Genomic DNA, 55,024 nt, shown 5'->3' on the forward strand with positions numbered 1-55,024 from the left:
TCGCCGGGATGTTGGGCATCGGCTTGCCGTCGACGCCGGCCTCGTACCACGCCTTGACGTCGGGGTCGCTCGCGGCGACCTCGTCGTAGGCCTCCTTGAGGGCCGGCGGACGCTTGCCGACCTCGAAGAGTGCGAGCTGGACGTCCTTGCGCGGGATGTAGTTCGTGACGAACTCCTGCGCGAGGGCGGCGTTCTTGGCCTTGCTCGAGACGTAGAACATCTGGACACCGAGGAACGGCTTCATGGCGCCGCCACCGGCGAGGCTCGGCAGCGGGGCGATGCCGTAGTTGATGCCCGCCTCCTTGGCCTTCGCGACGCTCCACGGGCCGCTGATCATGAACGGCGCGGCCTTCGTGTCGAAGAGCGCGTCCTGGTTCGTGTCGTCGACGTTGGTCGAGAGGACCTTCTCCTTGCCGAGCTCGGCGAGGACCTCGCCACCCTTGACGGAGCCGGGGCTGTTGACGATCAGCTTGTTCGGGTCGTAGTCGCCGTTGTCCTTCGTGGCGAAGATGCCGCCGTCGGAGAAGGCGGAGAGGTACGGGTAGGCGAAGTACGCGTTGCCGACCTTGGAGACGAACTGCGACAGGACCTGCTTGGCCTTGCCCTCCTTGACGAGCTTCTCGCCGGTGGCGACGAGCTCCTCCATCGTCTTGGGCGGGTTCGGGACGAGGTCCTTGTTGTACATGAGGCCGATGTTCTCGACGGCGTACGGGACGCCGTAGGACTGGCCGTTGAACTTCGTGGCCGCGATGGCGCTCGGCAGGAACTTCGCCGCGACGTCGGAGCTGAGGTTGACCGGGGCGACCGTCGAGTTCTGGACGAGCTCGCCGAGCCAGTCGTGGGCGCCGACGATGACGTCCGGGCCCTTGCCGACCTTGGTCGCGTCCTTGAACTGGGCGCGGGTGTCGGTCGAGATCTGCACCTTGACCGAGACACCGTTCTCGGCGGCGAACTGGTCGGCGTACTTCTGCACGGCCTTGGAACGGTCGGCGTCGGTCCAGATGACGAGGTCGACGTTGGCGTCACGGACGGGAGCAGCGGTGCCGCTCGGCGTCTCGGGGGTGCCAGAGGTGGTCGCCTTGCTCGTGCCGGCGGCACCGGTGTTGGACGGGGTGGTGGGGCTGGACCCACCGCAGGCGCTGAGGGCCAGGGCGGCAACACCCGTGACAGCAGCAGCGCCGAGCGCACGCTTGTGCATGGATTCTCCTTTGAAGCCAGGTGGCACACGCCGCCACCGGTGACCCGGAATCTAGCAAGAAGTTGCAGACAGCGGCCACCCGCTTGCAGCAAGTTTTTGCAACGTTCTGGACACGACACGAAACCGCAGGTCAGCGAGGTCCTGGGTGGGCCGGGGGTGGTCAACGTGCCGCGCATGGGACATGATGACGATGCCTGCTCAGCCGGGCAGGCACCTTTACAACGGATCGTCCGGCACGTTCCTGCCGGTGAAGGAAGGCAAAGAAGCCATGGCAACAGTGACGTTCGACAACGCTACGAGGCAGTACCCGGGCAACCCGGTCCCCTCGGTCGACAAGCTCAACATCGAGATCGCGGACGGGGAGTTCCTCGTCCTCGTCGGTCCCTCCGGATGTGGCAAGTCCACCTCCCTGCGCATGCTCGCCGGCCTCGAGGAGGTCAACGGCGGCCGCATCCTCATCGGTGACCGCGACGTGACGAACCTGTCCCCCAAGGACCGCGACGTCGCGATGGTGTTCCAGAACTACGCGCTCTACCCGCACATGACGGTCGCCGACAACATGGGCTTCGCGCTCAAGATCGCCGGGGTCGACAAGGCCGAGATCCGCAAGCGCGTCGAGGAGGCCGCCAAGATCCTCGACCTCACGCCCTACCTCGACCGCAAGCCGAAGGCCCTCTCGGGTGGCCAGCGCCAGCGCGTCGCCATGGGCCGCGCGATCGTCCGCTCGCCCCAGGTCTTCCTCATGGACGAGCCGCTGTCCAACCTCGACGCCAAGCTCCGCGTCCAGACCCGCACGCAGATCGCCTCCCTCCAGCGCCGCCTCGGCGTCACGACGGTGTACGTCACGCACGACCAGGTCGAGGCCATGACGATGGGTGACCGCGTCGCGGTGCTCAAGGACGGCATCCTCCAACAGTGCGACAGCCCGCGCCGGATGTACGACCACCCGGCCAACGTCTTCGTAGCCGGCTTCATCGGCTCGCCCGCCATGAACCTCATGAGCGTCCCTGTCACCGAGGGCGGCGTCGACCTGCACGGCCACACCGTGCCGATCGCACGTGAGGACCTGTCCGGTGTCGGCAAGGACGTGACGCTCGGCGTGCGTCCCGAGGACCTCGAGCTGTCGTCCGACCAGTCGGGCATCCCCGTCACGGTCGACGTCGTCGAGGAGCTCGGCGCGGACGCCTACATCTACGGGTCGACCGAGCAGAAGCTGCTCGAGGCCACCGGCGAGAACGCCGGCGCCGTGCCGTTCATCGCGCGGGTCGACGGTCGGCGCCCCCCGGAGAAGGGCGAGAAGATCTACCTCAAGCCCAAGGTCGGTCACGTCCACGTCTTCAACTCGGAGTCGGGCCTGCGCGTCGGCGACTGAGCCGAAGCGCCTCCGGCGCAAGCAGATCGCGTATGCCGCCGGGCCGGCACCCATCGTGAGTGCCGGCCCGGCGTCGTCGCCTCCAAGGCTCGACAAGGTCAGGCCGCGGCGCCCGGCGAGGCCCTAGGCTCCGCGTGTGACGACATCGCGGATCGGACGCGCCTGGCACACCCTGACGCTGCTCGTGGCGGTCACCGCGCTCGTCCTGCAGCTCTACCTCGTCGTCAGCGGCGAGAACATCCTGGACTCGAGCGCGGTGACGACGGCCCGCCCCGAGCAGGTGCGCCGCTACTTCAGCTACTTCACGATCCAGTCCAACGTCCTCGTCGCCGTGTCGATGTTCCTCATCGTCCGGGACCGGATGAACACCCAGGTCTTCCGCGTGGTGCGGCTCGCCTCGCTCGTCGGCATCACCGTGACGGGCATCGTCGCGGCCGTCGCACTGCCGCCGTCGCCGACGTACACGACGGCCAACCTCGTCTGCGACCGCCTGCTCCACGTCGTCGTGCCCGCGCTGACCTTCGTCGGGTGGGCCGTCTTCGGCCCTCGGGAGAAGGTCACTCGCGACGACCTGCTGCCCTCGCTCATCTGGCCCGTGCTGTGGCTCGCGGCGACGCTCGCGCTCGGCCCCTTCGTCGGCTGGTACCCCTACCCGTTCCTCAACGTGGGCACGATCGGCTTCGGCCGGACGCTGCTCAACTGCGCCGTCATCGCCATGCTCTTCCTCGCTCTCGGGGGCCTTGCGCTGTGGGCTGATCGACGCCTGTCGCGCGAGCGTGCCACGATGAGCGCGTGACGCTCGAGATCACCACCGCCAGGCCCGAGTCCGCCCTGCTCGACCTGCCGTGGTCGACACCGCTGGAGGAGTGGCCCGAGAGCCACCTCGCGGCGCTCCCCCGCGGCATCTCCCGCCACGTCGTGCGCTTCGTCAAGCTCGGCGCACGGGTGCTGGCGGTGAAGGAGATCAAGGACGACATCGCCGACCGCGAGTACGCCATGCTGCGCAACCTGCGTCGGCTCGACGTGCCGTCGGTCGAGCCGTTCGGTGTCGTCCACGGTCGCACGACGGCCGACGGAGAGCCGCTCGACGCGTGCCTCATCACACGCCACCTGCAGTTCTCGCTGCCCTATCGCGCGCTCTACAGCCAGAACCTCCGGCCCGACACGGCGGTGCGCCTCATGGACGCCCTCGCGGTGCTCCTCGTCCGCCTGCACCTCGAGGGCTTCTGGTGGGGCGACGTATCGCTGTCCAACACCCTCTTCCGCCGCGACGCGGGCGCCTTCGCCGCCTACCTCGTCGACGCCGAGACCGGCGAGCTGCACGCGCGCCTGTCCGACGGCCAGCGGGAGCACGACCTCGACATCGCCCGCGTCAACATCGCGGGTGAGCTCATGGACCTCGCGGCCGGTGGCTTCCTCGAGGAGCACGCCGACCCCTTCGAGGTGTCCGCCTCGGTCATCGAGCGCTACCACACGCTGTGGGACGCCCTCACCGGCACCGAGCGCTTCGAGCTCGGTGACCGCTGGCGCGTCGACGAGCGCATCCGGCGCCTCAACGAGCTCGGCTTCGACGTCGACGAGCTGTCGATGACGACCGACATCGGGGGCACCGAGATCGTCATCACCCCGAAGGTCGTCGACGCCGGCCACCACTCCCGCCGCCTGCTGCGGCTCACCGGCCTCGACGTCGGCGAGAACCAGGCGCGCCGCCTGCTCAACGACCTCGACGCGTACACCGCCGCGACCGACCGTCAGGGCGACGACGAGGAGATCGTGGCGCACGACTGGCTCGCCAAGGTCTACGAGCCCGTGACGCGTGCCGTGCCACGTGAGCTGACCGGTCGCCTCGAGCCGGCCGAGATCTTCCACGAAGTGCTCGAGCACCGCTGGTACATGAGCGAGCGCGCCGGGCACGACACCCCGATCGAGGACGCCCTGCGCGACTACGTCACGACGGTCCTGCCGGCCAAGCCGGAGGAGAAGTCCGTCCTCGGCGTCGACACCGAGGAGATGCCGGTCATCAGCCGGTTCGACTGACGACGCCGCCACCTCCCACGTCGAGTGCCCACTTCCACACGTCGAGAACTGCGCACTCGACCCTGCGGGCCGCACCTCCCACGTCGAGTGCCCACTTCCACACGTCGAGAACTGCGCACTCGACCCTGCGGGCCGCACCTCCCACGTCGAGTGCCCACTTCCTCACGTCGAGAACTGGGCACTCGACTCCGCGGGTGGGCGAGGGCGTAGGCCGTCAGTCCTCTTTGGTGCCCAACGCGGACTCCGCCGGCCCCGAGAGGATCTGGCCGAAGAGGACGACGATCCACAGCACGAACGTCACGACGTGGACCGCGGTGCACCACAGGCAGATCGCGTTGATGCGGTAGAGCTCGGCCCACACGAGGTAGAGCACCATGCCGAGGCCGACGGTGAGCCAGCCGAGTCGCGCGGCGTCCAGCCACGCCTCGGGTCGGCGCCACACGCGCGGTAGGCAGAGCGCGAGCGCCACGACGAAGAAGACGAGGCCGAGCAGCGCCACGGGCACCCCCATGAAGGTGCTCCAGGCGCTCGTCGTGACCTTGGCGCAGTCGACGACGCCGCCGATGCTGCACGCCAGGGTGGCGTTGGCCGTGAAGTGCTCGTAGGTCAGGTAGGCCGAGACGAGCAGCCCCACGACCGCGAGCACCACCGAGACGGGTGCGAGCCACGCCGGGCGGGTGCGTCCGGCGACCACCGCGGCGTCGCCCGTGGTCACGTCGTCACGCAGCGAGCTCACGCCGCGTCACCGCTTGAGCAGCACGGACGCGGACTGCACGCCCTGGCTCGTGCAGACGTTGGCGGGCTTGCCGTCGGTCTGCGAGCAGATCTGGGCGGTGATCATGTTGATCGCGGGCGTCACCGTCTTGCCGATGTCGGACGTCGGGTCCTGGATGCCGGCGATGATCTGGTCGTAGGTCTTGCCCTCGAAGGCGTTGGCCTCGACCGTCGCGCCGTCGGTGGCGTGCGTGCCGCCGTAGGTGACCCACGGGATGCCGCCGCCGGGGTTGAACTTCTGGAACAGCGCGAGGTTCTCGCCGTCGAGCGTCTGCAGCGGCTTGCCCTCGCGGTCCTGGGTCTCGATCGCCTGGAAGGCGACGACGTCGCTCGTGAACTTCGCGTCCTTGAACGAGAACGTCGGGGTGTTGGGGTGCACGTCGGTGCTCGAGCTCGTCGTCTCGGTGACGCCGGTGAAGGTGCCGAAGCGCGACAGCGCACCGATCAGGGCCCACCGCTCCATCGCGCAGAACGGGCAGTACTCAGCGCCGATGTAGAGCACCTTCGGCTTGCCGTCCTGCGTCAGCGCGGTGCCGCCCTGCAGCTTGGTCGGCGCCTGCGCGGGCGAGGGCGCCGGCGCCTTGTCGAAGAGGGTCGCGGGCAGCTTCTCGAGGGTGGCGAGCGCGGCGGCTCCCCCGCTGGCAGCCGCGGGAGCGTCCTTGGGCCGGTTGGAGATGACGACCCCGACGACGACGGCGATGATCACGACGACGACGGCCACCGACGCGGCGATGACCTGAGTGCGCTGGCGGTCCTTGCGGGCGGCCTCGGCGCGCAGCTGCGCCGCTCGGGCGGCCGTCTCGGCACGGGTGCTCTTCGCCACGGGTACGTCCTTCGTTCCGGCTGCTCGTCCGCAGCGCTCAGCGTGACGCCCCGGATGGGTACTACAGGGCGTAGTCGACTCGACAGCACTCTAATCGAGCACAATCAGACCAGCGTGGGAGGGCCGTCCGAAGTTCCCCAACTCACAGCCGGGTCCCCGCTGACCCTCGTGCCTGGTCCCGCCCGCTCCCCACTGGCCTGTCGATGTCGGCTGCGCCGAACGGGCGTATGCCGTCCCGCCGGGTCGGGCGGGCCCGTCAGCGTCGGCGCTGGCGGGCGATCTCGTAGAGGGTGACGCCGGTGGCGAGGCCGGCGTTGAGCGACTCGACGGCCGAGCTCATCGGGATCGAGACGATCTGGTCGCACGTCTCGCGGACGAGGCGCGAGAGGCCCTTGCCCTCGGAGCCGGTCACGATGACGAGCGGCTCGGTGGCGAGCGTCAGGTCGGGCAGCTCGACGTCGCCGTCCATGTCGAGGCCGAGGATGAAGAAGCCGGCCTTCTTGAACTCCTCGAGGGCGCGCGTGAGGTTGCTCGCGCGGGCCACGGGGATGCGTGCCGCTGCGCCGGCGGAGGTCTTCCACGCGGAGGCCGTCATGCCGACCGAGCGCCGCTCCGGCACGACGACGCCGTGGCCGCCGAAGGCTGCGACGGATCGCACGATGGCGCCGAGGTTGCGCGGGTCGGTGATGCCGTCGAGGGCCACGACGAGCGGGATGCCGGGCATCTCGGGGTCGATGAGGTCGTTCGGGTGGGCGTACTCGTAGGGCGGCACCTGCAGCGCCATGCCCTGGTGGACGCCGCCGTCGGTGAGGCGGTCGAGCTCGCCGCGGGGCGTCTCGAGGATGGCGAGGCCGCGCTCGGTGGCGATCTTGAGGGCCTCGCGCACGCGGTCGTCGGTGTCGATGCGCGTCGCGATGTACATCGTCGCCACGGGCACGTCGGCGCGCAGGGCCTCGACGACCGAGTTGCGGCCGTAGACCATCTCGCTCGACGCCTTGCTGCCGCGACTCTTGGAGCGCGCCTGCCCACGGCCCCCCGGACCGGCGGCGCCGCCACCGGAGCGCTTGGCGGCGGACGTGGCTCGCTTGTGCGCGGGGTGGTACTCGCGGTCGGCGGCCTTGGGGGTCGGGCCCTTGCCCTCGAGCCCGCGGCGGCGCTGGCCGCCAGAGCCGACGGTCGCGCCCTTGCTGCTCTTGCGGATGGCGCCGCGCCTCTGGGAGTTGCCTGGCATGTCAGCCCTGTGCCTTCTCGGCCCCGGGGGCCGCGGTGGTGGTGTCTTCGGGGTCGTTCGCGCGCGGTGCGCGGGCGAGGGACCACTGGGCCCCCGAGGGGGTGTCGGTGATCTCGATGCCGACGGCCGTCAGGCTGTCGCGGATCTCGTCGGCGCGCTCGAAGTCGCGCTCCTGGCGGGCGACCTGGCGCGCGTCGAGCTGGGCCCGCACGAGCGCCTCGAGCGCCACCTCGGCGGCGGCGTCCTCGCGGCTGCCGCCCGAACCCCAGTGCGCCGCAAGGGGGTTCACGCCGAGCACGTCGGTCATGGCGACGACGGCGCCGGCGGCCGCGAGGGCCGCCTCGTCGTCGTCCTCGTCGAGCGCGCTGTTGCCGGCCCGCACGGTGTCGTGCACGACGGCGAGCGCGCCGCTGACTCCGAGGTCGTCGTCCATCGAGGCGACGAACGCCGCCGGCAGGTCGGTCGCGGCCACGGGCACGATCTCGCCGCGTCGGGCCGCGCGCTCGAGGAAGCCCTCGATCCGCTCGACGGCGCCGGCTGCCTCCTCGAGCGAGCCCTCGTGGTACTCGATCGTCGACCGGTAGTGCGCGGCCGTGAGGTAGTAGCGCAGCACGATGGGGCGGGTCACCTCGAGCAGGTGCGCGACCTCGAGGGCGTTGCCGAGGGACTTGCCCATCTTCTGGCCCTTGACCGTGACCCACGCGTTGTGGAGCCAGTAGCGGGCGAAGCCGAGACCGGCCGCGCGCGACTGCGCCTGCTCGTTCTCGTGGTGCGGGAAGCGCAGGTCGATGCCGCCGCCGTGGATGTCGAACTCGTCGCCGAGCCAGCGCCGCGCCATGGCGGAGCACTCGAGGTGCCAGCCGGGGCGTCCGGCGCCGAACGGCGTCGGCCACGAGGCGCTCTCGGGCTCGTCGGACTTGCGGCCCTTCCAGAGCGCGAAGTCGCGGGGGTCGCGTTTGCCGCGCGGGTCGGCGTCGTCGGCGCTCGCCATGTCGTCGAGCGACTGGCCCGTGAGGGAGCCGTACTCGGGCCACGAGCGCACGTCGAAGTAGACGTCGCCGCTGCCGTCGGGGGCGGCATACGCGTGCCCCTTGTCGATGAGGGTCTCCATGAGCGTGACCATGTCGGGCACGTGCCCGGTGGCGCGCGGCTCGTAGGTGGCGGGCTCGACGCCCAGCGCGTCGAGCGCCTGCGAGGTGAGCCGCTCGTTGCGGTACGTCAGGGCGAACCACTGCTCGCCCGCCTCGGCGGCCTTGCGCAGCACCTTGTCGTCGATGTCGGTGACGTTGCGCACGAGCGTCACGTCGTAGCCGTGCCCGGTCTCGAGCCAGCGGCGCAGCACGTCGAACGCGACGGCGAAACGGATGTGCCCGATGTGCGGCGCGCCCTGGGTGGTGAGGCCACAGATGTACATGCCGACCTTGCCCGCCTCGCGCGGCGTGAAGTCGCGCAGCTCCCGGGTTGCGGTGTCGAACAGTCGTAGGCTCACCCGCCGAAGTCTATCGGCGCGTCGCCACGCGCCCGACCAGTGACGGTCCGGCAGCTGCGGCGGCCTCCGGACTAGGGTCGGGGCCATGGCGCAACCGCGGCTCACGAGCTACGAGCGGCTCGACGGCACCGAGGTCCGCGCCGTCACCCGATACCTCGGCGAGCGCATCGACACCTACCTGCCCCGCCACCCCGGGCTGCGCGCGGCCACCGAGGAGCTCGGCAAGGTCATCGACGCGCTCCTCGACCGGCGCCGCCGCGCCCCCGTCCAGCGGGCCGCGCTGCTGTGGCTCTCGCGCGTGCTCATCGTCGTGGTCGTCGCAGTGTCGGTCGTCGCCGTCGCGATCGCCGTGCGCGACGGCGTGGCCCGCGCGGGCTCGATCGCGGCGTTCGAGTGGCTGCCGGTCGTCGAGAGCCTCATCAACGACCTCGTCTTCGCCGGCATCGCCATCTGGTTCCTGCTCTCGCTCGCCGACCGGGTCGTGCGCAACGACCTCATCCGGCGGTTGCACCGGCTGCGGTCGCTGGCCCACATCATCGACATGCACCAGATGAGCAAGGACCCGGCGGCCCTGCTGCCCGCCACGCGGCCGGGCACCGTGGCCGGCGACGAGGTGGTCAGCCCGCGCACGATGTCGGTGCGCGACTACGCGCTCTACCTCGACTACTGCTCCGAGCTGCTCTCGCTCTGCTCCAAGGCCGCGGCCCTCTGCGCCGAGGAGTCGACCGACGCGCTCGTGCTCGACACCGTGAGCGAGATCGAGAACCTCACGACGGGCATGAGCCGCAAGATCTGGCAGAAGATCAGCCTGCTGCGCGACGCACCCCGCACCTGAGCCCGCGGACGGGCCCGGCGCGGCCACACGGCATACGCCCGCTTGCGTATGCCGTGTGGCGCGGACCGCGCGTCAGTGACCCCTGCGGATCCACTCCTCGACGTCCGGCAGCTCGTCGCCGACGGTCGTGGCGCGACCGTGGCCGGTCAGGACCGTCGTCTCGGGCGGCAGGGAGAGCAGCTTGTCCCTGATCGAGTCGACGATGGTCGGGAAGTCGGAGTACGAGCGACCCGTCGCCCCCGGACCGCCGTGGAAGAGCGTGTCGCCCGTGAAGACGACGGCGAGGTCACGCGCGAAGAAGCAGCACGCACCCGGGGCGTGGCCCGGCGTGTGCAGCACGAAGAGCTCGACGTCGCCGACCTGCACGACGTCCCCGTCGGCGAGGTCCTGCGTCGGCGCGAGATCGGGGTGGGTCCGGTCCCACAGCACCCGGTCGTCGGGGTGCAGTGCGACCTTCGCCCCCGGGTGGGAGGCGAGGAGCTCGGGCACGACGGTGACGTGGTCGTCGTGCGCGTGCGTCAGCAGCACGTGGGTCAGGCGACGGTCACCGACGAGCTCGAGGATCGCTCCGGCGTCGTGCGGGGCGTCGATGACGACGCACGAGGTGTCGTCGCCGATGACCCAGACGTTGTTCTCGACCTCCCACGTGCCGCCGTCGAGGCTGAACGTGCCCTCGGTGGTCGTGTGGTCGACGCGGACGCCGCCCTGCGACGGCCGGACCTGGTCGGCCGCGTCGTCGGCGCTCACAGCTCGACCACCGAACGCAGCACCTCGCCGCGGTGCATCTTCTCGAAGGCCGGCTCGATGTCGCCGAGGCCGATGCGCTCGCTGACGAAGGCGTCGAGGTCGAAGCGACCCTGCTTGTAGAGCTCGACGAGCATCGGGAAGTCGCGGCTCGGCAGGCAGTCGCCGTACCAGCTCGACTTGAGCGAGCCGCCGCGACCGAAGATGTCGATCATCGGCAGGGTCACCTGCTGGTCGGGCGTCGGCACGCCGACGAGGACCACCGTGCCGGCGAGGTCGCGGGCGTAGAACGCCTGCTCGTAGGTCTCGGGGCGGCCGACCGCCTCGACGACGACGTCGGCGCCGTTGCCGCCGGTCAGGCTGCGGATGGCCTCGACCGCGTCGGTGTCCTTGCTGTTGACCGTGTGCGTCGCGCCGAAGTGCCTGGCCTGCTCGAGCTTGGCGTCGCTGACGTCGACGGCGATGATCGTCGTCGCGCCGGCCACCTGGGCGCCGGCGATGGCGGCGTTGCCGACACCCCCGCAGCCGATGACGGCGACCGAGTCGCCCCGGGTCACCCCGCCGGTGTTGACGGCCGCGCCGAACCCGGCCATGACCCCGCAGCCGAGCAGACCGACCGCGGCGGCGTCGGCCTCGGGCACCTTGGTGCACTGGCCGGCGGCGACGAGGGTCTTCTCGATGAAGGCGCCGATGCCGAGGGCCGGCGTCAGCTCGGTGCCGTCGGTCAGCGACATCTTCTGCGTGGCGTTCGCGGTGTTGAAGCAGTACCACGGCTTGCCCTTGGCGCAGGCCCGGCACTGGCCGCAGACGGCGCGCCAGTTGAGGATGACGAAGTCGCCGGGCGCGACGTCGGTGACACCCTCGCCGACGGCCTCGACGTAGCCCGCTGCCTCGTGCCCGAGCAGGAACGGGTAGTCGTCGTTGATGCCGCCCTCGCGGTAGTGCAGGTCCGTGTGGCACACCCCGCAGGTCTCGATCTTGACCACCGCCTCGCCGGGGCCCGGGTCGGGCACGACGACGTCGACGACCTCGACGTCTGCTCCCTTGCTGAGGCTGATGACACCCTTGACGGTCTGCGGCATGACTACTCCTTCGGCCTCGTCTTCACGGTCCCCTGATCCTGCCAAACGTGCGCCCGGCCCGGTCGGGCGGTGGCAACGAAGTGCCCACTCGACTCGAGAGTCGAGTGGGCACTCCCCCACGTCGAGTGGGCGGTCTCGTGCGTCTTCGGGCGCCTCAGCGGTCGCGCGTGACGCCGCCGGTCTCGTCGTGCGCACCCGCGCCGTCGACACCGTCGGTCACGTGGTGCTCGCTGCGCAGCCCCTCGCCGTCGGTCCGGTCGCCGCCGAGAGCCTCGCCGTTGCGGGCCCCGTCGTTGCGCACCTGGTCGTGGCGCACCTGGTCGTCGCCGACCTCGTCGAGACGGTTGGAGTCCTCGTCGATCCGGTAGCCCTCCTTGTCGGTGCGCACGTCGGGGTCGTGCAGGTCGGCCTGCCGCATCCGCTCGTCACGCTCGCGCCTGACCGCCTCGGCGTCACCCGAGTGCTCCCGGGCCTCGGCCTCGAGGCGCTCGGCCTCGATCCGGCGCTTCTCCGCCTCCGCACGGGCCAGCTCCGAGCGGGCCTGGGCCTCGGTCGCGCTGACCTCGCGCTCGCGCAGCGTCTGGTCGTGCTCGGCCGCCTCCTGCCGGATCTCGGCCGCCTTCTCGCGCCGGGCCTCGACGTGCCGTCCGCGGCCGCGCGAGCTCACGAAGGCGACGACCGCGATCACGACGATCACCGCCACGATGATCCAGATGATGGTGCTGGTAGTCATGCCGTCCTCCTGGTCACCCCGATGGGGCAGGCAGTCGCCGCTCCACCCGTCGGCGTACCCGTTGCGTCGCGGCGTCAAGCACCGGTCGACGCAGCTCAGCTGCCGCGGCGGAGCACCACGAGGGCGGTGGCGACGGCGGCGATGCCCTCGGCGCGGCCGGTCAGGCCGAGCCCGTCCGTCGTCGTGCCGCTCACCGACACCGGGGCGCCGGCTGCCTCGGACAGCGCGGCCTCGGCCTCGGCGCGGCGCGTGCCCACCTTGGGACGGTTGCCGACGACCTGCACGGCGATGTTGCCGATCTCGTAGCCGGCCTCGCGCACCAGCCTCGCGGCCTCGGACAGGAGCGTGACGCCGGACGCGCCGGCGAGCTCTGGGCGGGAGGTGCCGAAGTGGGCGCCGAGGTCGCCGATGCCGGCGGCGGAGAAGATCGCGTCGCAGGCGGCGTGCGCCGCGACGTCCGCGTCGGAGTGCCCGTCCAGGCCGCGTTCGCCCGGCCAGAGCAGGCCGGCGACCCACAGCTCGCGGTCCGACCCCTCGATGGCGTACGCGTGGACGTCGACCCCGACGCCGACGCGCGGGAGGGTCGTCACCGGGCGTCCTTCCAGTCGATCGGGCCGCGGTGGAGCTTGTGCGGGGCCGCCTGCGCCACCGGCTTGATCACCATGGTGTCGATGTTGACGTGCTGGGGCAGCCCGACGACGAAGCCGACGCACTCTGCGACGTCGTCGGCCACGAGCGGCCGGTCGACGTCTGCATAGACCTTGTCGGCCGCGGCCTGGTCGCCGTGCAGCCGGGTCAGGGAGAACTCCTCGGTGCGGACCATGCCGGGGCGGATATCGACGACGCGGATGTTCTCGCCGTTGAGCTCGAGACGCAGCGTCTCGGAGACCACCGAGGTGCCGTGCTTGGCGGCGACGTAGCCGGCGCCGCCCTCGTAGACGCGCTCGCCGGCGATGGAGCTGATGTCGACGATCGTGGCGCGGGCCGAGCGGCGCAGGAGCGGCAGCACGGCCTGGGTGACGCGCATCGTGCCGACGACGTTCGTGGCGTACATCCGCTCCCACTCGGCCGGGTCGCCGTCCTCGACACGGGTCACGCCGAGGGCGCCACCGGCGTTGTTGACGACGACGTCGCAGCGGCCGAGCGTCGCAACGCCCTCGCTGACCGAGTCGGCGTCGGTGACGTCCATGACGAGGGCGCGGGCCGAGCCTCCGGCCCCTTCGACGGAGGCCACGACCTCGTCGAGCTTCTCGCGGCGGCGTCCCGAGACGACGACGTCGAAGCCGTCCTGCGAGAGGCGCCGGGCAATGGCCGCGCCGATGCCGGTGCCACCACCGGTGATGAGGGCCAGGGGGCGGGACTGGGTCGGGGTCGTCACATCGGTCACGCTGCCGAGGATAGGCCGCACACCCGTTTGAGGTGTTCGGCGGTCATTTCCGGCCGCGCGTCTACGTCAAACGGGTGGAGGTGGGCCGGCGAGGAGGCGGGCGGCGGCGTCGAGGTCGGCCGGGGTGGTCACCTTGAGGGCCCGCGCGTCACCGTCGACGACGAGGACCCGCTCCCCCAGCCGCTCGACGAGCCCGGCGTCGTCGGTCGCGTCGCTCGAGACGGCGTGGGCTCGCTCGAGCACGTCCCGCCGGAAGCCCTGCGGCGTCTGCACCGCGCGCAACGATGACCGGTCCGGGGTCCCGACGACGAAGCCCTCCGCGTCGACCTGCTTGATCGTGTCGACCACGGCGGTGCCGGGCACCACCGCGACCGCCCCACCGGCGACGGCGGCCACGACCCGGTCGAAGACCGCCACCGGCGTCAGGCACCGCGCCGCGTCGTGGACCAGGACGATCTCGACGGCGTCGCCCAGCACGGCCAGGCCTGCAGCGACGGAGTCCCCCCGCTCGGTCCCGCCGACGACGACGGTGACGGGCGCGGACGAGCCGAGCTCACGGCATACGCCATCGGCCAGGACCTCGGCGTCACCGCGGTGCGCGGCAGGGGCGACGACGACCACCTCGGAGACCGCCGAGCACGACAGAGCCCCCCGCAGGGCGTGCCCCAGCAGGGACACCCCCGCGAGGGGCACGAACGCCTTGGGGACCGCAGCCCCCAGACGCGAACCGGAGCCGGCCGCGACGACGATGACGCCGACGCGACCGGCTCCGGTCTCGTTGTTCAGGATCTCGCCCGGATCAGGAAGCGAGGACCTCGTCGAGGATGGTCTCGGCCTTCTCCTCGTCGGTCTTCTCCGCGAGCGCGAGCTCGGAGACGAGGATCTGGCGGGCCTTGGCGAGCATGCGCTTCTCGCCGGCCGACAGACCGCGGTCCTGGTCACGACGCCACAGGTCACGAACGACCTCGGCGACCTTGATGACGTCACCCGACGCGAGCTTCTCGAGGTTGGCCTTGTAGCGGCGCGACCAGTTGGTCGGCTCCTCGGTGTGGGGCGTGCGCAGGACCTCGAACACCCGGTCCAAGCCCTCCTGGCCCACGACGTCGCGGACACCCACGAGGTCGCAGTTCTCGGCGGGGACCTCGATCGTCAGGTCACCCTGAGCGACCTTGAGCTTCAGGTAGAGCTTGTCCTCTCCCTTGATCGTTCGTGTGTTGATCTCTTCGATCAGTGCAGCCCCGTGGTGGGGGTACACGACCGTCTCGCCGACCTTGAAAACCATCTGCTGTTTTCCCCTTTCGCGACCTCCAGATTATCACGAACCAAGGCACATAGCGATCTCAGGATCCGGCATCGTCGCAGGTCAGAGCCATAGTCGGCCGCTCAGGGCCGACGATTGACGTCTTGACAGAACCCGGTTCGGCATGCATTACGAGCCCCTCGAGACGCACGGACCGGCCCGTCCGGACGACTCCAGGGAGCTTGCGTCGAGGCGCTGCGGCGGGTGCCCGGGCTGCGCGGCGCGGGCGCCGGTAGGCTGTCGCCCGTGAAGCGTCGAATCCCCGCCCCGGCCCCCGCGCGTCGCCCGTCCACCCGCCGGGTGACGACGGTGCTCGCCGGAGTGGCCCTCGCCCTCGCGACGACCGGCTGCCAGGTCAACTCGCCCGTCCAGACCGATGTCGCCTACGTCCCCGCCGACGGCGTGCCGGCCAACGTCGGCGAGCTCGCCCTGCGCGACCTCGCGCTCATCGGCGACGGCAGCGGGACCGTCGTCATCTCCGGCTCCGCCGTCAACCTCGGCGACCAGGACATGACGGTCAAGATCGCCGCCCAGGCCGACCCCAACGCGACGACCGCTCCCACCGGGTCCGAGATCTCGCTGCGTCCGCAGGAGCAGGTCGCACTCGCCTCGAAGGGCCTGCAGCTCAGCGGGGTCAAGACCAAGCCGGGCGGCCTCGTGCCCGTCACGGTCACCTCGAGCGTCGGTGGCACGACCGTCGTCAAGGTGCCCGTGCTGGCCCCCAAGGACTACTACTCGACGGTCACGCCTGCGCCCACGGGCAGCTGACTGACGCCTGACACGACGAGGACCGGCTCCCCCAGGGGGCCGGTCCTCGTGCGTTCTCGGCGGGGCCGCGAGCGGTCACCGATGGCGTATGCCGTGGGCGCACCACTGCGTCTGCGCGTCACCGGGTCACTGGTGACGTCCGACGGCTCAGCCGGCCTCGAACTTGTAGCCGAGGCCGCGCACCGTGACGATGTGGACGGGGTTGGCCGGGTCGGGCTCGACCTTGGCCCGCAGGCGCTTGACGTGGACGTCGAGGGTCTTGGTGTCCCCGACGTAGTCGCTCCCCCAGACCCGGTCGATGAGCTGCATGCGCGTCAGCACCCGGCCGGAGTTGCGCAACAGCATCTCGAGCAGCTCGAACTCCTTGAGCGGCAGCGAGGCGGACCGGCCCGCGACGCTGACGGTGTGGCGCTCGACGTCCATCCGGACCGGCCCCGACTCGAGGGTCGAGGGCAGCAGGTCCTCGGGCTCGGCCAGACGGCGCAGCACGGCCTTGACCCGCGCGAGCAGCTCGCGGCTCGAGTAGGGCTTCGTGACGTAGTCGTCGGCGCCGATCTCGAGGCCGACGACCTTGTCGATCTCGCTGTCCTTGGCCGTCAGCATGATGACCGGGACCGACGACCGCTGGCGCAGCGCCCGGCAGACGTCGACGCCCGACAGGCCGGGGAGCATGAGGTCGAGCAGGACGAGGTCGGCTCCGTTCTTGTCGAACTCGGCCAGACCGTCCGGGCCGGTCTCGGCCACGGCGACGTCGTAGCCCTCCTTCTTCAACAGGTAGGACAGCGGGTCGGAGAACGACACCTCGTCCTCGACGATGAGAATGCGACTCAAGACGGGCCTCTCGGGGTCTGGCAGCGTGGGGCTGGCGGTTGCTCAGGTGGGGTCTCAGGCGCTCACGGACGGGGCCGGGCCGGTGTCCACGGACGGGGTCGGACCCGTGTCTGCGGACGGGGTCGGGCTCGTGTCCACCGACGGGGCGGGGCCCGGGTCGTGCGGCAGGGCGGCATACGTCGTCGGTGCGGCGGGCTCGATGGCGCCGGAGGCGTTGGCCGCGGGCAGCTCGATGGTGAAGGTCGAGCCGCGGCCGGGCTCGGACCAGACCGACACGTTGCCGCCGTGGTTGTCGGCCACGTGCTTGACGATCGCGAGGCCGAGGCCGGTGCCACCGGTCGCGCGCGAGCGCGCCGTGTCGACGCGGTAGAAGCGCTCGAAGATGCGCTGCTGCTCGTCCGGCGCGATGCCGAGCCCCTGGTCGGTGACCGAGACGTCGATGACGCCGGAACGACCGCGGCGCACCATGACGCCGACGCGCGTGCCGCTGTCGGAGTAGGCGATGGCGTTGCCGATGAGGTTGCTGATGGCGGTGGTCACGAGGTCGGCGTCGCCCCACACCTCGCAGCCCTCGTCGACCGCCGTGACGAGCTCGATGCGGTGCTCGTCGGCGATGAGGCGGCTGCGATCGGCGGCGTCGCGGGCACACGCCCCGACGTCGATGAGCGTCGGGTCCTTGATGACGTCGGCGCCCTGCAGGCGGGACAGCTCGACGATCTCCTTGACCAGGCGGGTCAGCCGGTCGGACTCGACGCTGATCCGCTTGGCGAAGCGCGCCACGGCCTCGGGGTCGTCGTGGGCGTCGAGGACCGCCTCGGCGAGCAGGGAGATGCCGCCGACGGGAGTCTTGAGCTCGTGGCTGACGTTGGCGAGGAAGTCGCGGCGGATCTCCTCGACGCGGGCCGCCTTGGAGCGGTCCTCGACGAGCAGCAGCACGTGGTCGGCGCCCAGGGGTGCGACGCGTGCGGCCACGACGAGGCGCCCGTCGCCGATGCCCTTCTGCAGGGTCAGCTCGGCCTCGCGGATGACGCCGTCGCGGCGCACCGCGCGGGCGAGGTGGAGCAGCTCGGGGTGGACGAGCTCCTGGCCGCGCACGAGACCCTGCGCGACCGCAGCCGGCGAGTTGTTGACGACGCGGTCGGAGGAGTCGACGAGGATGCCGCTCGAGCGCAGGACGGCGATGACCTCACCGACGCCCGGGGGCAGCGGCGGGGCGGGAGGGGCCGGCGCCTCGGCCGCCGTCGAGCGGTCCGACAGGCGCACGGCGACCATCGCCAGGCCGCCCAGGGCGAGGCCGGCGATGCCACCGAGCGTTGCCGCGGTCGTCGGGTCCACGACACTCAGCGTACGCATCGACGCGGGAGGCTCTGACCACGCGCGCCGTGCTCGTGCGGTGCACGAACCCACTGTTCACCTCAGCGTCCCCACCCATTCACGAAGCCCTGCCAGCCTCTGCACCAGCGGGGGACGTGTCGACCCGCCCGTATGCCCTCTCGCGCGCGTCGCGGGTGGCAGGCTGGCAGGCACGACGACCCGAGCACGCACGACCGGCGACTGACAGGAAGACCATGCGCGACCAGTTCCACGAGGACCTCGACACCATCTCGGACCAGCTCGTCGAGATGACCCGGCTCGCGGGGTCGGCCATCTCCCGCGCCACGACCGCCCTGCTCGACGCCGACGTCCACCTCGCCGAGTCGGTCATCGAGGCCGACCGCAAGCTCGACGACATCCGCATCGAGCTGGACGAGCTGTCCATCGACCTGCTCGCGCGGCAGCAGCCCGTCGCGACCGACCTGCGCATCGTCGTCACGGCGATGCACATGAGCTCCGACCTCGAGCGAATGGGCGACCTCGCCCGGCACGTCGCCAAGGTCGCCCGCCTGCGCACGCCGGACTCGGCGGTGCCGCCGGAGCTGCGCGCGCACATCCTGCAGATGGGCCAGGTCGCCGAGGCGATCGTGGCCAAGTGCGGCTCGATCATCGCGAGCAAGGATGTCGCCGGCGCCATCGCGCTCGAGAAGGACGACGACGCGATGGACGACCTGCACCGCGACCTCTTCGCGGCGCTCCTCGACGAGAACACGTCGTGGTCGCGCAGCTCGATCCTCGACCTGACGCTCGTCGGCCGCTACTACGAGCGCTTCGCCGACCACGCCGTGTCGGTCGCCCGGCGCGTCGTCTACCTCGTCACCGGCGAGTACGACTCCGAGGTCAGCTTCGACCACGAGGACGACGAGGACGCCGACGTCATCGCCGAGATCGAGCGCGGGCACACCCCCGCCTGACGCCCAGACGCCCGAAAGCCCCGAAAGGCCACGAACCGGAGCCCGGTTCGTGGCCTTTCGACGGTGAAGGCGGTCGGTCAGCGGCCCTGGTTGGCGACGGCCTCTGCCGCGGCGCGGGCGGCCTCGGGGTCGAGGTAGCGCCCACCCGGGGTGACGGGCTTGAACGACTCGTCGAGCTCGTAGACGAGCGGCATGCCGGTGGGGATGTTGAGCCCGGCGATGTCGTCGTCGGAGATGCCGTCGAGCGTCTTGACGAGGGCCCGCAGCGAGTTGCCGTGCGCGGCGACCATGACGGTGAGGCCGTCGGCGAGGTCGTTCTGGATCACGGTCTCCCAGTACGGCATGAGGCGCGTGACGACGTCCTTGAGGCACTCCGTCGCGGGCATCGCATCGCCGAGACCGGCGTAGCGCGGGTCGCCGTGCTGCGAGAACTCGTCGTCGAGCTCGATGGGCGGCGGCGGCACGTCGTAGGAGCGGCGCCACAGCATGAACTGCTCCTCGCCGAACTGCTCGAGGGTCTGCTTCTTGTCCTTGCCCTGCAGCGCGCCGTAGTGGCGCTCGTTGAGGCGCCAGTCGCGCTTGACCGGGATCCAGTGGCGGTCGGCGGCGTCGAGCGAGAGGTTGGCCGTCGTGATGGCGCGGCGCAGCAGCGAGGTGTGCACGATGTCGGGCAGGATCCCTGCCTCCTTGAGCTGCTCGCCGGCGCGCACGCCCTCGGCGCGGCCCTTGTCGGTGAGGTCGACGTCGACCCAGCCGGTGAAGAGGTTCTTGGCGTTCCAGTCGCTTTCGCCATGACGGACGAGGACGAGCGTGTAGGTCATGGCGCCAGCCTAGCGACGGCCGATCAGGCCTCCGACCCGTCGTCCAACAGGTGACGGAACGCGTCGAGGTTGCGGGTGGACTCGCCGCGCGACACCCGCCAGGCCCACTCCTTCTTCATCGAGCCGAGGAAGCCCAGCGCGAGCAGCTCGTTGAAGACGTCGTCGCTCGCCGACAGCACGATGCCGAAGACCTGGTCGAGGTGGTCGGCCTCGACCGCGACGGTCGGGATCTCGCCGCGGAGGTAGACGTCGCCGTCGGAGTCGATCGCGTAGGCGAGCCCCTGCAGCCGGACGTTCTTGCGCAGCAGGGTGCGGTAGAAGACCTCGTGGTTCTCGTCGGGGTTGCGGATGACGAAGGCGCTGAGGCTCGTCGTCCGGTCGCGCACGAGCACCGACACGACGGTCTTGAGCTTCTTCTCGCCGGGCAGCGTGACGACGTACTCGCCCGTGCGTCCGCCGAGCTCCCAGTCGAGCCCGACCGAGTCGAGGTATGCCGTGAGGCGGGCCTCGGCGGCCGCGCGCGGCGTGCCCTCCGCGGGGTCCACCGGGTCCGCCTGGTCCACCGGGTCCAGCTCCTGCGGCTCGGCGCTCACGGGATCACCGCCGTCGGCACGCCGACGAGGCTCTGGCCCTCGTCGATGGGGACTTCGTTGGTGCCGTTGGCGCGCTCGCGGATGGCCTGCCGATAGACCTCGAGCAGGCGGTCGGTCGTCGCGCCCCAGCCGAACTGGGCGGCGTGGGCGACGGCCGCGGACCCCAGCGCGAGGCGCCGGGTGTCGTCGCGCAGCAGGGACTCGACGGCGTCGGTCCAGGCCGGCGTCTCGTGTCCGTCGACGAGGACACCGGCGTCTCCGACGGCGGTGGGCAGGCCCCCGACGTGCGCTGCCACGACGGGGGTGCCGCACGCCTGCGCCTCGATCGCGACGAGGCCGAAGGACTCCGAGTGGCTGGGCACGAGCACGAGGTCTGCGGCGCGGTACCACTGGGCGAGCACCGGCCTGGCCACCGGGCGCACGAAGCGGACGACGTCGTCGATGCCGAGGGCACGCGCGAGCTCCTCGAGCTCGTGGGGCCGGGTCAGGCCACTGCCGCTCGGGCCGCCGAGGACCGCGACGGTGAGACGCCGACGGCGATCCGGGTCGCGGCGCAGCAGCTCGCCGGCCACCCGGAGCAGCACGTCGGGGGCCTTGAGCGGCTGGATGCGGCCGACGAAGAGGAGCAGCTCGCCCTCGACGGGCAGCCCGAGAGCGCGGCGCGCCTCACGACGGTCACCCGGCGTGAAGGTCGACAGGTCGACCCCGGGAGGGACGACGGACACCTTGGCCGGCGGCGCGGCATACAGCTCGATGAGCTCGCGGGCCTCGTCGTCGGTGTTGGCGATGAGACGGTCGGCCGCCTCGACGACCTGGACCTCGCCGATCTCGCGACCCCGCGGCTCGGGCGGGTCGCCCTCGGCGAGGTGGAGGTTCTTGACGCGGGCCATGGTGTGCATCGTGTGCACGAGCGCGACCCGCCAGCGGTCGGCGGCGAGCCAGCCGACCTGGCCGGAGAGCCAGTAGTGCGAGTGGACGAGGTCGTAGTGGTCCTCGGGGACCGACAGGCCCGCCTGCATGATGCCTGCGGAGAAGGCGCAGAGCTGGCCGGGGAGCTCCTCCTTGGCCAGGCCCTCGTAGGGGCCGGCGGTCACGTGACGCACGCGCACGCCCGGGACGAGCTCGGCCTCGACGGGCGTCTCCCCCGTCGTGCGGCGCGTGAAGATGTCGACCTCGACGCCGCGCGCCGCGAGCTCCTTGGCCGTCTCGGCGACGTAGACGTTGAGCCCGCCCGCGTCACCGGTCCCCGGCTGCTCCAGGGGCGAGGTGTGGACGCTGATCATCGCCACGCGTCTCGGCTCGGCCGCCATCGGCATCCCTTCGTCCTGCACCTGCTCGTGCTCTCGTGCTGCTCTCGTCCTGCTCTCGTCGACTCAACCACACCGGTGATTCGATGTATTCCGGCGTGCCCTGGACCGCGGCGATACATCGACCCGCCGAAGGGCCTCGCGTAGCCTGCCGTCGTGCCCCCTCGCCAACGCCCCGTCGGCACGGTGACGCGCGGCACGACGAACCCCAACCGGCTGCGCCGCTGCGACCGATGGATCGCCGGGCCCCAGGCGTGGCGGCTCCGGCGCAGTCCCGGCCCGCCCGTCGTCGTCGACCTCGGCTACGGCGCCTCGCCGACGACCGCCGTCGAGCTGCACGACCGCCTGAGCGCGGTGCGCCCTGACGTGCAGGTCGTCGGCATCGAGATCGACCCGGCCCGGGTGGCCGCGGGCAAGCCGCTCGAGCGCGACGGCCTGAGCTTCCGGCTCGGCGGCTTCGAGGTCCCCCTCGACGGCGGGGCGCGTCCCACGGTCGTGCGGGCCTTCAACGTGCTGCGGCAGTACGCCGAGGACGAGGTGCCGGCCGCCTGGGCCCTCGTCCAGGAGCGCCTCGCACCCGACGGCCTGCTCGTCGACGGCACCTGCGACGAGATCGGACGGCGCGCCGCCTGGGTAGCCGTCGACGCCACCGGCCCGCTCAGCCTCACCCTGTCGCTGCGGATGGGCGGCCTCGAGCGACCGTCGGACGTCGCCGAGCGCCTCCCGAAGTCGCTGATCCACCGCAACGTGCCCGGCGAGCCCGTGCACGAGTTCCTCGCCGACCTCGACCGCGCCTGGGCGCGCCACGCCCCGCACTCGTCGTGGGGGGCCAGGCAGCGCTTCCTCGCGACCGCCGCCGAGGTGCGCGAGAGCTGGCCGCTGCTCGACGGGCCGTCCCGGTGGCGGCTCGGCGAGCTCACCGTCGCGTGGTCGGCCGTGGCGCCGGCCGGGCGGTGACCGCACCCGGGCGCAGACGCAGGTATGCCGTCCGGTGGACCGGACGGCATACGTGCTGTGTCGGGTGGTGCGGAGGTGTCAGGCGTCCTCAGCGGACGTAGTCGTCCTCGAGGCGCTCGATGTCGGCCTCGTCGAAGTGGCCGAAGCCGACCTCGAGCAGGCGACCCGGCTCGCTGCCGGAGTTGCCCATGCGGTGGATCGAGTTGCGGGGGACCCACACGGTCTCGCCGGGCTGGGCGCTCCACGTGCGGTCGCCGACGGTGACGTCGATGGGCACGTCGAGGACCTGCCACATCTCGCCGCGGTGGTCGTGGCGCTGGAGCGAGAGCCGGTGACCGGGCTGGACCGTGATGATCTTGACGGTGACCTGCTCGTTGGAGACGAACTGCTGGAACTGCCCCCACGGACGCTCGGCGACGAAGATGTCCTGGGCGGGGTTGCGGTCGCCGCGCTCGTAGTCGTCGGGCAAGTGCGTCGGGCCCTGGCCAGGCGCCACGGCGGCGCCGGAGCGGTGCTGGTCGGTCATAGGTTCCCCCATCGTCGGTGAGAGCCCAGTGTGCCGCAATCCGTCACGCTGGTGCGCCAGACGAAGCGTAGAGCGCCTACCAGCCGGAGCTCGATCGGCCCCCGAGGCCGCGGACCTGGCGCAGCGCGGGGCGCACGTCGGCGAGGTAGACGGCAGCGCCGAGGAAGCCGGCGATGCCCAGCAGGCCGATCGGGTCGAACACCGAGATCGACCCGAAGACCAGGGCCACCCCGGTGATGATCAGCCAGAAGCGCTTGGTGCGCTTGCCGGCCGCGACGTAGGCGTTCTCCGGGTGGCGCAGGGCGTCGACGAAGGCGAAGACCTCGCAGCCCAGGGCCACCACTCCGAGGACGAGGGTGACGAGGCTCTGGTAGCCGGCATAGAGCTGCATGTGGGCAGGATAACCCGCTCACCCGTGCGTCGACCCCTCCCAGCCGGCTCCCAGACTCGGGCGACGGCGGACGTCCGCGCGCGGTCGGCGGCTCAGACGTCGACGACGAGGGTGACAGGGCCGTCGTTGACGAGCGAGACCTGCATCATGGCGCCGAAGCGGCCCTGCTCGACCTCGATCCCCCGCGCCCGGAGCGCCTCGACGAGGTCGGCGACGACGGGCTCGGCCACCGGGCCGGGCGCCGCCGCGCTCCACGACGGCCGGCGGCCCTTGCGCGTGTCGGCGTAGAGCGTGAACTGGCTGACGACGAGCACCGGGGCCCCCGCGTCGGTCAGGCTCCGCTCGTCGCGCAGGATCCGCAGCTCGGCGATCTTGCGCGCCATGCGCTCCACCTGCGCGGGCCCGTCGTCGTGGGTGACGCCGACGAGAGCGAGCAGGCCGGGGCGGTCGATGGCCCCGACGACCTCGCCCTCGACCTCGACCCGGGCGCTCGTGACGCGCTGGAGGACCGCCCTCACGAGGGGCTCAGACGCCGACGGCGACGACGGCGCCGACCGGCTGCCCGTGGCCGAGCACGGGCTGGTGCTCGAGCACGGAGAGGACCTCGTCGCTGCCGACGCCGATGCGGCGCAGCACCGCGGCCAGCACGACGCTGCGGGCGCGCGAGGAGCCGTCGGCGACCTTGACCGCGATGCCGCGCCCGTCGGACAGACCGACGGCGTAGACGGCCTCGGCGCCGTCCTTGGCGACGAGCCCGTCGACGCCGCGGATGAGCGCGGTGACGTCGCGGTGCGTGCCGCCGAGGTACTCCGGGAAGTCGCGGATGGCCGTCGCGATCTTCGCCTCCGGCCCGTCCGTGGCAGCCGCGAGCCGGCCGAACGACAGCGCGAGGGCGCGCAGCGGCACGGCGTGGATCGGGGCGCCGCAGCCGTCGACGGCGACGGCGCTCGGCTCGGCGCCGGTCAGCTCGCGGACCGTGTCGGTGATGGCGACCTGGAGCGGGTGGCTCGCGTCGCGGTAGGTGGCGAGGTCCCACCCGTTGAGCACGCAGGTCGCGAGCATCGAGGCGTGCTTGCCGGAGCAGTTCTGCACGATCGACTGCTTGGGGCGACCGTCGGCGATCCAGCCGATCCGCGCCGCGTCGTCGTAGGGGTAGTCCGGGGTGTTCTGCAGGTCCGTCTCGGCCAGTCCGGCCCCGGCGAGGATCTCGCGGGCGGCCTCGATGTGGAACTCCTCGCCCGAGTGGCTCGCGCAGGCCAGGGAGAGCAGCCGGCCGTCGGTCGCCAGGCCGCTGCGCACCATCGCGAGCGCCTGGAGCGGCTTGCTCGAGCTGCGGGGGAAGACCGCTCCGCTCGAGTCGCCGATCTCGAGCTCGACCGAGCCGTCCGGCGCCGTGACGACGGCCGTGCCGTGGTGCACCGACTCGACGAACCCGGCACGCACCACGTGCGCGACGATCGGGGCGTCGGTCAGGGCCGCGCTGACGGACGCGGGGGCGGGGACGGACGAGGGCGCGAGGTGATCGGACACGTCCCGCAGTATGCCGGAGCGACGCAGCAGGGCCGCCACCCCTGTCGGGGTGACGGCCCTGTCGCGCAGCCTGCGGCCGGGCGGGACTCAGCTCGTCGAGCTCGTGCTCGTGCTGGGGGTCGAGCTCGAGCTGGAGCTCGTCGTGCTCGAGCTGGCCGTGCTCTTCTTCGCGGTCTTCTTGGCCGGGGTGGCCTTCTTCGCGGCGGTCTTGGCGCCGGCGGTGGCGCTCTTGGCCGCGCCCGCCGTCGTGGCGGTCGCCTTCTTCGCCGACTTCTTGGCCGCGCGCTTGGCCGGGGCCGCCTTGCGGGCGACCGTGGCCTGCGGGTCGTCGGTCGTGGCGGAGCTGCGGGCGGCGACCTTGCGGGTCGTCGTGGCCTCGACCGCGTTGTCCTTGCGCGTGGCGGCGGCCTTCTGCGCGGCCGACTTGCGGATGGCGCGCTGGTGGGCGGCGGTGCGCTTGGCCGGGACCGGAGCGGCGGCGGACTCGACGGCGTCGACCGAGGCCTCGACCTGCGAGCCGATCTTCGAGGCGTCCTTGGCGACGACGTCCATGAGGCTCTTGGCGACCTTCTCGCCCTCGGTGACGGCCGTCTCGGCGACGCGACGCCCACGGGTCACGGTGGCGGTGCCGCGCTCGCTGAGGTCGAACGCGGTGCGCTCACCCTGGGCGCGGAGGTCGGTGACGACCTTCTCGCCGCGCGCGGCGGCGGCGTCGTACTGGTCCTTCGCGTTGCTCGCGATGACGAGACCCTCGTTGATCACGCGGGCCGGGAGGTCCTGGGCCTGCGTGACGAAGCGCTCGGCGTACGTCGTCGCGAGCTTCTGGAGCTCCGCGGTGCGGTTCTGGAGGTCGGCGATGCGCTTCTGGAGGTCCTTCTGCAGCTGGTTCGCCTCCTTCTTGGCGCCCTTGCGCAAATCGGCACCCTTGGCCTGACGGCGGGCGACCTCGAGCTGCTCGCCGGCGGTGCGGACCGTGTCGATCGCCATGTTCGCGGCGCCGACGACGGCGTAGAACGGCGTCGGGTCGACCTGGACCTCGGGCATGCGGCCCTCGACCTGGACGAGCTGGCCGCGGACGTCGGCCACGGCGGCCTCGGCCTGCTTCTGCGCGTCCTTGACGGCCTGGGTGATCTTCTTGCTGAGTGCCATCTCAGTTCTCCTTCTCGGTGGACTCGGTGAGCTCTGGGGTCGCGGCAGCGGTCGTGCTGCGCGACGGTCGCCGGCGTGGTGCTGCCGGCGTATGCGTGGTGCGCGGTGTCGTGGCAGGTGTCGTCTCGCCGCTGCCGACGAACGAGACGTAGATGTCGACGAGCACCGCGCGCTGGCGGTCGGTGAGGACCGGGTCGGCGGCGATGGCGGAGAGGACGTCCGGGGCGGCGGCAGGGTCACCCTCGGTGGCCCGCTCGTCGAGGATGCCGGCACGGACGTAGAGCGACTCGGCGGAGACCTGCAGCCCCTTGGCGATCTGCTGCAGGATCTCGGCGCTCGGGCGCTTGAGCCCGCGCTCGATCTGCGACAGGTAGGGGTTGGAGACACCGGCCATCTCGGCGAGCTGCCGCAGCGACAGCTGGGCGCTCTCGCGCTGCTCGCGCAAGTAGGCCCCGAGGTCGGGTAGCGGAAGCTTGCTCATGACTCCATTGTGCTAACTAGAGCAAGCAAAATGCAAACTCTGGGCAGCGTGAGACGTCCCACACCGCTCCGCACCGACACCGGGGACGCGGTCAGCGGGTGCGGCGGTCCTTGACCGAGAGGGCCTCGCGGGCCTCGGTCGTCGTCATCGGCGGCCGCTGCATCAGGGTCGCGAGCTCGGCGGCCCGAGCCACGAGCTCGCTGTTGTGCACGACGGCCCGGCCCCTGGCATACATCAGGTTGTCCTCCATGCCGACGCGCAGGTGCCCGCCCGCCGAGAGGGCCGCGGCGACGATGGGCAGGTGCGCGCGGCCGATGCCGGTGGCCGACCAGCTCGTCACCTCGGGCGGGAGCATCGCGACGCCGGCGAGCAGGGCCTGCGGCGTGCCGGGCATCGAGCCCGGCACCCCGGTGACGAAGTCGACGTGGACCTTGCCGCCGAAGGGCAGGCCGCACTCGTCGATGAGGCGGCGCAGCGCGTGCACGTGGCCGAGCTCGAACAGCTCGAACTCCGGCACGATCTCACGCTCCTGCGCCTGGCGGTAGAGGTCGACCATGAAGCCCCACGGGTTGAGGAAGACCCCGTCGCCGAAGTTCGTCGTGCCGCACGTGAGCGAGCACGAGTCGGGGTCGGCGTCGAGCACGGTGAGCCGCTTCTCGAGCGGGTCGGTGATCGCTCCGCCCGTCGACAGCTGGACGACGAGGTCGGTGGCCTCGCGCACGCCGTCGACGGCCTCCTTGAGGAAGGCCGGCTCGAGGGTCGGCTGGTGCTCGCGGTCACGCACGTGGATGTGGATGAGCGCGGCCCCCGCCCGCTCGCACGCGACGGCGGTCTCGACGAGCTCCTCCGGTGTCGTCGGCAGCGCCGGCACGTCGGCCTTGGCGCTCTCGGCGCCGGTGGGCGCGACGGTGATCAGGGTGCTCGCGACGCTGCGTGCGGGGCTCATGCGGCTCATCCTGCCAGCGCCGGAGCCGTCGTCGGTCAGGGCGCGACGATGACCGTCTGCGACGCCGAGAGGTCGTCGACGAGCAGCTCGAGGGTGGGGTCGGTGTTGCGCTTGATGACCGCCAGGGCGATCGGGCCGTCGACGTGGTGGCGACCGACGGAGGTCACGCGACCGACGACCCGGTCGTCGACCCGGACCTCGCTGCCCTGCGCCGGCAGGACGTGCCCGGAGCCGTCGAGGTGGAGGAAGACGAGGCGCCGCGGCGGACGGCCGAGGTTGTGGACGCGGGCCACGGTCTCCTGGCCGCGGTAGCAGCCCTTGTGCAGGTGCACGGCGGTGCGGAGCCAGTCGACCTCGTGCACGATCGTGCGGTGGTCGGTCTCCTGCCCGAGGCGGGGACGCCAGGCCGCGATGCGCAGCGCCTCGGCGGCCCAGAGGCCGGCGAGCGGCCGATCGCCCACGGCTGCAACGAGATCCGTGCGCGGGACGAGGACCTCGCGCCAGGCACGCTCGGTGCCGGGGTGGTCTTCGACGGGGCCGTAGGCCGTCGTGTCGCCGACGAGGTCGGGCCACGGGTCGCGCCACGCGAGCGGCTCACCCTCGACCGACTCGTTGGCGTGCGGCTCACCGAGGACGGCCCAGTCGTCCGTGACGAGGGCGACCTCGACGCGGAGCATGAAACGCATCTTGTCGAGCCAGTCGGCGAGCGCCTGCCCGGCGCCCGGCTCGGTCGTGATCCACGTCGTCGTGCCGTCGTCGACGAGGTGGAGCGAGTGCTCGACGTGACCCTTGGGCGTCAGCACGAGGGCCTCACGCGACTGGCGCGGCTCGAGGCCGAGGAGGTGCTGGGTGGTCAGCGAGTGCAGCCAGCTGAGCCGGTCCGGTCCGGTGACCGTCACGACGTCGCGGTGCGAGAGGTCGACGACCGCGAGGCCCTCCTCGAGGAGGCGCTGCTCACGCATCGGGTCGCCGTAGTGGATCGCGACGGAGGCCTCGACCCCTTCGCCGGCCACGGCACCGGGGCGCGCCAGCAGCGGGCTGGTCGTCGCCGGTCGGGTGGGCAGCTCCACGTCGCTCATGCTGGGAGGAACGCTCACGGCATACGCCTCATTCCGTGGTTCCCGGGCTTGGCGTGCGTCACTCGACGCGCTTGAGCGTGGCCGACACGTGGCTCTGGAGCTCCTGTCCCACGGCCGCCATGTCCATGACCCAGAGCAGGTTGGACTCGACGAGGCCGTACATGCGGGTGGCCGCGTTGTACTCCTTGGCGCCGGGCGCGCGCAGGACGCCGTCGGTCTTGAGCTGGATCTTGGCCGGCTCGATCTTGCCGTAGTAGAGCTCGAGGATGCCGGTCGGGTGCGCGAGCAGCAGCTCGACCTCGCCGTTCTCGAGCGGGCGCCAGAAGCCGGACTCGACTGCGGCGGGGCGCACCTTGGCGCCGTTCTCGGAGTCGAGGATCCAGGCGCGGCTCTCCCACTTGAGGAAGCCCCGCCCGTCGTGGGTCACCTCGACCTCCTGGCCGAAGTGCGCCGACTCGATCGTGGGGTAGCCCACGACGCCTGCGCCCTCCCAGCGTCCGATGAGCCAGGCGAGGGGTCGCAGCGGCTCCGGGATGTCCTGGTCGAGGTTGAACATGCGCCCGATCGTAGCCTGATCCCATGGACTCCCCCGCACGCTCGCTCGTCGTCAAGGTCACCGCCGGAACCGAGGCGCCGGAGCGTCTCTCGCAGGCCTTCACGGTCGCCGCGACCGCCGTCGCGAGCGGCGTCGACGTGTCGCTCTGGCTGACGGGCGATTCGACGTGGATGGCCGTGCCCGGCCGCGCCGAGGAGTTCGAGCTGCCGTATGCCGCCCCGCTCGTGGAGCTGCGCGACGCGGTTCTCGCGGGTGGCCGGCTCACCGTCTGCACGCAGTGCGCGGCCCGGCGCGAGCTCACCGAGGACCAGCTCGTCGAGGGCGCGGTCATCAAGGGGGCGACCGTCTTCGTCGAGGAGGTCATGGCTCCGGGCGCCCAGGCCCTCGTCTACTGACCCCGCCGCCCACCGTTCGAGGTGATTCCGCCGCGGCAACCACGGCGGGTTCACCTCGAACGGGTGGCGGCGCGTCATGTGAGGACGGAGAAGAGGCGCACGACGGCGCCGACGACGAGCACCGAGCCCACGCCGGCCCCGACCTGCCCGCGCACCGTCAGCATGGCCGGCTGGAGGGCGAGCACCCGCCGGAACGACCACGACACCGTGCCGGCCGCCGCCCCGATGCCGAGGGACTCGAGCAGGCCGACCTCGACGAAGCCTGACGCCGCGACGACCGCCGCCAGCACCGACGCCGCGAGCGCGACGAAGCCGAGCAGGGGCGCTGCCACCCGCACGCCGGAGAGCAGGTCGGTGACGACGGCAGCTCCGACGGCCGCCATCGCCACCACGGCGACGGCCTGGCCGCGCGCGGTGTCGGCGGCCACGACGGCGGTCGTGCCCGAGGCGATGACGACCAACCCACCGAACGACGACAGCAGCGTGAGCACGAGACCCTCGCGGCCGGTGCGCCGGACGAGCTGGCCGAAGAAGGAGAGGACGATGCCGAACGCCACGGCGGCCGGCACCCAGAGCAGGTCCTCCCGCAGGGCGCTCAGCACGATGGCCACGGACGAGGCGGCGAGCACGACGGTCGTCGCCGTCGGCGTCCACGAGCCGGTGAGCAGCGGCCACCCCCAGGCCACCGCGAGGGCGAGCACGAGGGTCAGACCCAGCGTCGCGGCATACCCCGAGTCCTGCGCCACGAGCAGCGCGACCGCGGCCACGAACGTGGCCGCGATGCTGACCCAGCGGACGCGGTCGGCGGCCACTGGAGAGAGCGGGAGGTGGAGCGACCCGCCGGCCACCGAGCCGCCAGAGACGTCGGGTCCGGGCAGGGCCGCGTTGTCCTCAGGCACGGGGCCATTGTGCATCACCCGCCGGCAAAGGGCGGCAGCACCTCGACCGTGCCGCCGTCGGGCACCGGCTCGTCGCGGCCCACGGAACGCCCGTCGAGCAGGAAGGTCGCCACGGCGGCCACGCGGGCGAGATCGGGGTGGGCGGCGACGGAGGCGTCGACGACCTGGCCGACGGTCGCACCCGCCCGCTGCTCGCTGTCGGTGCCGGCCGCGGCACGGGCCGCGGCCCAGTAGCGCACGGTGACCGTGCGCGACTCGGGTGCACTCGGGGGCATCTCACTCCGTCTCATCGTTGGCGCTGTCCGGTTCGCTGGTGACCAGTCTCGCCTATCCTGCATGAGATGGCCCGCCTGCTGCTGCTCACCAACGCGCTCGCCCCGAGCGCCGAGGTGCTGCCTGCCCTCGGGCTGCTGAGCCACACGGTGCGCATCCTGCCGGCCGAGGCCACCGCGCTCGTCGACTCGCCCGACTGCGACGTCGTCATCGTCGATGCGCGGCGGGAGCTGGCGAGCGCACGCTCCTTGTGCCGGGTGCTGCGCACCACCGGGATCGGCACCCCGCTGCTGGCCGTCCTCACCGAGGGCGGCCTCGCTGGTCTCACGGCCGAGTGGGGCCTCGACGACGTGCTGCTCGACTCAGCCGGGCCGGCAGAGGTCGACGCCCGCCTGCGCCTCGCCATGACCAAGGGCCAGGACGACGACGCCGACCTGGACATGCCGATCACCTCGGGCGAGCTCGTCATCGACGAGTCGTCCTACTCCGCGAAGTTCCGCGGGCACCCGCTCGACCTCACCTACAAGGAGTTCGAGCTCATCAAGTACCTCGCCCAGCACCCGGGCCGCGTTTTCACGCGCGCCCAGCTCCTGCAGGAGGTCTGGGGCTACGACTACTACGGCGGTACCCGCACCGTCGACGTGCACGTGCGGCGCCTGCGCGCCAAGCTCGGGCCCGACCACGAGACCCTCATCGGCACGGTCCGCAACGTCGGCTACCGCCTCGTCCCCGACCGGGCCGACTCCCCGTCCACCGAGACCGCCGACGCCTGAGCGCGGCTCCCGCCTGCGCCTGAGCGCGGTCGAACGCACGGTCCCGGGCTCACCGACGCAAAAGGATGCCGCCCGGCTCGGTGAGCCGGGCGGCATACCCCTGTTTCGCCTGGTGCGTCCTGCGTCAGCTGCCGGAGATCCGGTTCAGCGAACCCGGCGTGTAGCCAGTGGGGTTGAAGGACGTCAGGTAGTTGGCGAACGCGTCGATGTCGAGGCCGCCGTAGTAGACGTTGCTGCCCTTCAGGAAGCTCGGGAAGCCGTCGCCGCCGCCCTGCAGGAAGTTGTTCGTCACGATGCGGTAGGACTGGGTGTCCACGAGGGGGCTGTTGTTCAGCGTCACCGGGCCGAGAGTCGTGCCGGAGTAGCTGTACGAGAAGCCCTTCGAGACCTGGAGGATCTTCTTGCCGCTGCCGGCGTTGCTGCCGGTCCACTGCTGGTTCAGGATCTCCTTGATCTGCGCGCCGGTCAGCGTCATCGACACGAGATAGTTGTTGAACGGCTGGACCGTGAACGCCTCGTCGTAGGTGATGTCACCGGGGGCCTCGCCGTAGGGCGAGGTCGCGTACGTCAGGTCGGCGCGGATGCCGCCCGGGTTCATGAACGCGATCACCGGCTTCTCGCCGCCCGTGACGACCGACGGGTCGGCGAGCTGGGCGTCGGCGATGAGGTCGCCGAGCTGCGACTCACCTCCGGCGTTGATGCCGGCCCCGCCCTTGAGGACGTCCTGCGTGATGTGGCCGATCACCTTCGAGGCGATGGGACGGACGAGCTCCTTGTACTGCTCGATGAGAGCGGTCTGGATCGGGTCCTTCACGTCACGGCCCACGATCATGTTCGTCGCCTCGACGGTGCCGCGCAGGATGTCCCGCGTCTGGAAGTTGTACTTCAGCGTGGTCTCGGTGAAGAGCCGGCCGAACGACGACGCCGACGTGACGAGACGGTCCTTGCCGGCCGGGTCCGGGACGTTGCAGACGTACGGCTGGTGGGTGTGACCGGAGACGATCATGTCGATCTCGGGGTCCAGGCCCTTGGCGATCGGCAGGATCGCCGAGTCCTCGGTCAGGTTGCCGCCACCCTGGCACGTGTAGTCGTACGTCGGGTTGGCGAGGTAGGCGTTGCCACTCGTCGGGTTGGTCCACGGCTGCTTGGCCGGCGTGCCGCCCTGGTGGATGAGCACGACGATGGCCTTGACGCCCTTGCTGCGGAGCACGGGCACGAGGGCGTTGGCGGTCTTGACCTCGTCGGTGAACTCCAGCCCGGCCACGCCGGAGGCGGTGACGATGTTGGGCGTGTCCTTGAGGGTCATGCCGATGAAGCCGATCTTGGCGCCGTTGACGTTCTTGATCGAGTAGGCCGGCAGGATCGTGTTGCCCGAGGACTTCTCGATGACGTTCGCCGCGAGGATGTCGTAGCTCGCCCCCGGGAAGGATCCGGTCGGGCAGGAGTTCTGGTTGTTGGCGCCGTCACCGTCGTTGATGCACCCGCCGTCGGCGAGGCGCTGGATCTCCTTGTAGCCCTCGTCGAACTCGTGGTTGCCCACCGAGGTCACGTCGAGGCCGAGCTTGTTCATCGCGAGCACCGTGGGCTCGTCGTGGAAGGCCGCCGACAGCAGGGGCGAGGCGCCGACGATGTCTCCGGCCGCCACGGTCAGCGTGTTTGGGTGGCCCTTGCGCGCTGCTTCGAGGTTGGACGCGAGGTACTCGGCGCCACCCGCGTCGACGGTGACGTCGGCCGGCTCGTCGGTGTTCTTGTCCTTGTCGACGTCGGCGGTGTCGGGGGCGTGGCCGACCACGATGCGCCCGCTCGACCCGCTCGGCGGCTCGAGGTTGCCGTGGAAGTCGTTGAACGACAGCAGCTGGATGTCGAGGACCCCGTGCGGCCCCTTGACACCCTTGGCCGCGCCATCGCCTGCTCCGCTGCCACTGCTGGCGATCGCGGGCGCCGCGGCCATCGCGAGTGCGGCGATGCCGGCGATGGTGACGCCCGTCAGGCGGCTTGTCCGTCTGGACATGGTCTCCCCTTGCTCATTGGTGGTGATCGGTGCTCCTGGCACCCAGTGGGAGGCTAGTCCCGGATCGGTGCCGAGTGGGGGTTCGCGGGTGAAGGACTGGTGACGATCGCGAGTCTCCCCGGACCGCTGTGGTGGAATCGCGGTATGCCGCGCCCGACGGTCGCCCTGCGCGACGCGACCACCCCGCTCACCGCCGACGAGTCCTCCGCCGTGCTCGCGCTCGCCGAGGAGGCCGCGTCGGTCGACGGCTCGCAGGCGCTCTCGGAGCAGTTCCGGCTCTCCGCGCGGTCGCGCGAGCACGACGGGGTCGACCACCTGCTCGCGACCGACGCCGAGGGCGCGCTCGTCGGCTACGCCCAGTCCCGCACGGGCGAGGGACCGGCGTCGGCCGAGCTCGTCGTCTCACCCGCAGCCCGCCGGTCGGGCGTGGGCACGGCGCTGCTCGCGAGCCTGCCGGACGGCATACGCGTCTGGAGCCACGCGACGGGAGCAGCGGCCGACGCCGCGGCCGCGTTCGCCCGCGCCAAGGGCCTCGTGGCCGTCCGCTCGCTCCACGTCATGGGCCGCTCGCTGCAGGAAGGGCCGTCGTGGCCGGCCGCGTCGCTCGACAAGAGGTATGCCGTCCGCTCCTTCGAGCCCGGTCGCGACGAGGACGCGTGGCTGGCCCTCAACGCCGCGGCCTTCGCCCACCACCCCGAGCAGGGGTCGCTGCGTCGGGCCGACCTCGACCAGCGCATGGCCGAGCCGTGGTGGGACCCGGCCGGCCTGATCCTCGTCGTCGAGGCGGACGCCCCCGACGTGCTCGCGGCCTCGCACTGGACCAAGGTCGACCCGCCCGGAGGAGACGTCGGTGAGGTCTACGTCGTCGCCGTCTCCCCCGACCGCCAGGGCCAGGGACTCGGCCGGGCCGTCACCGTGCTGGGCCTCGACCACCTGCGCTCGCTCGGCCTGGACCGGGTCGTGCTCTACGTCGACGAGGACAACGTCGCCGCCGTGCGCACCTACGCCGCGCTCGGTTTCGTCGACGTCGAGGTGCATCGGCAGTACGCCCGCGAGGACGCGCCGGACACGGCGTCCGAGGCCCCGGTCGCACCGGTCCCCGGCTGAGACGAGTTCACCCCGAGGCCACCTATCGGTGCCACGATGGGCGCATGAGCACCGGCAGCCTCACCACCCCCGACCTCGACGAGCAGGATGCACCGGCCGCGGCCGAGCGGGGCGCCGCACCCGAGGAGCCGACGAGCGAGCCGTCGGAGGTCAGCTCGTTCACGAGCACCGTCCCGACGCGGCGCGTGCCGGCGCGGGCGGCCAACGGCCGCTTCGTCGGGGCGCCCGGCCAGGGTGCCGAGGAGGACGACCTGCCGCCCGACCGCTACCTCGAGCGGGAGCTGTCGTGGCTGCAGTTCAACGAGCGGGTGCTCCAGCTGGCCATGGACCCGGCCGTGCCGCTGCTCGAGCGGACCCGCTTCCTCGCGATCTTCGCCAACAACCTCGACGAGTACTTCATGGTGCGCGTCGCCGGGCTGAAGCGCCGCATCGCGACCGGCCTCGCGGTGCGCACGGCCGCCGGGCTCGAGCCCCGCGAGCTGCTCGAGCGCATCGCCCGCCTCGCCCACGAGCTGATGCAGCAGCACGCCGGCGTCTTCCAGCACGACGTGCGCCCGTCCCTGGAGGACGAGGGCATCACCGTGGTGCGGTGGGACGACCTCGACGAGGACGACCGCGAGCCGCTGCACTACTTCTTCGCCGACCGCGTCTTCCCGGTGCTCACGCCGCTCGCGGTCGACCCGGCGCACCCGTTCCCCTACATCTCCGGGCTGTCGCTCAACCTCGCCGTGCTGCTGCAGAACCCCAAGACCGGCACCGAGCACTTCGCCCGCGTCAAGGTGCCGCCGAGCCTGCCCCGCTTCATCCTCGTCGAGGAGGACGTCGACGCCGACGGCGAGCGCAAGCGCTTCGTGCCCCTCGAGGACGTCATCGCCAGCCACCTCGACCAGCTCTTCCCCGGCATGCTCGTGCAGGAGCACTTCTCCTTCCGGGTCACCCGGAACGAGGACCTCGAGGTCGAGGAGGACGACGCCGAGAACCTCCTGACCGCCCTGGAGAAGGAGCTGACCCGGCGCCGCTTCGGGCCGCCGATCCGCCTCGAGGTCGAGGACGACATCGACCCCAAGGTCCTCGACATGCTCGCCCGCGAGCTGCAGATCAGCGACCGGGAGATCTACCGGCTGCCCACCCCGCTCGACCTGCGGGGCCTGTTCACCATCGCCGACGTCGACCGCAGCGACCTCGAGTTCCCGAAGTTCTTCCCGCGCACGCACCCCGACTTCGCGCCGACCGAGAGCGCCAAGGCCATCGACCTGCTCGCCGCGGTCCGGCAGAAGGACGTGCTCGTCCAGCACCCCTACAACTCGTTCTCGACGTCGGTGCAGGCCTTCATCGAGCAGGCCGCGAACGACCCGAAGGTCCTCGCGATCAAGCAGACGCTCTACCGCACCTCGGGCGACTCCCCCATCATCGACGCCCTCATCGACGCCGCCGAAGCGGGCAAGCAGGTGCTCGCCGTCGTCGAGATCAAGGCGCGCTTCGACGAGGTCAACAACATCTCCTGGGCCCGCAAGCTCGAGGAGGCGGGCGTCCACGTCGTCTACGGCGTCGTCGGCCTCAAGACCCACGCGAAGCTCTGCCTCGTCGTGCGCCAGGAGTCCGAGGGCCTCGTGCGCTACTGCCACATCGGCACCGGCAACTACAACCCCAAGACGGCGCGCGTCTACGAGGACTTCGGCCTCTTCACGACCGACCCGCAGGTGGGCGAGGACCTGTCGCGCCTCTTCAACCTCCTCTCGGGCTTCGCGCCCCGGAGCAAGTTCAAGCGCCTGCTCGTCGCGCCCCGCTCCGTGCGGTCGGGCCTGATCGACCTCATCGACGAGGAGATCGAGCTCCACGAGTCGCGCCGCGAGGGCGCACCGGCCGGACGCATCGTCATCAAGGCCAACTCGATCGTCGACGAGGCGCTCATCGACGCGCTCTACCGGGCGAGCATCGCCGGCGTCCGCGTCGACATCTGGGTGCGCGGCATCTGCGCGCTGCGTCCCGGCGTCGAGGGGCTCTCGGAGCACATCCGGGTCCGCTCGATCCTCGGGCGCTTCCTCGAGCACTCGCGGGTCTTCTGGTTCGACCACGGCGGCGACCCGCAGGTCTACATCGGCAGCGCCGACATGATGCACCGCAACCTCGACCGCCGGGTCGAGGCGCTCGTGCGCATCGCCGACCCCGGCCACATCGTCGAGCTGGCCGACCTCATCGACCTCGCGTTCGCCGACACGACCTCGCGCTGGGACCTCGGCTCCGACGGGCGTTGGGTGCGCCATCACCTGTCCGACTCCGGCGAGCCGCTCGACGACCTGCAGGCCAGGCTCATCGAGCGGCACGACAAGCGGCGCCGCAAGGCACGCCGTCGCTGACCGGCATACGACCACCCCATCAGGCAGACTGGCGCCCGTGGCCTCTGTGATCCCCGCCGCCGGCACGCTGCCCTGGCGCCGTCGCGACGGACGCCTGGAGGTCGCTCTCGTCCACCGGCCGAAGTACGACGACTGGTCGTGGGCCAAGGGCAAGCTCGACCCCGGTGAGCACGCGTGCGTCGCGGCGACCCGCGAGACGCTCGAGGAGACCGGTCTCGTCGTGCGGCTCGGGGTGCCGCTGCCGCCGGCGGAGTACCCCGTCCTCGACCATACCGGCGGCCCGGCCACGAAGAAGGTGCACTACTGGGCGGCCCGCGTCACAGGAGGCACCGGGGCGCTCGAGCACGAGATCGACGAGGTCGCCTGGGTCGACGTGCGCACGGCCCACGACCGCCTCGACTACGCGCGCGACCGCGAGCAGCTGCTCGCGCTCGTCCGCGCCGGCCGGGCCGACGAGCTGCGCTCGTGGCCCATCGCGTTCGTCCGCCACGCCAAGGCGACCCCGCGCGGCAAGTGGGACGGCGACGACCGCAAGCGCCCGCTCGACGCCGTCGGACGCGCACAGGCCGCGACGGTCGCGGCCGTGCTCGACGCCTACGGCGTGAAGCGTGTCGTCTCCTCGTCGTCGACCCGCTGCGTCGCCACCGTCGAGCCGTATGCCGTCAGGAACGGCCTGCGCCTGCGCACCCGTGACGCGCTCTCCGAGGAGGGCTTCGCCGAGAGCGAGGTCGGCGCCGTCGCACAGGTGCAGCGCCTGCTCGAGCGTGGCGACCCCGCCGCGCTGTGCAGCCACGGGCCGGTGCTGCCGACCCTGCTCGGCCTGCTCCACGCCCGGGTCTCCTCCTCTCCCGAGCGCGGCGACCTCGTCGCCGAGCAGCTGCGCGCCGCCGCCGACGAGGCGATGCACAAGGGCGAGGTGCTCGTGTGCCACCTCGTCGGACGCGGCGAGGACGCGCGCGTCGTCGACGTCGAACGCATCGACACCTGAGGCCCGCCCGAACCCTTCATCGTGGGCCGGTCCCGGGCGGGCCGCATCCCGAGGTGACGCCCCGCCCCAAGACGTCGCCCCTCGTTCACCCTGCGTTAACCGCACGTGGACCGCTGGTCATCCTGCGGACCTATGTTCGCCGTGGATCACCATCCAGCAACGTCGCTCGGATCTGACCGACCGACCACCAGGAACACCCCATCGAGAGGGATCACACTCGTGTCTGTTTCGCGTATCAGCGCTCTCGGCGCCATCGCCCTGTCCGGCGCTCTTGCGCTCTCGGCCTGCGCGTCCGAGAACAACGGCGCCACCCCCGGCGCGGGCTCCACCGCGGGCGGCTCGACCGCTGCGGGCGACTGCTTCAGCGGCGACCTCAAGGCCGAGGGCTCCTCGGCGCAGAAGAACGCCATCGACGAGGCGATCAAGGCGTACCAGACGAACTGCGCCGACGCCAACATCGACTACCAGCCCACCGGTTCCGGTGCCGGCATCAAGCAGTTCATCGCCAAGCAGGTCGACTTCGCCGGCTCCGACTCGGCCCTGAAGACCGAGCCCAAGGACGGCAAGATCGAGGCCGACGACGCCAAGGCCTCGTGCGGCTCCGATGCCTGGAACCTGCCCATGGTCACCGGTCCGATCGCGATCGCCTACAACGTCAAGGGCGTCGACAAGCTCGTGCTCGACGCCGAGGTCGCGGCCAAGATCTTCGACGGCAAGATCACGACGTGGAACGACCCGGCCATCGCGGCGCTCAACAAGGGCGTCACGCTGCCCTCGACGCCGATCAAGGTCTTCTTCCGCTCCGACGAGTCGGGCACGACCGAGAACTTCACGAAGTACCTCAAGGCCGCCGCTCCCGACGCCTGGTCCTACGACACCGGCAAGAAGTGGACCGGCAAGGGCGAGGGCAAGGAGAAGTCGGCCGGTGTCGCCACCGCGGTCAAGGGCCAGGACGGCGGCATCACGTACGTCGAGCTCTCCTACGCCCAGCAGAACCAGCTGCCGATGGCCCAGATCGACACCGGCTCCGGCCCCGTCGAGCTGACCGCCGAGTCGGCCGGCAAGACGATCGCCACGGCCAAGCAGACCGGCACCGGCAACAACCTCGCGCTCAAGATCGACTACGCCACCAAGGAGGCCGGGGCCTACCCGATCGTCCTCGTGACGTACGAGATCGTCTGCTCGAAGTACGCCGACGCCGAGACGGGCAAGAAGGTCAAGAGCTTCCTCAAGTCCTTCGCCTCCGACTCCGTCCAGAAGGGCCTCGAGGCCAAGGGCTACGCCCCGCTGCCGGCCGAGGTCGCCACCAAGGTCCAGACCGCGGTCGACGCGATCTCCTGAACCTCCGCCTGACCCGGACGGAGCGATCCGACCGGATCGACCACGCAGGGGCGGGCGCCGCAACCGGCGTCCGCCCCTGCGCCAGTACCACCCGAACGAAGGAAGAGGCCTCCACGTGTCCACAGTGACCGGCGTGTCCGCCGCGGACCAGGCTCCCGGGCCTGACGGGAAGCAGCCCCTGCAGGGCGACCGGGCATCCACCGGCCGTTTCGGCGACCGTCTCTTCGGCGGCGCCGCGACGGTGTCCGGTGTCGTCGTCATCGCCCTCGTCAGCCTCATCGCGGTCTTCCTCGTCGTGCAGGCCGTGCCCGCCCTGATGAACAACTCGGAGAGCTTCTTCACGAGCCGGGTCTGGGCACCGGGCGGCGAGAAGCCGGCCTTCGGCATCCTCGAGTTCCTCTGGACGACGGTGACCGCCTCGACCATCGCGATGCTCGTCGCGGTGCCGGTCGGGGTCGCCGTCGCCCTCTTCATCACCCAGTACGCGCCCACCTGGATGCGTCGTCCGGCCGCCGGCCTCGTCGACCTCCTCGCGGCCGTGCCGTCGATCGTCTACGGCCTCTGGGGCCTCATCGCCTTCGCGCCGGTCTTCAAGCCTGTGCAGGGCTGGATCGAGAGCGCCCTCGGCTGGTTCCCGCTCTTCGCGCCGACCGGCATCAGCGGCGGCACGATCTTCTTCATCGGCATCGTGCTCGCGATCATGGTGCTGCCGATCGTGACCGCGCTCTCGCGCGAGGTCTTCGACCAGACGCCCATCGCCCACAAGGAGGGCGCGCTCGCGCTCGGCGCCACGCAGTGGGAGATGATCCGCACCGCGGTGCTGCCCTTCGGCCGTCCCGGCGTCATCTCCGCCTCGATGCTCGCCCTCGGCCGTGCGCTCGGCGAGACGATCGCCGTCACCTTCCTCGTGTCGGCCCTCTCCGACGGCAGCCCGTGGACGTGGTCGCTCTTCAACGGCGGCGAGACGTTCGCCTCGAAGATCGCCAACAACGCGGCGGAGTTCAGCAACCCGGGCAAGACGGGCGCCTACATCGCGGCCGGTCTGGTCCTGTTCGTGCTGACCTTCGTCGTCAACAGCATCGCCCGCGTCGTCATCGAGCGCAGGAAGGCCTTCACCGAATGAGCACCGCCACCGACCGCCGCGTCCCTGACGACCAGGTGGCTCCGGGCGAGCCCGTGACGCCCCCGGGCGGCCGGCCGGGCCGCGACGCGCTCTCCGAGATGAGCCACCCGCACCGCGGCCGCATGGCCAAGGACGTTGTCGCTCGGATCGTCATGTGGGCCGCCTTCGCGCTCGCCATGGTCCCCCTCGTGTGGATCCTCGGCACCGTCATCGGCAAGGGCTTCCACATGCTCACCACGGCGACGTGGTGGACCGGCAACCAGCGCAACATCAACTCCGACGACTTCGGCGGAGGCGCCCGGCACGCCATCGAGGGCACCCTGACGATGGTCGGCTTCACCGCCCTCATCGCGGTGCCGATCGGCATCCTCACGGCCGTCTACCTCGTGGAGTACGGCCGCGGCCGGCTCGCCAAGGCGATCAGCTTCACCGTCGACATCCTCTCGGGCGTGCCGTCGATCGTCGCCGCCCTGTTCATCTACGCCGTGTGGGTGACGACGTTCGGCCTCGGCCGTTCCGGCTTCGCCGCGGCGCTCGCCCTCGTGCTGCTCATGATCCCCGTCGTCGTGCGCTCGACCGAGGAGATGCTGAAGCTCGTGCCCAACGAGCTGCGGGAGGCGGCCTACGCCCTCGGTGTGCCCAAGTGGGTCACCGTCGTCAAGGTCGTGCTGCGCACGGCGTTCTCCGGCATCGTCACCGGCGTGCTGCTCGGCATCGCCCGCGTCATGGGCGAGACGGCGCCGCTGCTGATCCTGGCGCCGTACACGAAGAACTTCCAGCGCGACCTGTTCAACGGCAACTTCCCGACGCTGCCGATGATGATCAACCAGGACCGCGGCGACTTCGCGCTGTCCACCGCCGCCGAGCGCATGTGGGGCGCCGCCCTCACCCTGATCATCCTCGTCCTGCTGCTCAACGTCATCGGCCGGGTCATCGCGCACTTCGGCTCGGTCAAGAAGTAAGAGAAAGCGAACCCCCTGACATGGCAAAGCGAATCGACGTCACCGACCTCAACGTCTACTACGGCGGCTTCAAGGCCGTCGAGGGCGTCTCGATGACGGTCGAGCCCCGGTCCGTCACGGCCTTCATCGGCCCGTCCGGCTGCGGCAAGTCGACCTTCCTGCGCACGCTGAACCGCATGCACGAGGTGATCCCCGGCGGCCGCGTCGAGGGCAAGGTCATGCTCGACGACCAGGACCTCTACGCCAGCTCGATGGACCCCGTCACCGTGCGCCGCACCATCGGCATGGTGTTCCAGCGGCCCAACCCGTTCCCGACGATGTCGATCTACGACAACGTCGCCGCGGGCCTGCGCCTCAACGGCGTCAAGAACAAGAAGACGCTCGACGGCATCGTCGAGACCTCGCTCAAGGGCGCCAACCTCTGGAACGAGGTCAAGGACCGCCTGAACAAGCCGGGTGCCGGCCTCTCCGGTGGCCAGCAGCAGCGCCTCTGCATCGCGCGTGCGATCGCGGTGCAGCCGCAGGTGCTGCTCATGGACGAGCCGTGCTCGGCCCTCGACCCGATCTCGACGCTCGCGATCGAGGACCTCATCAACGAGCTCAAGAACGAGTTCACGATCGTCATCGTCACGCACAACATGCAGCAGGCGGCCCGCGTCTCGGACCGGACGGCCTTCTTCAACCTCAAGGCGACCGGTGAGCCGGGCCGTCTCGTCGAGATCGGTGACACGACGCGGATCTTCAACAACCCGACCGAGCAGGCCACCGAGGACTACATCTCCGGCCGCTTCGGCTGAGGGTCGTCGAGGCTCGCAGGCCCGCGGGCTTCGCAGCGACGCAGGAGAAGTGCCCACCCGAGGTCTCGGGTGGGCACTTCTCTTATGCCGTGTGGCGTTTGCCGTGTGGCTGTGGCCGCCCGGTGCGCGCCGGTCAGCGCGTGCCGGTCAGCGGAAGATCGACGTGGCGTACCAGGCGACGACGGCGACGAGGCCTGCTCCCGGGAAGGTGAGCACCCAGGCGCCGACGATGTTGCCGGCCACGCTCCACCGCACCGCGGAGAGACGCTTGGTCGCGCCGACGCCCATGATCGCCGAGGTGATCGTGTGCGTCGTCGAGATGGGGGCCCCGAAGGACAGGCCGGCGACGTAGAGGATCGCCGCGGCCGTCGTCTCGGCCGCGAAGCCCTGCGGCGGCGTGAGGTCGATGATGCGGCGGCCGAGCGTGCGCATGATGCGCCACCCACCGGCATACGTCCCCAGGGAGATGACGATGGCCGAGAGCACGAGCACCCAGATCGGGATGCTGTCGTCGGTGTGGTGCCCGGAGATGTTGAGCGCGAGCACGACGACACCGGCGGTCTTGGCGGCGTCCTGCAGGCCGTGGCCGAAGGCCATCGCGGCCGCCGACGCGGTCTGGGCCAACCGGAAGCCGCGCGTGACCCGGCCGGGGTTGGCGTTGCGGAAGATCCAGAAGATCGCCGTCATGACGAGGTAGCCGAGCACGAGGCCGATGATCGGGGAGGCGATCATCGGGATGATGACCTTCTCCCAGATGACGGTCCACTGCACGGCGACGCCGGCGACGAGCGCTGCGCCACCGAGGCCGCCGATGAGGGCGTGCGACGACGAGGACGGGAGCCCGAACCACCAGGTCAGCAGGTTCCAGCCGATGGCGCCGACGAGGGCTGCCGCGACGAGCCAGAGGCCGTCGACGCCCTGCGGCTGCTCGATGATGCCGGAGCCGATCGTCTTGGCCACCTTGGCGCCGAAGAAGGCGCCGAAGAGGTTGGCGACCGCCGCCATGGCGAGGGCCACCCGAGGTGTCAGCGCCCGCGTCGAGACCGAGGTCGCGATCGCGTTGGCCGCGTCGTGGAAGCCGTTGGTGTAGTTGAAGCCCATGGCCAGTGCGATGACCGCACCGACCCCGAGGACGGGGATGGTCGTGTCCATCAGTCGGTCAGGACTCCTTGACCGCGATGCCCTCGACGACGTGGGCCACCTTCTCGAACGCATCGGCGGCGTTCTCGAAGCCGTCGACGATGGCCTTGACCTTGATCACGTTGACCGGGTCGGGCGAGTTGTTGAAGAGGGCGGCCACCATCTTGCGGTGGAGCGAGTCGGCCTGGTTCTCGAGGCGGTTGATCTCGATCCAGTAGCTCTTGAGGTCCTTCATCGAGCGCAGCCGCGGCATGGCCTCGGCGGTCACCTCGGCCATGCGAGCGAGGATCTCGAACTGCTCGGCGAGACCCTCGGGGATCTCACCCATGCGGTAGAGCACGATGAGGTCGGCGGTCTCCTCGATGTAGTCCATGCAGTCGTCGAGGGACGCGGCGAGGTTGTGGATGTCCTCGCGGTCGAACGGCGTGATGAACGAGCTGTTCACCTTGTTGATGAGCTCGTGCGTCGCGTCGTCGGCGGCGTGCTCGAGGTCCTTGAGCCGGTCAGCCACCTGCTGCCGCTGCGAGGGCTCGACCTCGAGGAAGCGGGTCAGCTCCCGGGTCGCCTCGACGAGGAGTTGTGCGGAGGAGGTGAAGAGAGTGAAAAAGCTCGTGTCCTGGGGTGTGAGGCGAAAACCCACGGGGATGCTCCGGTCGATCGAGGGCTGGTCCGGGGAAGATGCTACGGCGTCGAGGTCACTCCAGCGCAACCGAGCGTCAATCCGGCGTTCACCCGGCCGGGTCGACCCCCGCGTCGTCAGCCGTGTCGTCAGCCGGAGCGGGGTCGTCGTCCGCGGTCCCCTGCACCCCGAGCAGCTCGTCGACCTCCTCGGGCGTGAAGTGACGCGGACTGGACGAGGCGGCGACGACGAGGTCGCTCACCAGTTCGATCTCGTCGGCAAGGGCGACGTCGAGCAGGTCACCGGACCGCTCCTCGGCGGGCGTCATGGGTTCAATCTAGGCGCCCGCTCCGGGCCGCGTGGGGGGAAGGCCCCAAGCAAGATGGACATCCGCTCGTGGTACAAGGTTTGTCCCGGGACGGTTGCGCCGGCCATGCGGCGGGGCCGCGTCACGCGGCCCTCGAGCCGCCGCGGATCCCACGACAGGCCGGACGGGGAGGTTGCGTCGGGTCGGGAGCGCCTCTCGGCACAGGGCCGCTCGTAGCGGCTGAATTTGGGACCCGGGGCTACCACGACCCGACGCGCGTTCAAGGATAAAGGCGCCGATACGGATCACCAAAGACGTCAGGACGCAAGGGCCGAAGCCTCCCGGCTGCCGGCCCCACGGTGCGACGCGCGGGTCGGCTCAGTCGAGGGCGTCGGCACGCCACAGCCGGGCGCACACCGTGAGGTCCTCGGCCATGACGAGGACGTTGGCGGCCTGCTCGGCGGCCTCGTCACCGAGCGAGATGTCGGCACGTCCCGCGGAGACGACGCGGCAGAAGGCAGAGGCGCGTTCGAGCGCCACGGCCAGGTCGCCCTCGAAGACGCCACGCAGCACCTCGTCGATGACACGGCTCATCTCCTGGGGCCCAGGCGGCTCGGCGGCCCCGGCGACGGCGTGGTTGGGTCCGGTGAAACGGATGCCCGCGGCATACTCCCGGCTGGCCTCCTCGGGGGCGCGACGGACCCACTCACGCAGCACGTAGAGACGCCACAGCGCCCCGGGGAGCGAGCGAGCGGGACGCTGCGACCACAGCTCGGCGAGGGTCGACAGGCCGATGTCGTCGACGAGCGCGACGAGCTTGCGGGTGACGGCAGGGTCGGCGGCGGCGCGCCCGGCGTGCACGAGAGCCAGCGCCGTCTCGTGGGCGACGTGGATCTGCTCGGTGGGGTCGTAGGCGGGACCGTGCGCCTCGAGGGCCGCCTCGCTGAAGAAGGCCGGCCGTCTGGGGGCGCGGTGGTCGCTCTCGCTCATCCCAGCAGGCTAACCCCCGGCACCGACGCCGCCCGTCTGGCACGCTGCGCTCGTGAGCTCACTGATGCCGCGCCTCGACCGCGTGACCCGCACGTTCTGGCGCACGACGGGACGACCCGTCGACCTCACCGGCGCGCACGCGTGGCTGGACGCGCCCGTGCACGACGGCTCTGTCATCGGCGACGCCTGGCTGGCGAGCGCCGCTGCACGCTGGGGCGGCCACGTGCGCGAAGACGTCGACGGGGCAGGCCTGCTCCCTGATCTCACGGTGCTCGACGGCCCCGGTTTCAGGGCCGCCGACCTGCACCCCGACGTCCGTGACTTCTACGAGCACACGTCGCGCTGGCGGATGGAGGTGTGGACGCAGTGGACCGCCGCCTTCCAGCCCGGCGGCGAGCTCGTGTCACGCTTCTTCGGCCGGCGCGTGCAGCAGCTGGCCCTGCCGATGCGGCCCCTCGACGTCGCGCACGGGATGGACAGCCGGGTCGCCGTCATCACCGACGCGGGCGGCGGTCAGCGGGCCGCCGGCTGGATCCGGTCGCTGCGGTCCACGGGCGAGTTCGTCTACAGCGGGTGCTACGCGAGCCGGGGGCTCCCCGGCGCCGACCGGGCGAGCGTGCACGTGACCTTCCCGCTCGAGGCCGGCAACGTGCAGGTCTTCCTGCGCCCCACGGTGCTGCCGGACGGTTCGCTGCAGCTCGACTCGCCACCGGGCGCCTTCGGCAGCGACGGCGCCTACGTCGTCGTCAGGGGGTCGGGCCGCGACCACGCGTCGCGCGCGCCGATCCACGAGCGCTTCCGCGTCTACGTCGACGGCGAGGGTGTGCTGCGCACGGACCACGAGCTGCGCATGTGGTCGGCGACCGCAGTTCGCTTGCACTACAAGCTGACTCGCGTCGGCTGACCGCTCGGGGACGATGGCGTATGCCGTGTGTCACCCGACGAGGACGACGTGCAGCGTGCGTGGGCCGTGGACGCCTTCGACGCGGTTCAGCTCGATGTCGCTGGTCGCCGACGGGCCGCTGATCCACGTCGTGGGCCGTGACGGGTCGAGCCGGCGCACGGCGGCCGGGACGTCGTCGACGACCTGGCCCGCTCGGACGACACAGACGTGGAGGTCGGGCACGAGCGTCAGCACCCGTCGACCCTCCCCCGGCCCGTGCGAGAGCACGATGGTGCCCGTCGACGCGATCGCGACCGTCGCCGTGGTGACCACGGCCGTGACGGCGTCGAGCTCGGTCGGGGTCAGGGCCGCGTCGGTGACCGCGCCCGGGACGGCATACGGCATCCCCTCGGGCACGACGACCGAGGCGCCGTCGGGCAGCGCCGCAGCGATGGCGGCGTCGACGCCGTCGGGCGCGCACCGCACGACGGTGGCGCGGTAGTCGGCGACGCGCTCGGCGAAGAGGTCGACGTCGGGCTCGCGCTCGGGCCGGTCGAGGGCGGGCACGTCGACGGGGCGCCGGGCGGGGGCGACGGCGGCTCGGACGGCGGCGAGGATCTCGTCGCGCGCCGTCACCGGGTGCCGCCCTCGGTGCGCTTCCACCACGCGCGGAAGGACTCCGCCGGCGGGACGGGAAGGTCACGGGCATCGGTCCACGCCGCGCCAGGGCCGGGGAGGCGACCGAGCAGCCGTCGGCCCCCCGCCCGGCGACCGCGGTGGGTGAGGGAGGAGAGGGCGTCGAACGCACGGCCCGCGAGTCCCGACGCGCGCTCGGCGGCAGCGAGCCGCGCGCCCGAGCTGAAGGTCGCCGCAGTGGCGCGCATCGCGAGCGCCTCGGGCTTGGGCACGCCCGAGCGGTGCGCGTCGACGACCTGGGCGCGCAGGTCCACGAGGACGCTCGGGATGTCGATGCGGACGGGACAGGCCTCGAAGCAGGCGCCGCAGAGGGACGAGGCGTAGGGCAGCGAGTCGGTCTGCTCGTCGTGGCCGACGCCCTTGAGGAGCGGGTTGAGGATCGCGCCGATGGGACCGGGATAGACCGAGCCGTAGGCGTGCCCGCCCGTGCGCTCGTAGACGGGACACACGTTGAGGCAGGCCGAGCAGCGGATGCACCGGAGCGCCTGGCGGCCGACCTCGTCGGCGAGCGCGCGCGTCCGACCGTTGTCGAGCAGGACGACGTGCACCTCCTGCGGCCCGTCGCCGGGCGTCACCCCGGACCACGTGGAGGTGTAGGGGTTCATCCGCTCCCCCGTCGACGACCGCGGCAGCAGGGTGAGGAAGACGTCGAGGTCGGTCCACGTCGGTACGACCTTCTCGATGCCGACCACCGACACGAGCACCTCGGGCAAGGTCAGGCACATGCGGCCGTTGCCCTCGGACTCGACGACGACCAGGGTGCCGGAGTCGGCGACGGCGAAGTTGGCGCCACTCACGCCGACCTTGGCGCGGAGGAACTTCTCGCGCAGGTGCAGTCGCGCCGCCTCGGCGAGACGGGCGGGGTCGTCGGTCAGGTCGGCGGGTGCGGGGCGTCCGACCCGAGCCATCTCGCGCTCGAAGATGGCCCGGATCTCGGCGCGGTTGCGGTGGATGGCGGGCACGAGGATGTGGCTCGGCAGGTCGTCACCGAGCTGGACGATGAGCTCGGCGAGGTCGGTCTCCCACGCCGAGATGCCTTGCGCCGCAAGGTGTTCGTTGAGCTCCACCTCCTGCGTCGCCATCGACTTGACCTTGACGACCTCGTCGACGCCGTGGGCCCGGGCGACCTGCGCCACGACCTCCGAGGCCTCCTCGGCCGTGCGGGCCCAGTGCACGACGGCACCACGCGCCGTCAGGGACTCCTCGAGCCGCACGAGGTGATCGTCGAGGTGGAGCAGGACGTCGTCCTTGATGGCTGCGGCCCGGAGCCGGAGCGCCTCCCAGTCGTCGACCTCGGCCACGACTGCCGCCCGCTTGGCGCGGATCGTCGCCGTCGCGTGCGCGAGGTTGCTGCGCAGCTGCGGGTCGGCCAGGGCCTCACGGGCGGCGGTGGGGAACGGCGGCATGCCGACGAACGTGCGGCTCATCGGTCGACCCCTCGAGCGGTCGACCCCTCGGTCGAGGCCAGCACCTCGGCGAGGTGCATGACCCGGACGCCGGCCCGTTGCCGGGTGAGCACCCCGCCGATGTGCATGAGGCACGAGCTGTCGCCGGCGACGAGCACCTCGGCGCCGGACTCGCGCACGTGACGGGCCTTGTCGGCGCCCATCGCCACGGAGGTGTCGGCGTTCTTGACCGCGAAGGTGCCGCCGAAGCCGCAGCACTCCTCCGCCTGTGGGAGGTCGAGCAGCCGGAGGCCGCGGACGGCACGAAGCAGCCGTTCCGGTCGGTCACCGACGCCGAGCATCCGCAGCGAGTGGCACGTGGGGTGGTAGGTGACCGAGTGCGGGAAGGACGCACCGACGTCCTCCACCCCGAGGACGTCGACGAGGAACTCGGACAGCTCGTGGACGCGGGGCGAGACGTCGGCCACCGCGGCAGCGAGCCCTGCGTCGCCGGATCGCCTTGCCACGATGGAGTGCTGGTGGCGGGCCGAGCCGGCGCACGAGCCGGACGGCGTGACGACGGCGTCGTAGCCCTCGAACGCGCGCACGAAGGTGCGAACGACCGGGACCGCCTCGTCGAGGTAGCCGGTGTTGACCATGGGCTGGGCGCAGCAGGTCTGGGCCGCGGGGAACTCGACGTCGACCCCCAGCCGGCGCAGGAGCGTGACGACGGCCTTGCCGGCGTCCGGGAACAGCGCGTCGTTGATGCAGGTCACCATCAACGCCACTCGCATGCGACCACCCTCGCACAGCACGCGGGCGAGCGGGCGGGAGCGACCAGGCCTTCGGCCAGGGCGCCCCTGTAAGGCCGCTCTCGACCCCGTCCATGTCTAGGGCTTGTGCAATGTTGAGACTTTGTCTAGGGTTCCTGTCGTCGGTCAAGAAGGCGCCGCCACCCTGATTTCTTCGGATGGAGCAGACATGACCGACCTTTCGCGCGGTCCCCGCAAGGACGCCCGCACCCGTGAGCTCATCACCACGTTCCGCACCTCGACCTCCGAGACCGAGAGGTCGGCGGCACTCGAGACGGTGACCCGGCTGCACATGCCGCTCGCCCGCTCCCTCGCCCACCGCTACTCCGGCAAGGGCCTCGACCGCGACGACCTCGAGCAGGTGGCTTTCCTCGCCCTGCTCAAGGCGATTCGTCGCTTCGACCTCGACCAGGCGACGGAGTTCGGCGCCTACGCGACGCCCACCATCACCGGCGAGCTGCGCCGCCACTTCCGCGACCACGGCTGGCTGGTGCGCCCTCCGCGCGGCCTGCAGGAGCGCCGCCAGCTCGTCACCGACGCCCGCACGCGTCTCGAGCAGATGCTCGGCCACGAGCCCACGCAGGCCGACCTCGCCTCGGCGCTCGACCTGACGCTGGAGCAGGTCAAGGAGGCGCAGGTCGCCTCGACGAACCTTCGACCGGCCTCGCTCGACGCGACCACGACGGAGGGCGGTCGCCCCGTGCTCGACCTCGTCGACGCGCGCGCCGACCACCAGACCGACCCCGGGCTCGACGAGGGCATCGTCGTGCGCACCGCGCTCAGCCGGCTGCCCGCCCGCGACCAGGAGATCCTCGAGCTGCGCTTCGCCCACGACATGACGCAGGCGGAGATCGCCCAGACGATGGGGCTCAGCGCGATGCAGGTCAGCCGACTGCTGCGTCGCGTGCTGGCGGAGCTGCGCGAGCACCTCGACTCCGCGGAGCTGCTCAGCGCCTGACGTCGGTCGGTCACCGACCGTTCGTGCCTGCCGGACGTCGAACGTCCGGGACCACTCCTACCGTCGGGTCATGACCACGACACAGACCACGGACCCGACCCCGTGGGAGCCGCCGCTGGCCGGCAATGACGTCGAGCAGCTCGTCGGCTCCCTCGAGCGCATGCGAGCCACCTTCCGGTGGAAGGCGGACGGCCTCGACGCCGCCGGACTCGCGGCCCGCGTCGGCGCCTCGAGCCTGACACTCGGAGGACTGCTCAAGCACCTCGCCTCGTGCGAGGACTACACCTTCACGCACAAGCTGCGCGGCGAGCCCATCGGGCCGCCGTGGGACGCGACCGGCTGGGACGGCAGCAACGACTGGGAGTTCGAGTCCGCTGCCCACGACTCGCCGGAGACGCTCTACGCCCTCTTCGACGACGCCGTGCAGCGGTCGCGACAGCGGCTGGCCGACGCCCTCGACCGCGGGGGCCTCGGCCAGGAGGTCCACGCGTCGATGCCGGACGGGCGGCACGCGAACCTGCGCCGGCTCGTCTCCGACTTCGTCGAGGAGTACGCCCGTCACAGCGGGCACGCGGACCTGCTGCGCGAGGCCATCGACGGCACGGTGGGCGAGGACCCGCCCGACGGCTGAACGCCGACGTCCGGTCACTACGCCTTCACGTGACCGGGCCGGGCCGCCGCGACGGGCGACCCGGCATACGTCATCGGTGCTGGGCTCAGTGCTGGTAGGTGCCGTGGATGACGGCGCGAGCGAGGGTCTTGAAGGCGAGGTTGAACGACACGACCGCCGGTGACGCGGCGTCGTCGACGCCGAGGCTCGGCTCGGACACCGCGTGGACGACGAAGAAGTAGCGGTGCGGCATGTCTCCAGCGGGCGGCGCGGCACCCATGAAGCCCTGCTCGCCACCGTCGTTGCGCACGTGGAAAGCCTTGCCGGGCAAGGCTGCCGAGGCAGCCCCGGTGTCGAGAGACGTGACGTCGGCAGGGAGGTCGACCAGCACCCAGTGCCAGAAGCCGCTCGGCGTCGGGGCGTCGGGGTCGAAGCACGTGACGACGTAGCTCTGCGTGCCCTCCGGCGCACCACTCCACGACAGCTGCGGAGAGGTGTTGCCGGCGTCGGCCACCTGGTCGTCCTTGAGGGGGGCTCCGTCGGTGACGTCGGCGCTCGTCACGGTGAACGACGGCACCTGCGGCAACAGGTCGTAGGGGTTGGGGGCGACCGGTCGGTCGAGGCTCATGCTGTCCTCCTGCGAGTCGTTGACGCTTGCACCATACCCACCGAGTCCGTATGCCGCGTCGACACGAGCGCGCCGACCTCGCCTCACGTCCGTGGCCCCTCCACACGTGCTTCACGCTGCTTCACCCCGGGCGGGTGAGGCAGTGACGGGGTGCCGTGCGCGGACAATCGCGCATGAGACGCACCCCTGCCCTGGCCGTCCTGGTCACCGCGCTCCTCGTGCCGGCCGGGCTGGCGGCGTGCTCCGGGGGCGGTTCCATCTCGTTGCCCACGTCTCGGCCCAGCATCAACCTGCCGACCGTCGAGTTGCCGCCGGTCACCCTCCCGACACGGCCCACCGCGACGCCCCCTCCAGAGACCGTGACGAAGACCGAGACGAGGACGGAGACGGCCACGGCCACGGCCACGGCCACGGCCACGGCGACAGCCACGCAGACGCAGACGGCCACCGAGACGCAGACCGTCACGGCGACGCCGTCGACGACCGAGGCGCCCTCCCCCACCGCCACGCCCAGCCCCACCGCGACGCCTGAGGCCGCACCCCGAGCCAGTCCGACGGCGGCGGGACGACCTGGTGGCCCTGGCTGCTGCTCGCGCTCGTCGCGCTGGGAGCGCTGGCCTGGTACCTCATCCGGCGCAGCCGCGCGCAGGCCGAGGTCCGCGCCTGGGACGAGCGTCTCGCGGCGGCCGAGCTCGAGACATCGTGGGTCGAGGACTCACTCGCCGCCCAGGTCCTGTCGGGCACGAGCACCGCTGAGGCACGGGCGATCTGGTCGGCTGCGCAACCGCGGCTCCTCGAGGCCGACGCGACGTTCCACAGCCTGACGACGACCGCCCCGGACGCAGGACGAGCGGAGCGCGCCACGGACGTTCGAGGTCTGCTGCGTGGCCTCGTCGAGGCGGTCGGCGCCGACCTCGCGGCACCGCCCGGCGCCGGACCAGACCAGTTCAGGGCCCGGCGAGCCGTCGTCGACTCCGCCCGTCGTGAGCTGCGGACCACCCTGGGTCCCGTGTCGCGCCAGGGCGATCGGGCAGCCGACGACTGATCCCCCAGGGGTGGCGACGGGGCGCCACGACCGCCGAGCTGGACGTGCGCGCCATCGCCCCTGCGGATCGTTAGTCTGGGACGACGCAGAAAGTGACAAACCAGACAGGGGCCAGGATGCGCAAGGAACGAGAGGCGCACCGCGCCAAGCCGCCTGCGTCTCCGTCCTCCGACGGGTACTCCGACGGGCCAGTCCCGCAGCCGGCGGAGCCCGTGACCGACGTGCCGGTCTTCGCCGTCCGGGAGTGGGCGTCGCGCCTCTACGAGCAGGAGCGGCTCAGGCGTGATGCCGCGTGGTGGCGTCTCGCGTGGCCGTTCGTCGTCGCGCTCGTCCTTGCCGCGGGAGCCGGATCGGTGACCCGGGTCTGGCAGGTCGGCGAGTCCGACCTCGCCCTGGGCGCCGCCGTCGTGCTGGCCGCCGCGGCCGTCGGCGTCACCGTCGGAGGTCTCATCCGGTGGCGGGCGATCCTCCGGCGCCAGGCCGTCGCCGCGGCGCGGCCCGCCACCGTCGAGAGCCTTCCTGCGGCGGCCCGGGCCGTCGTGCTCGACTCGCCGCGCCTCCGCTTCCGCCGCCCCACCGACGGCGCGAGCTTCGCGGCCGTCCGCGACGACGTGGCCGCTGCGGCGCCGATGGGCGAGTTCGCGGCCTCGGTGCTCGTGTGGGCCGTCGTGGTGCGCGACCACGTCGACGGATCGCTCGAGGACTGGGTGCGCGGACGCCGGGACTGATCACCCGGCCGATACCCACCAACGGCGGACCGGCGGACCGCCAGGAGCCGAGCCGCCCCCGCACAGGCGGCCCCTGCACCTGAGCGCGTGCAGGTCCGTCGGTCCGGTTCGGCTGCCCCCGGCCGCTGCGGCATACTGGCGTCGCGGGGTCCTCGACCCCCGCGGGCCTCTAGCTCAGTCGGTAGAGCATCGGACTTTTAATCCGCCGGTCGTCGGTTCGAGCCCGACGGGGCCCACCCGGTAACGCCCGGCGTGCGCCTGTCGTATGCCGTCCGCCTCGACAGGAAGTCACGACCGTGAACGACGCGTTCGTCTACGACGCCGTCCGCACTCCGTTCGGCCGCTTCGGCGGAGCCCTCGCGGCGTCCCGCCCCGACGATCTCGCGGCGCTCGTGGTCCGCGCGGTCGTCGACCGGTCCCCCGGGCTCGCCTCCGACGCGGGCGTGGTCGACGAGGTCGTCTTCGGCAACGCGAACGGTGCGGGTGAGGAGAACCGCAACGTCGCGCGCATGGCCACCCTGCTCGCAGGGCTGCCGACGAGCATCCCTGGCACGACCGTCAACCGGCTCTGTGGCTCGAGTCTCGACGCTGCGATCATCGCGTCGCGCCAGGTCGAGACAGGTGACGCCGACGTCGTGCTCGTCGGGGGTGTCGAGTCGATGACGCGTGCGCCCTGGGTCATGCCGAAGACCGACAAGCCGTACCCCGTGGGCAACCTCGAGCTGTCGTCGACGACGTTGGGGTGGCGCCTGGTCAACCCGAGGATGCCGGCGGAGTGGACGGTCTCGCTGGGTGAGGCGACCGAGCAGCTGCGCGAGCGGCACGGGGTGACGCGTGAGCGGCAGGACGAGTTCGCCGCCCGGTCGCACCGCCTCGCGGATGCCGCCTGGACCGAGGGCTTCTACGACGACCTCGTCGTGCCCGTCCCCGGTGTCGACCTCGCCCGGGACGAGTCGATCCGGGCCGACACGAGCGTCGAGCGCCTGGCGACGCTGCGCACCTCGTTCCGCAAGGAGAGCGGCACGGTGACGGCCGGAAACGCCTCACCGCTCAACGACGGCGCCTCCGCGGTCCTCGTCGGCAGCGGCGCCGCGCAGGAGCGCCTCGGCTTGGCGCCGCTCGCCCGCATCGCCGGCCGCGGGGCCAGCGCCCTCGACCCGCAGTACTTCGGCTACGCGCCGGTCGAGGCCGCGAACCGGGCCCTGGCCCGGGCCGGCATCACCTGGGGGGACGTCTCGGCCGTCGAGCTCAACGAGGCCTTCGCCGCCCAGTCGCTGGCCTGCACCGACGCCTGGGACATCGACCCCGAGATCGTCAACCGGCACGGTGGGGCCATCGCCATCGGCCACCCGCTCGGGGCCTCGGGAGGGCGGATCCTCGGCACCCTCGCCCGGAGCCTGCAGCGCTCGGGTGGACGCTGGGGCGTCGCCTGCATCTGCATCGGGGTCGGCCAGGGTCTTGCGGTCGTCCTCGAGAACGTCACGGCCTGACGGGAGCCGGCCACCCGGCATACGAAAGGCACAACCGCGGCCGTCGCTCAGGGCAGTGACGCGCCGCCGCACATGACCATCGTCTGACCGGTCACCATCGCGCCGGACGGCTCGAGCAGGAAGCGGGTCAGACCCGCGACCTCGGCCGGCTCGACGAGCCGCCCGAGCGGCGGCACGACGGGCGGCACCGACGCGCGGTTGGGGTCCTCGAGCATGGGGGTGCGGGTCGGCCCGGGGGCGACGACGTTGACGGTGATGCCGCGCGGCGCGAGCTCCGCGGCCCACGCTCGGGCCATCGCGGCGAGCGCGGCCTTGGTGGCGGCGTACTGGCTCTTGCCCGGCACGCCGGTCATGGTGCGGCTGCCGACGAGGACGACGCGGCCTCCGTCGGCGAGCACGTCGACGAGTCCGCCCACGAGCAGCTCGGCGCCGCGCACGTGCACGGCCCACATGCGGGCGCCGTCGTCCGGACGGAGCGC

At 71.6% G+C, this 55,024-nt stretch carries 60 protein-coding genes and 1 tRNA gene (2 of these 61 cut by a window edge); 22 read left to right on the forward strand and 39 right to left on the reverse strand.

The features are described from left to right. Positions 1-1,198: the 5' portion of a sugar ABC transporter substrate-binding protein gene (locus tag IEY30_RS13405; protein WP_030199758.1), read on the reverse strand. Its footprint begins 122 nt before the window's first position; 1,198 of the gene's 1,320 nt are visible here — the first part of the coding sequence; the start codon lies at positions 1,196-1,198; the stop codon falls past the left edge of the window. Between the two features lie 268 nt (positions 1,199-1,466). Between IEY30_RS13405 and IEY30_RS13410 the strand changes: the two genes are divergently transcribed. The 3 genes from IEY30_RS13410 to IEY30_RS13420 all read left to right on the forward strand — a co-directional run bounded on the left by IEY30_RS13410 (position 1,467) and on the right by IEY30_RS13420 (position 4,607). Continuing rightward, positions 1,467-2,570, forward strand: a complete 1,104-nt coding sequence (locus IEY30_RS13410) for an ABC transporter ATP-binding protein (protein WP_030199757.1) — start codon at positions 1,467-1,469, stop codon at positions 2,568-2,570. Between the two features lie 136 nt (positions 2,571-2,706). Then, a complete protein-coding gene (locus tag IEY30_RS13415; protein ID WP_052358609.1) occupies positions 2,707-3,366 on the forward strand; it encodes a Pr6Pr family membrane protein in 660 nt (219 codons plus the stop codon). Next, positions 3,363-4,607, forward strand: a complete 1,245-nt coding sequence (locus IEY30_RS13420) for a DUF4032 domain-containing protein (RefSeq protein ID WP_188960147.1) — start codon at positions 3,363-3,365, stop codon at positions 4,605-4,607. Before IEY30_RS13415 ends, IEY30_RS13420 begins: the two co-directional genes overlap by 4 nt. 214 nt (positions 4,608-4,821) lie before the next feature. On the opposite strand, the gene IEY30_RS13425 is transcribed toward IEY30_RS13420, so the two are convergent. The 4 genes from IEY30_RS13425 to cysS all read right to left on the reverse strand — a co-directional run bounded on the left by IEY30_RS13425 (position 4,822) and on the right by cysS (position 8,924). Continuing rightward, on the reverse strand, positions 4,822-5,343 hold the full coding sequence (locus IEY30_RS13425; protein WP_030199745.1) for a vitamin K epoxide reductase family protein: 522 nt from the start codon (positions 5,341-5,343) through the stop codon (positions 4,822-4,824). Positions 5,344-5,349: 6 nt separating this feature from the next. Continuing rightward, positions 5,350-6,204 (reverse strand): DUF929 family protein, encoded by an 855-nt coding sequence (locus tag IEY30_RS13430; protein ID WP_030199744.1) that lies wholly within the window; start codon positions 6,202-6,204, stop codon positions 5,350-5,352. Positions 6,205-6,460: 256 nt separating this feature from the next. Next, positions 6,461-7,435 (reverse strand): 23S rRNA (guanosine(2251)-2'-O)-methyltransferase RlmB, encoded by a 975-nt coding sequence (gene rlmB, locus IEY30_RS13435; RefSeq protein WP_030199739.1) that lies wholly within the window; start codon positions 7,433-7,435, stop codon positions 6,461-6,463. A 1-nt stretch (position 7,436) separates the two neighbouring features. Further along, positions 7,437-8,924 (reverse strand): cysteine--tRNA ligase, encoded by a 1,488-nt coding sequence (gene cysS / locus IEY30_RS13440; protein WP_030199735.1) that lies wholly within the window; start codon positions 8,922-8,924, stop codon positions 7,437-7,439. 85 nt (positions 8,925-9,009) lie between these two features. Between cysS and IEY30_RS13445 the strand changes: the two genes are divergently transcribed. Beyond that, positions 9,010-9,759 carry a hypothetical protein gene (locus IEY30_RS13445; RefSeq protein ID WP_052358608.1) on the forward strand — a complete coding sequence of 250 codons (750 nt, stop codon included), beginning with the start codon at positions 9,010-9,012 and terminating at the stop codon, positions 9,757-9,759. A 72-nt stretch (positions 9,760-9,831) separates the two neighbouring features. Here the strand turns inward: IEY30_RS13445 and IEY30_RS13450 are convergent, their stop codons facing one another. From IEY30_RS13450 to IEY30_RS13480, 7 genes are all read right to left on the reverse strand, one after another. Further along, positions 9,832-10,506, reverse strand: coding sequence for an MBL fold metallo-hydrolase (locus IEY30_RS13450; RefSeq protein ID WP_030199727.1), 675 nt, complete (start codon positions 10,504-10,506; stop codon positions 9,832-9,834). Continuing rightward, on the reverse strand, positions 10,503-11,585 hold the full coding sequence (locus IEY30_RS13455) for an S-(hydroxymethyl)mycothiol dehydrogenase (RefSeq protein WP_030199724.1): 1,083 nt from the start codon (positions 11,583-11,585) through the stop codon (positions 10,503-10,505). Before IEY30_RS13455 ends, IEY30_RS13450 begins: the two co-directional genes overlap by 4 nt. A 154-nt stretch (positions 11,586-11,739) precedes the next feature. Continuing rightward, entirely contained in the window at positions 11,740-12,318 is a 579-nt protein-coding gene (locus IEY30_RS13460; RefSeq protein WP_052358607.1) for a hypothetical protein, read from the reverse strand. Between the two features lie 95 nt (positions 12,319-12,413). Beyond that, positions 12,414-12,908 (reverse strand): 2-C-methyl-D-erythritol 2,4-cyclodiphosphate synthase, encoded by a 495-nt coding sequence (gene ispF / locus IEY30_RS13465; protein ID WP_030199720.1) that lies wholly within the window; start codon positions 12,906-12,908, stop codon positions 12,414-12,416. Next, complete coding sequence (locus tag IEY30_RS13470) at positions 12,905-13,705, reverse strand: SDR family oxidoreductase (protein ID WP_081920542.1); 801 nt, start codon at positions 13,703-13,705, stop codon at positions 12,905-12,907. Before IEY30_RS13470 ends, ispF begins: the two co-directional genes overlap by 4 nt. Positions 13,706-13,771: 66 nt before the next feature. Continuing rightward, entirely contained in the window at positions 13,772-14,455 is a 684-nt protein-coding gene (gene ispD / locus IEY30_RS13475) for a 2-C-methyl-D-erythritol 4-phosphate cytidylyltransferase (RefSeq protein WP_373286724.1), read from the reverse strand. Positions 14,456-14,504: 49 nt separating this feature from the next. Further along, complete coding sequence (locus IEY30_RS13480; protein WP_030199704.1) at positions 14,505-14,987, reverse strand: CarD family transcriptional regulator; 483 nt, start codon at positions 14,985-14,987, stop codon at positions 14,505-14,507. Between the two features lie 264 nt (positions 14,988-15,251). Here IEY30_RS13480 and IEY30_RS13485 point away from each other — a divergent pair, with 264 nt between their 5' ends. After that, complete coding sequence (locus IEY30_RS13485; RefSeq protein ID WP_030199698.1) at positions 15,252-15,773, forward strand: hypothetical protein; 522 nt, start codon at positions 15,252-15,254, stop codon at positions 15,771-15,773. A gap of 147 nt (positions 15,774-15,920) precedes the next feature. On the opposite strand, the gene IEY30_RS13490 is transcribed toward IEY30_RS13485, so the two are convergent. Continuing rightward, positions 15,921-16,604 (reverse strand): response regulator, encoded by a 684-nt coding sequence (locus tag IEY30_RS13490; RefSeq protein WP_030199695.1) that lies wholly within the window; start codon positions 16,602-16,604, stop codon positions 15,921-15,923. A 54-nt stretch (positions 16,605-16,658) separates the two neighbouring features. Beyond that, positions 16,659-17,939 (reverse strand): sensor histidine kinase, encoded by a 1,281-nt coding sequence (locus IEY30_RS13495; RefSeq protein WP_081920524.1) that lies wholly within the window; start codon positions 17,937-17,939, stop codon positions 16,659-16,661. A gap of 233 nt (positions 17,940-18,172) precedes the next feature. On the opposite strand from IEY30_RS13495, the gene phoU reads away from it, so the two are divergent. After that, on the forward strand, positions 18,173-18,892 hold the full coding sequence (gene phoU, locus IEY30_RS13500; RefSeq protein ID WP_030199686.1) for a phosphate signaling complex protein PhoU: 720 nt from the start codon (positions 18,173-18,175) through the stop codon (positions 18,890-18,892). 77 nt (positions 18,893-18,969) lie between these two features. On the opposite strand, the gene IEY30_RS13505 is transcribed toward phoU, so the two are convergent. From IEY30_RS13505 to mshA, 3 genes are read right to left on the reverse strand one after another with little or no spacing between them, the layout of a single operon-like run. Then, the gene (locus IEY30_RS13505; protein WP_030199682.1) at positions 18,970-19,713 is read right to left on the reverse strand and encodes a phosphoglyceromutase; all 744 of its coding nucleotides are present in this window, start codon (positions 19,711-19,713) and stop codon (positions 18,970-18,972) included. Between the two features lie 23 nt (positions 19,714-19,736). Continuing rightward, positions 19,737-20,306: a type III secretion system chaperone family protein gene (locus tag IEY30_RS13510; protein WP_229675000.1), complete on the reverse strand. Its 570-nt coding sequence runs from the start codon at positions 20,304-20,306 to the stop codon at positions 19,737-19,739. After that, positions 20,303-21,589 carry a D-inositol-3-phosphate glycosyltransferase gene (mshA, locus tag IEY30_RS13515; protein ID WP_308423758.1) on the reverse strand — a complete coding sequence of 429 codons (1,287 nt, stop codon included), beginning with the start codon at positions 21,587-21,589 and terminating at the stop codon, positions 20,303-20,305. Before mshA ends, IEY30_RS13510 begins: the two co-directional genes overlap by 4 nt. A gap of 180 nt (positions 21,590-21,769) precedes the next feature. On the opposite strand from mshA, the gene IEY30_RS13520 reads away from it, so the two are divergent. After that, a complete protein-coding gene (locus IEY30_RS13520) occupies positions 21,770-22,570 on the forward strand; it encodes a methylase (RefSeq protein WP_030199674.1) in 801 nt (266 codons plus the stop codon). Between the two features lie 88 nt (positions 22,571-22,658). Here the strand turns inward: IEY30_RS13520 and IEY30_RS13525 are convergent, their stop codons facing one another. The 9 genes from IEY30_RS13525 to IEY30_RS13565 all read right to left on the reverse strand — a co-directional run bounded on the left by IEY30_RS13525 (position 22,659) and on the right by IEY30_RS13565 (position 29,228). Continuing rightward, a complete protein-coding gene (locus tag IEY30_RS13525; RefSeq protein ID WP_081920522.1) occupies positions 22,659-23,096 on the reverse strand; it encodes a phosphomannose isomerase type II C-terminal cupin domain in 438 nt (145 codons plus the stop codon). Positions 23,097-23,172: 76 nt separating this feature from the next. Next, positions 23,173-23,487 carry a DUF2516 family protein gene (locus tag IEY30_RS13530; RefSeq protein ID WP_030199664.1) on the reverse strand — a complete coding sequence of 105 codons (315 nt, stop codon included), beginning with the start codon at positions 23,485-23,487 and terminating at the stop codon, positions 23,173-23,175. Between the two features lie 92 nt (positions 23,488-23,579). Then, entirely contained in the window at positions 23,580-24,005 is a 426-nt protein-coding gene (gene dtd / locus IEY30_RS13535; protein WP_030199660.1) for a D-aminoacyl-tRNA deacylase, read from the reverse strand. 7 nt (positions 24,006-24,012) lie between these two features. Beyond that, on the reverse strand, positions 24,013-25,017 hold the full coding sequence (locus tag IEY30_RS13540) for an asparaginase (protein WP_052358636.1): 1,005 nt from the start codon (positions 25,015-25,017) through the stop codon (positions 24,013-24,015). 87 nt (positions 25,018-25,104) lie between these two features. Continuing rightward, on the reverse strand, positions 25,105-26,166 hold the full coding sequence (locus IEY30_RS13545) for a hypothetical protein (RefSeq protein WP_030199655.1): 1,062 nt from the start codon (positions 26,164-26,166) through the stop codon (positions 25,105-25,107). 1 nt (position 26,167) lies between these two features. Continuing rightward, positions 26,168-26,647, reverse strand: a complete 480-nt coding sequence (locus tag IEY30_RS13550) for a helix-turn-helix domain-containing protein (protein WP_043416873.1) — start codon at positions 26,645-26,647, stop codon at positions 26,168-26,170. A 91-nt stretch (positions 26,648-26,738) separates the two neighbouring features. Then, on the reverse strand, positions 26,739-27,593 hold the full coding sequence (locus tag IEY30_RS13555) for a beta-keto acid cleavage family enzyme (RefSeq protein ID WP_030199649.1): 855 nt from the start codon (positions 27,591-27,593) through the stop codon (positions 26,739-26,741). Between the two features lie 35 nt (positions 27,594-27,628). Continuing rightward, positions 27,629-28,672: a CAF17-like 4Fe-4S cluster assembly/insertion protein YgfZ gene (gene ygfZ / locus IEY30_RS13560; RefSeq protein ID WP_030199648.1), complete on the reverse strand. Its 1,044-nt coding sequence runs from the start codon at positions 28,670-28,672 to the stop codon at positions 27,629-27,631. A gap of 58 nt (positions 28,673-28,730) precedes the next feature. Then, on the reverse strand, positions 28,731-29,228 hold the full coding sequence (locus IEY30_RS13565) for a heme-binding beta-barrel domain-containing protein (RefSeq protein WP_030199640.1): 498 nt from the start codon (positions 29,226-29,228) through the stop codon (positions 28,731-28,733). Positions 29,229-29,251: 23 nt separating this feature from the next. Here IEY30_RS13565 and IEY30_RS13570 point away from each other — a divergent pair, with 23 nt between their 5' ends. Further along, complete coding sequence (locus tag IEY30_RS13570; RefSeq protein WP_030199638.1) at positions 29,252-29,623, forward strand: DsrE family protein; 372 nt, start codon at positions 29,252-29,254, stop codon at positions 29,621-29,623. A gap of 74 nt (positions 29,624-29,697) precedes the next feature. Here the strand turns inward: IEY30_RS13570 and IEY30_RS13575 are convergent, their stop codons facing one another. Both IEY30_RS13575 and IEY30_RS13580 read right to left on the reverse strand, forming a co-directional pair. Then, the gene (locus IEY30_RS13575; protein ID WP_229675001.1) at positions 29,698-30,522 is read right to left on the reverse strand and encodes a hypothetical protein; all 825 of its coding nucleotides are present in this window, start codon (positions 30,520-30,522) and stop codon (positions 29,698-29,700) included. A gap of 14 nt (positions 30,523-30,536) precedes the next feature. Further along, a complete protein-coding gene (locus IEY30_RS13580; protein WP_188960148.1) occupies positions 30,537-30,797 on the reverse strand; it encodes a MoaD/ThiS family protein in 261 nt (86 codons plus the stop codon). 66 nt (positions 30,798-30,863) lie between these two features. Here IEY30_RS13580 and IEY30_RS13585 point away from each other — a divergent pair, with 66 nt between their 5' ends. Further along, a complete protein-coding gene (locus IEY30_RS13585; protein ID WP_030199630.1) occupies positions 30,864-31,568 on the forward strand; it encodes a response regulator transcription factor in 705 nt (234 codons plus the stop codon). Positions 31,569-31,692: 124 nt separating this feature from the next. On the opposite strand, the gene IEY30_RS13590 is transcribed toward IEY30_RS13585, so the two are convergent. Beyond that, the gene (locus tag IEY30_RS13590) at positions 31,693-33,579 is read right to left on the reverse strand and encodes a bifunctional metallophosphatase/5'-nucleotidase (protein ID WP_030199621.1); all 1,887 of its coding nucleotides are present in this window, start codon (positions 33,577-33,579) and stop codon (positions 31,693-31,695) included. Between the two features lie 144 nt (positions 33,580-33,723). Here IEY30_RS13590 and mshD point away from each other — a divergent pair, with 144 nt between their 5' ends. From mshD to pstB, 7 genes are all read left to right on the forward strand, one after another. Then, on the forward strand, positions 33,724-34,686 hold the full coding sequence (gene mshD, locus IEY30_RS13595; RefSeq protein WP_030199617.1) for a mycothiol synthase: 963 nt from the start codon (positions 33,724-33,726) through the stop codon (positions 34,684-34,686). 44 nt (positions 34,687-34,730) lie between these two features. Beyond that, the gene (locus IEY30_RS13600; protein ID WP_030199614.1) at positions 34,731-37,043 is read left to right on the forward strand and encodes an RNA degradosome polyphosphate kinase; all 2,313 of its coding nucleotides are present in this window, start codon (positions 34,731-34,733) and stop codon (positions 37,041-37,043) included. A gap of 37 nt (positions 37,044-37,080) precedes the next feature. Continuing rightward, a complete protein-coding gene (locus tag IEY30_RS13605; protein ID WP_030199610.1) occupies positions 37,081-38,031 on the forward strand; it encodes an NUDIX hydrolase in 951 nt (316 codons plus the stop codon). A gap of 219 nt (positions 38,032-38,250) precedes the next feature. Then, on the forward strand, positions 38,251-39,372 hold the full coding sequence (gene pstS, locus IEY30_RS13610) for a phosphate ABC transporter substrate-binding protein PstS (protein ID WP_030199608.1): 1,122 nt from the start codon (positions 38,251-38,253) through the stop codon (positions 39,370-39,372). 115 nt (positions 39,373-39,487) lie between these two features. Beyond that, entirely contained in the window at positions 39,488-40,495 is a 1,008-nt protein-coding gene (gene pstC, locus IEY30_RS13615) for a phosphate ABC transporter permease subunit PstC (RefSeq protein WP_030199607.1), read from the forward strand. After that, positions 40,492-41,457, forward strand: a complete 966-nt coding sequence (gene pstA, locus IEY30_RS13620; protein ID WP_030199606.1) for a phosphate ABC transporter permease PstA — start codon at positions 40,492-40,494, stop codon at positions 41,455-41,457. The genes pstC and pstA overlap by 4 nt, the downstream gene beginning before the upstream one ends. A 20-nt stretch (positions 41,458-41,477) precedes the next feature. Further along, positions 41,478-42,254 (forward strand): phosphate ABC transporter ATP-binding protein PstB, encoded by a 777-nt coding sequence (gene pstB / locus IEY30_RS13625; RefSeq protein ID WP_030199602.1) that lies wholly within the window; start codon positions 41,478-41,480, stop codon positions 42,252-42,254. Between the two features lie 147 nt (positions 42,255-42,401). Here the strand turns inward: pstB and IEY30_RS13630 are convergent, their stop codons facing one another. The 4 genes from IEY30_RS13630 to IEY30_RS13645 all read right to left on the reverse strand — a co-directional run bounded on the left by IEY30_RS13630 (position 42,402) and on the right by IEY30_RS13645 (position 45,310). Beyond that, a complete protein-coding gene (locus tag IEY30_RS13630; RefSeq protein ID WP_030199599.1) occupies positions 42,402-43,406 on the reverse strand; it encodes an inorganic phosphate transporter in 1,005 nt (334 codons plus the stop codon). A gap of 7 nt (positions 43,407-43,413) precedes the next feature. Continuing rightward, on the reverse strand, positions 43,414-44,034 hold the full coding sequence (locus IEY30_RS13635; RefSeq protein ID WP_030199596.1) for a DUF47 domain-containing protein: 621 nt from the start codon (positions 44,032-44,034) through the stop codon (positions 43,414-43,416). An 88-nt stretch (positions 44,035-44,122) separates the two neighbouring features. Further along, positions 44,123-44,341: a hypothetical protein gene (locus IEY30_RS13640; RefSeq protein ID WP_043416871.1), complete on the reverse strand. Its 219-nt coding sequence runs from the start codon at positions 44,339-44,341 to the stop codon at positions 44,123-44,125. 357 nt (positions 44,342-44,698) lie between these two features. Next, a complete protein-coding gene (locus IEY30_RS13645; RefSeq protein WP_030199592.1) occupies positions 44,699-45,310 on the reverse strand; it encodes a hypothetical protein in 612 nt (203 codons plus the stop codon). Positions 45,311-45,362: 52 nt separating this feature from the next. Here IEY30_RS13645 and IEY30_RS13650 point away from each other — a divergent pair, with 52 nt between their 5' ends. Next, complete coding sequence (locus IEY30_RS13650; protein ID WP_229675002.1) at positions 45,363-46,214, forward strand: hypothetical protein; 852 nt, start codon at positions 45,363-45,365, stop codon at positions 46,212-46,214. 30 nt (positions 46,215-46,244) lie between these two features. Here IEY30_RS13650 and IEY30_RS13655 read toward each other — a convergent pair whose 3' ends face one another. From IEY30_RS13655 to IEY30_RS13665, 3 genes are read right to left on the reverse strand one after another with little or no spacing between them, the layout of a single operon-like run. Beyond that, complete coding sequence (locus tag IEY30_RS13655) at positions 46,245-46,829, reverse strand: LutC/YkgG family protein (RefSeq protein ID WP_030199586.1); 585 nt, start codon at positions 46,827-46,829, stop codon at positions 46,245-46,247. Continuing rightward, the gene (locus tag IEY30_RS13660) at positions 46,826-48,316 is read right to left on the reverse strand and encodes a lactate utilization protein B (protein ID WP_030199583.1); all 1,491 of its coding nucleotides are present in this window, start codon (positions 48,314-48,316) and stop codon (positions 46,826-46,828) included. The genes IEY30_RS13655 and IEY30_RS13660 overlap by 4 nt, the downstream gene beginning before the upstream one ends. Beyond that, positions 48,313-49,068 carry a (Fe-S)-binding protein gene (locus IEY30_RS13665; protein WP_030199579.1) on the reverse strand — a complete coding sequence of 252 codons (756 nt, stop codon included), beginning with the start codon at positions 49,066-49,068 and terminating at the stop codon, positions 48,313-48,315. Before IEY30_RS13665 ends, IEY30_RS13660 begins: the two co-directional genes overlap by 4 nt. A gap of 187 nt (positions 49,069-49,255) precedes the next feature. Between IEY30_RS13665 and IEY30_RS13670 the strand changes: the two genes are divergently transcribed. Beyond that, positions 49,256-50,044, forward strand: coding sequence for a sigma-70 family RNA polymerase sigma factor (locus IEY30_RS13670; protein ID WP_030199575.1), 789 nt, complete (start codon positions 49,256-49,258; stop codon positions 50,042-50,044). Between the two features lie 70 nt (positions 50,045-50,114). Then, positions 50,115-50,675: a mycothiol transferase gene (locus tag IEY30_RS13675; RefSeq protein WP_030199566.1), complete on the forward strand. Its 561-nt coding sequence runs from the start codon at positions 50,115-50,117 to the stop codon at positions 50,673-50,675. Positions 50,676-50,760: 85 nt separating this feature from the next. On the opposite strand, the gene IEY30_RS13680 is transcribed toward IEY30_RS13675, so the two are convergent. After that, positions 50,761-51,282 (reverse strand): YbhB/YbcL family Raf kinase inhibitor-like protein, encoded by a 522-nt coding sequence (locus IEY30_RS13680; RefSeq protein ID WP_030199564.1) that lies wholly within the window; start codon positions 51,280-51,282, stop codon positions 50,761-50,763. Positions 51,283-51,403: 121 nt separating this feature from the next. Next, complete coding sequence (locus IEY30_RS13685; RefSeq protein WP_030199562.1) at positions 51,404-51,802, reverse strand: hypothetical protein; 399 nt, start codon at positions 51,800-51,802, stop codon at positions 51,404-51,406. 737 nt (positions 51,803-52,539) lie between these two features. On the opposite strand from IEY30_RS13685, the gene IEY30_RS13690 reads away from it, so the two are divergent. The 3 genes from IEY30_RS13690 (at position 52,540) to IEY30_RS13700 (ending at position 54,545) form a co-directional block, all read left to right on the forward strand. Beyond that, the gene (locus IEY30_RS13690) at positions 52,540-53,055 is read left to right on the forward strand and encodes a hypothetical protein (RefSeq protein ID WP_156035353.1); all 516 of its coding nucleotides are present in this window, start codon (positions 52,540-52,542) and stop codon (positions 53,053-53,055) included. A 163-nt stretch (positions 53,056-53,218) separates the two neighbouring features. Further along, positions 53,219-53,291: transfer RNA gene (locus IEY30_RS13695), tRNA-Lys, on the forward strand. 60 nt (positions 53,292-53,351) lie between these two features. Beyond that, the gene (locus IEY30_RS13700) at positions 53,352-54,545 is read left to right on the forward strand and encodes a thiolase family protein (protein WP_030199559.1); all 1,194 of its coding nucleotides are present in this window, start codon (positions 53,352-53,354) and stop codon (positions 54,543-54,545) included. Positions 54,546-54,592: 47 nt separating this feature from the next. Here the strand turns inward: IEY30_RS13700 and IEY30_RS13705 are convergent, their stop codons facing one another. Beyond that, positions 54,593-55,024, reverse strand: the 3' portion of a protein-coding gene (locus tag IEY30_RS13705; protein ID WP_030199556.1) for an SDR family NAD(P)-dependent oxidoreductase. 309 nt of this gene lie beyond the right edge of the window; the window shows 432 of its 741 coding nt (coding positions 310-741); its start codon lies off the right edge, out of view; the stop codon is at positions 54,593-54,595.

It is taken from the genome of Terrabacter tumescens (assembly GCF_014646815.1).
In the GTDB taxonomy this organism is placed as follows: domain Bacteria; phylum Actinomycetota; class Actinomycetes; order Actinomycetales; family Dermatophilaceae; genus Terrabacter; species Terrabacter tumescens.

What these genes read in the sequence shown, in the direction of transcription:
- IEY30_RS13410 (WP_030199757.1), top strand. Translation starts at nt 1,467, where the DNA reads ATGGCAACAGTGACGTTCGACAACGCTACGAGGCAGTACCCGGGCAAC.
- rlmB (WP_030199739.1), bottom strand. Translation starts at nt 7,435, where the DNA reads ATGCCAGGCAACTCCCAGAGGCGCGGCGCCATCCGCAAGAGCAGCAAG.
- IEY30_RS13445 (WP_052358608.1), top strand. Translation starts at nt 9,010, where the DNA reads ATGGCGCAACCGCGGCTCACGAGCTACGAGCGGCTCGACGGCACCGAG.
- IEY30_RS13455 (WP_030199724.1), bottom strand. Translation starts at nt 11,585, where the DNA reads ATGCCGCAGACCGTCAAGGGTGTCATCAGCCTCAGCAAGGGAGCAGAC.
- IEY30_RS13460 (WP_052358607.1), bottom strand. Translation starts at nt 12,318, where the DNA reads ATGACTACCAGCACCATCATCTGGATCATCGTGGCGGTGATCGTCGTG.
- IEY30_RS13480 (WP_030199704.1), bottom strand. Translation starts at nt 14,987, where the DNA reads ATGGTTTTCAAGGTCGGCGAGACGGTCGTGTACCCCCACCACGGGGCT.
- phoU (WP_030199686.1), top strand. Translation starts at nt 18,173, where the DNA reads ATGCGCGACCAGTTCCACGAGGACCTCGACACCATCTCGGACCAGCTC.
- IEY30_RS13505 (WP_030199682.1), bottom strand. Translation starts at nt 19,713, where the DNA reads ATGACCTACACGCTCGTCCTCGTCCGTCATGGCGAAAGCGACTGGAAC.
- mshA (WP_308423758.1), bottom strand. Translation starts at nt 21,589, where the DNA reads ATGATCAGCGTCCACACCTCGCCCCTGGAGCAGCCGGGGACCGGTGAC.
- IEY30_RS13525 (WP_081920522.1), bottom strand. Translation starts at nt 23,096, where the DNA reads ATGACCGACCAGCACCGCTCCGGCGCCGCCGTGGCGCCTGGCCAGGGC.
- IEY30_RS13530 (WP_030199664.1), bottom strand. Translation starts at nt 23,487, where the DNA reads ATGCAGCTCTATGCCGGCTACCAGAGCCTCGTCACCCTCGTCCTCGGA.
- IEY30_RS13545 (WP_030199655.1), bottom strand. Translation starts at nt 26,166, where the DNA reads ATGGCACTCAGCAAGAAGATCACCCAGGCCGTCAAGGACGCGCAGAAG.
- IEY30_RS13550 (WP_043416873.1), bottom strand. Translation starts at nt 26,647, where the DNA reads ATGAGCAAGCTTCCGCTACCCGACCTCGGGGCCTACTTGCGCGAGCAG.
- IEY30_RS13555 (WP_030199649.1), bottom strand. Translation starts at nt 27,593, where the DNA reads ATGAGCCCCGCACGCAGCGTCGCGAGCACCCTGATCACCGTCGCGCCC.
- ygfZ (WP_030199648.1), bottom strand. Translation starts at nt 28,672, where the DNA reads ATGAGCGACGTGGAGCTGCCCACCCGACCGGCGACGACCAGCCCGCTG.
- IEY30_RS13565 (WP_030199640.1), bottom strand. Translation starts at nt 29,228, where the DNA reads ATGTTCAACCTCGACCAGGACATCCCGGAGCCGCTGCGACCCCTCGCC.
- IEY30_RS13570 (WP_030199638.1), top strand. Translation starts at nt 29,252, where the DNA reads ATGGACTCCCCCGCACGCTCGCTCGTCGTCAAGGTCACCGCCGGAACC.
- IEY30_RS13580 (WP_188960148.1), bottom strand. Translation starts at nt 30,797, where the DNA reads ATGCCCCCGAGTGCACCCGAGTCGCGCACGGTCACCGTGCGCTACTGG.
- IEY30_RS13585 (WP_030199630.1), top strand. Translation starts at nt 30,864, where the DNA reads ATGGCCCGCCTGCTGCTGCTCACCAACGCGCTCGCCCCGAGCGCCGAG.
- IEY30_RS13590 (WP_030199621.1), bottom strand. Translation starts at nt 33,579, where the DNA reads ATGTCCAGACGGACAAGCCGCCTGACGGGCGTCACCATCGCCGGCATC.
- mshD (WP_030199617.1), top strand. Translation starts at nt 33,724, where the DNA reads ATGCCGCGCCCGACGGTCGCCCTGCGCGACGCGACCACCCCGCTCACC.
- IEY30_RS13600 (WP_030199614.1), top strand. Translation starts at nt 34,731, where the DNA reads ATGAGCACCGGCAGCCTCACCACCCCCGACCTCGACGAGCAGGATGCA.
- pstA (WP_030199606.1), top strand. Translation starts at nt 40,492, where the DNA reads ATGAGCACCGCCACCGACCGCCGCGTCCCTGACGACCAGGTGGCTCCG.
- pstB (WP_030199602.1), top strand. Translation starts at nt 41,478, where the DNA reads ATGGCAAAGCGAATCGACGTCACCGACCTCAACGTCTACTACGGCGGC.
- IEY30_RS13630 (WP_030199599.1), bottom strand. Translation starts at nt 43,406, where the DNA reads ATGGACACGACCATCCCCGTCCTCGGGGTCGGTGCGGTCATCGCACTG.
- IEY30_RS13640 (WP_043416871.1), bottom strand. Translation starts at nt 44,341, where the DNA reads ATGACGCCCGCCGAGGAGCGGTCCGGTGACCTGCTCGACGTCGCCCTT.
- IEY30_RS13645 (WP_030199592.1), bottom strand. Translation starts at nt 45,310, where the DNA reads ATGAGCGAGAGCGACCACCGCGCCCCCAGACGGCCGGCCTTCTTCAGC.
- IEY30_RS13660 (WP_030199583.1), bottom strand. Translation starts at nt 48,316, where the DNA reads ATGAGCCGCACGTTCGTCGGCATGCCGCCGTTCCCCACCGCCGCCCGT.
- IEY30_RS13665 (WP_030199579.1), bottom strand. Translation starts at nt 49,068, where the DNA reads ATGCGAGTGGCGTTGATGGTGACCTGCATCAACGACGCGCTGTTCCCG.
- IEY30_RS13670 (WP_030199575.1), top strand. Translation starts at nt 49,256, where the DNA reads ATGACCGACCTTTCGCGCGGTCCCCGCAAGGACGCCCGCACCCGTGAG.
- IEY30_RS13675 (WP_030199566.1), top strand. Translation starts at nt 50,115, where the DNA reads ATGACCACGACACAGACCACGGACCCGACCCCGTGGGAGCCGCCGCTG.
- IEY30_RS13680 (WP_030199564.1), bottom strand. Translation starts at nt 51,282, where the DNA reads ATGAGCCTCGACCGACCGGTCGCCCCCAACCCCTACGACCTGTTGCCG.